Below are 57,671 nucleotides of genomic sequence, written 5' to 3'. Positions count from 1 at the left end.
TTGAACCGGTCACACTCAATGAGGTAGCCCACTCGATTTTTTATGCGCCACAGTACGCCGCGATCGAGCTGGGCTATTTTAAGGATGAAGGCATCGCTCTGACACTCGTAAACGGTGCCGGTGCCGACAAGGTTATGACCTCGCTCATCTCCGGGGATGCCGATATCGGATTCATGGGCTCAGAGGCAAGTATCTATGTCTACCAGGAAGGTTCCGCCGATTATGCTGTCAATTTTGCCCAGCTGACCCAGCGTGCCGGAAACTTTCTCGTTGGACGAAGTGCCGAACCAGACTTTTCCTGGCAGGATCTGAAAGGCAAAAAGGTGCTTGGCGGGCGCGCGGGTGGAATGCCGGAAATGGTCTTTGAGTATATTTTAAAGAAAAATGGCATCGATCCAAAAAATGACCTGACCATCGATCAGAGTATCAATTTCGGGCTGACAGCGGCGGCGTTTACGAGTAATGATGCGGATTACACGGTCGAGTTCGAGCCCTTCGCCACCACCCTTGAAACCGAAGGAAATGGCACCGTTGTCGCCTCGCTCGGCGTCGATTCCGGTTATGTCCCCTACACCGCCTACTGTGCAAAGCAGAGCTATCTAAATAGGCATCCGGAAATTATCCAGTCGTTCACGAATGCCATCCAGAAGGGCTTAGCTTACGTCAACTCCCACAGTGCGGACGAAATCGCCGAGACAATCCAACCTCAGTTTCCGGAAACAGACCGCGCGGCAATCGCCCGCATCGTTGAACGCTACAAAGCGCAGGACACCTGGAAAAATGATACCATTTTCCACAAGGACAGCTTTGAGCTTCTGGAAAATATTCTGGAAGAAGCAGGTGAACTCAAGGAACGGATTCCTTATGAAAAACTGGTAACGACCACGTATTCTGAAAAAGCGGCTGGATTGCAGAATGAATAACCAGCAAAAAAGAATGTGCCTTGGCACATTCTCGCGCCGAGCGCGGTCGCTTGCGACAACCTACATCTTCGCGCGAGTGCGCATCATTGGCACGTTAGTGCCTTTTTGTGTAATAGGGAATTCCAAGGAATTTCCTATTACACAAAAAAGCTGTCATGTATCACTATTCAAACATGACAGCTCTTTATTTCTATGCCGCAAACACTCCCATTACCTTCTTAAAATAGTCCCATAGTCCCGCTTTCTCCACCGTTTCTGCCGCTTCTATCTCCACACTTCCCAATTCCCGTCCATCCAGCCGGTAAACCAGATGTCCGATCACATCGCCCTCCTGAATCGGCGCTTTGCGGGATTCTTCCATCATCCACTCTTTTTCGATTCCATCCAGATTCTCTCCTCCCATCGAAAGATAAGAAAAGGTTCCTCGCAGACGTCCTGCAACCTGTTCCTGGATGCCGCCCGCCACCATCGTTTCCGGCACAGCTCCCGGATTGTCATCTTTGTAAAGATGACAATTTGCAAACCCATAATTTAACAATGTGACCGCATCCGCAAACCGCGCCTTATAATCCGGTGCTGCCAGAATGACGGCAATCAGATCAACTCCATCTTTCCGCCCGGTTGCGGACAGGCAATATTTTGCCAGCGATGTAGAACCTGTTTTCAGTCCCGTCACTTCAAAATTTGTCACCATTTTCAGCAGCTTATTCGTATTGGAAAGTCCAAATTCTTTCTCTCCCTGCTTGGTCCGGTGCGTTATATTTTCCATCCAGATCGTTGAATACTGAAAAATTTCCGGATACTTCGTGATCAATTCCCGCGACATGAGGGCAATGTCGCGCGCCGACATCGCGTGCGTCGTAGACGCCGTCAGACCACAGCAATCCTCAAACTTTGCTGTCTCCATTCCAAGCCCTTTCGCCCGCTCGTTCATCATCGCAACAAATGCCTCCTCACTGCCGCCGATATACTCTGCCATTGCCACACTGGCATCATTTCCCGATGCAATGACGATGCACTTGATCAGCGTTTCGACCGTCTGTACCTCCCCTTCTTCCAAAAACACCTGAGATCCCCCCATGGATTTCGCATGGGCGCTGGTCGTGACCTCATCCTGCAAATGAATTTTTCCCGAATGTAACGCATCAAAAATCAAAAGCAGAGTCATAATCTTCGTCACGCTGGCTGGATTTCGCGCCTCGTCCGCATTTTTTTCATACAAAACAGTTCCGGTGGACGCCTCCATGAGGATCGCCTCCAGTGCCCGGATGGGAAGCTCAGCGGCATTTTCTGCTGCCTGCGCTGTCTCTGCGGTTACTGAAACGGGAATCCACAGTTCCTCCGCGTAAGATGTGAGCATACCACTTCCCCCCAATTTACCAATTCCAAGCTGTATGCCTGACACACATTCTCCCATCGTAAGCACAACCGCTACACCAATCGCTGCCAGCCCTCTCCAAGCATTTTTATTTAAATACTCTCTTCTCCTGTCTCTGCCCCCTTTGTCCCAACACATACATTCTTTTTCCCGAAACAGCTTCTTTTTCACAAACCAACACCATTTTTCCACACGCTTCCATTTCAAATACCACGCCTCTCCCTGCATGATACATTTTTCATTCATATCTTCCTCCGCCTGCACATACTCTCTTCTCAAGATATGGCATATCCGCCCGTCCCTATGCCAAAGAGAATTGTAAGAAACTGTCATAGACCACCTTTCCTTTTTATGGTATACTATAAGAACACAGACAGGCTTATAAAAACGTTTTCCGCTCTCTTTCTTGCTGTGTCGAGTCGGTGGCAAACTTTCTCGGCCTGTTATTACTATCTGACGCAAAAAACGACAGATAAATATGAATAAACAAAAGGTGAAAACTATGATGAGAAGAAATTCCTCCCTTGGAAGCGTTGGATTTTCTGCACGTGGCGGACGTTCCAGGCGACGGCACGGCGGTTCCTCTAAACTTCCGTATTTAATTTTAATCGGCATTCTGATTGTACTGCTTGGAATTGCCGCGTTCCTCTGGGTGCGCCGCTCTCCGGCAGCACATGTATCTTCGGTTCCAGCGACAACCGAAACGGATTCTGAAAATGGAGTAATTTCCCTTGATAATGCATCTGCACCTGCTGATGACAGCCTCGAGGGTGTCATCGCTCAGGCAAAGCTTCTGGCAGACGGTTATGACTATGACGGGGCAATCAATCTCCTGTCCAGCAGTACATACGCATCTGACGAGTCCGTGACGGCAGCGATCGACGAATACAACGCCACCAAAGAAACACTGGTGCGCGCTGATCCGCGTAAGGTAACGCATGTATTCTTCCATACACTGATTATGGATACCTCGAAAGCATTTGACGGCGACAGCCGCGAAAAGGGTTATAATCAGGTCATGACGACCAAGGATGAATTTATGAAGATTCTCCAGTCGATGTATGAGCGCGGTTTCGTTCTGGTACGTCTGCACGATGTAGCATATGAGGTGACCGCAGAGGACGGTTCCAGGCATTTCCAGGAGGGCGATATCATGCTTCCGGAAGGTAAGAAACCGTTCGTCATGTCACAGGATGATGTCTGCTACTACGAATACATGGATGGCGATGGCTTTGCCTCCCGTATGATTATCGGCGAGGATGGCAAGCCAACGAACGAGATGAAGATGGACGACGGTTCTGTTTCCGTCGGTTCCTATGATCTGGTGCCGTTACTGGATGATTTCATCAAAGAGCACCCGGATTTCTCCTACCGCGGCGCAAAAGCGTGCATTGCTTTTACCGGTTACAATGGCATCCTGGGTTACCGCACCGATTCCGCCTACAATACTGACGAGTACAAAGCGGAACACCCGGATTTCAACTTTGAGGAAGAACGCGCCAACGCAGCAAAAGTCGTCCAGTGCCTGCGCGACGACGGTTTTGAAATTGCCTCCCACAGCTGGGGCCACCGCAACATGGGTACGATCCCAATGGATAAATTCCGTGAAGATACCGATAAATGGGCAAATGAAGTCGAAACGCTGACCGGTCCGTGTGATATCATCCTCTTCCCGTTTGGAAGCGATATTGGGGACTGGCATCCGTATGATACAAGCAGCGAGCGCTTCCAGTACCTGTACAACAAGGGATTCCGTTACTTCTGTAACGTAGATTCCTCCCAGTATTTCGTCCAGATCGGCGACGATTATATGCGACAGGGGCGCCGGAACCTCGACGGCTACCGGATGTATTATGACCTTCCGGAAAGTGGAGTCGGCGGCGACCATTTGAGTGACCTGTTTGATGTCAACGAGGTATTTGACCGGTCAAGACCTACTCCGGTGCCGAAGATGACGGAGTAAGATAAAGCTGTAATCCAATTTTAAATAAAAGAAAGAGAAATCGAGCATTTGTTCGATTTCTCTTTCTTTTTTAAAAACCCCGGAGTCTTCCACACTCCGGGGCACACCTTTTCTTTCAAACACAGCTTTCCGTTGCAAATCTTAGAACTGCACAATCTCCTCAATCGGCTCTGCCTTTTCCACGTAATCTGCATAAAGCATCGGACCTTCACCCTCATACTCCGGCATATACTCATATTCTACGCGGGCACGTACTTTGACCCAGTCTTTCGTCTCAAGCAGACGGGCATTTTTTGCCTTGCACATGAAACCTAAGAACGTCATATCTGCCTCGCAACAGGTCATCGCCATACGTCCAGGAACAAAGTTGTTCTTCGGGAAATCCGGGGTTTTCAGTACCATGCCGGTAAATTCAACGGTCTTTCCACGGTAACGGTCCGGTTTATCCATCGCATCAATATACCAGATACCATATGCCTCCGGCGGAATCTCGATCACTTCGGCATTGACATCAAATGGAAGATCCGCTTCGGTCACTTCCTCAATTTCGCCCTCTGCGTCCTCAAACACGATCTGAACCTGCGGGTTCATGCCCTTTAAAGTACGGCGGTATACATCCAAATCCTCGATCTCGTCGCAACGGTTCATGATAATCATTTCCGTGTTGCGGACCATGGCACCAATCAATGGTTTCATGTTCTGCAGGTATAAATCAAATGTGGAACCATCGATGATCGTAATCTGCTGATACAGATCCCAATCGTTCGGAAGTTTCAGGGCATCCAGATTCCACATACCGTTCCACTCCATCAGAACTCGCTCCGGATTGTAAAGAAACTCCAGATCCTGTAGGTATTCCGGCGTCAGCTTTTCCGCTTCCTCTATATAAACAACCGCTGTATGAGTCTGCTTTAAAAGCTCCTCATCATACTCTTCCTCGCCCTCTTCGCAGACAATCAGAAGTGTTTTTCCTTCGGTCTGGAAATAATCCTGCTGCATTGTAAATTTAATAAACTGGGTTTTTCCAGCTTCCAGAAAACCATTGATGAGAAACAACGGCATCTTATCTTCATTCATAGTTCATTCTCCTTGTATTTACGCGTTGAACGCTGCCTTCAGACCCTCTTCGTCCAGCTCGGCACCGATCACGCACACCTTTCCGGTAAAATCCGGTGCTCCCTCACGGATCTCAGCCTGCTCCGGAACCATATCAAAATGCAGCCATACGCCCTTTTCTTCACTCGGAACCATGCCTTTCGCACGCAGAACCTCGCCGTATTTATCACCATAAGCCAGATCATCCAGAATCTTCTGCAGATCTTCTTTCTTCATCACGCCGACATTCTCCAAGCCCCAGCTTGTAAATACATCATCTGCATGATGGTGTCCTTCGTGATCGTGGTGGTGGTCATGGCAGCCACAGCCACACTCGTCATCATGGTCATGATGATGGTGCTCATGATCGTGATCATGACAGCCACAATCGCAGTCATCGTCATGGTGATGATGCTCGTGATCATGATCATGGCAGCCACAGTCGCAGTCATCGTCATGGTGGTGATGCTCATGATCGTGGTCATGGCAGCCGCAATCGCAGTCATCGTCATGATCATGATGGTGATGATGCTCATGCATATGCTCTCTTGCCTCTTTCATCAGCTCCTCTGCCATATCGTCTTCCTGCTCGATCATCTCAAGAAGCTGTGCGCCGGTCAGCTCGCTGCATGGAGTGGTCACGATGGTTGCCTTTGCATTGTGCTGGCGAAGCATCTCAACCGCGCCCTGTACCTTCTTCGGATCCGCTACATCGGTACGGCTTAACACGATCGTGCCTGCATTTTCGATCTGGTTGTTGAAAAACTCACCGAAGTTCTTCATATACATACGGCATTTGTTGACATCTACCACGGTAACCGCACTGTTTAACATAACCTCAATCTCAGAAGCTACATTTTTTACTGCATTCATAACATCAGACAGCTTGCCGACGCCTGACGGCTCGATGATAACACGATCCGGCTGATATTTGGTCAGAACTTCCTCGAGGGAACGTCCAAAATCGCCGACCAGAGAGCAGCAGATACAGCCGGAGTTCATCTCACGGATCTCGATGCCAGCGTCTTTTAAAAAACCGCCGTCAATGCCGATCTGTCCAAATTCATTTTCAATCAGAACGACTTTCTCGCCTGAAATTGCTTCTTTTAAAAGCTGTTTAATAAACGTAGTCTTTCCTGCACCCAGGAAACCGGAAATAATATCAATCTTTGTCATTTTACTTACCTTCTTTTCTGTACAAATGTGTACTGACTGTAAATCATTGTCCGCCCGGTACCTGGCATCCCGGCAATGCATAGCTTTACATCGCCCGAATCTGCCGAAGTTCCGATCAGCCACTTATTATTTTACACAAATACCTAGTAAAGTCAAGCATCGGCAAAATCCCGTTACTGGGCGCGTGTGAACAGTAACTTTTTTAGCCTCACGTATATGCAGCCTTTTTGAGACCAAAAACGCCCTATAAAGACACAGTAATCGTCCGCTTCCAGCTCGCCCCAGCATACACTGCCGTGATAAGCTCTGCCAGCCAGAACGCGTGCCAGACACCGATAGGACCGATGATCCGGCTGAGCACAAATGCGATCGGAATGATAATCACAGCATAGCGCATCAGGGAAATTTTCAGAGATTTAAGTCCCATTCCAAGTCCCTCAAACGCGCCAGAAGCAATGACGGAAACCGTTGACATGACAAAGCCCGGGCTGATGAGCCGGAGCGCCGTTCTGCCGATCTCCACCGTCGAAGGCGTCTGCGTAAACAGCCCCATCAGGAAATCCGGCACCAGCTCGCCAAGCAGGGTTCCCGCTGTCATGATAATGCCAACAATCATGAAGGCCGCGCGGAAGATCTTTTTCACCCTCTCCTGCTCGCCTGCACCGTAATTGTAACCGATCAGCGGGCGCATTCCCTGCACCACGCCGCTGGCTCCCTGATAAAGCAGTGCCTGCAGCTTGTAGTAAACACCCAGCACCAGAATATATACCTGCGAAAATGGTGCCAGAATCGCATTGAGCGCCGTCAGAAGCAGGGATGTCAGCGCCATATTGAGTGTTGCCGCGATTCCGACTGAATACATACCGCCGCAGATCTCCTTCGACGGACGCATTTCCCGCAGCGAAATCTCCACATTTAACGGTTTCACATGGTTTAAAATCAAATAAAACAGCAGCGACGCCGTCTGCCCGATTCCTGTCGCCCACGCCGCACCGCGGATTCCCAGTTCCGGCATGGGGCCTAATCCAAAGATAAAGATCGGGTCCAGCACGATATTGACGACGCATCCAATCAAGACGGCTGCCATCGATATTTTCATCTTTCCAACCGACTGGTAGACCTTTTCATATGCCATTCCCATCGTGTCGATCGTTGAAAACAGAAACACATTGCAAAAATACGTCAGTCCGTAGGAAATCGTTACCTCATCGCTCGTAAACATCCGCAGGAAATACGGAATCACCGCCATTCCTAAAATCGTTAAAATCATTCCATGTAAGGCACTTAAAAATACTCCCTGCGATGCTGTCTGGTTCGCCATCCGTGTTTTTCCTTCGCCAAGGCGTCTCGCCACCATCGCATTGATACCAACGCCAAACCCAACCCCGGCTGCGTGCGCGAGGTTCTGGATCGGATAGACAAGCGAAACCGCCGTCATCGCGTCCTCACTGATCATTGCCACGAAAATGCTGTCCACGATATTGTAGAGTGCCCCGGCGATCATCGATATGATGACCGGGATTCCCATCGAAAGCAGCAGCGGGACAACTGGTTTTTCTTTCATGTAGGTCTGATCCATTTTTCCATCTCCATTCCTTTTTTATTTTTCACTTTTCATGAGCGTTTCTGACACATTCTTCGCAGAAAAAAAACACCTGGGGTTCTTCTGCAAAGCATTTCTTATCAAATAAAAAAGAGACTACGGACTTTACTGTTTATCTCAGAAACAGTACAAACCCTATAGTCTCTTTAACGCTTAGACAAGCTATTCGATTTTCGTTTTCTATCGCCGACCAGCAACTCCGCAAGCTTTTGCTGGCGATCTGCCCATTCCGGCAACCGGATATTATTATAACCGCAAGCCATTTTATTTGTCAACCACTCCCCGGCAAATTCCTGCTGCCACCACGTTTTCTTACGGCACTTTCGGTTCCAAAAGTGCCTACCCGTGAACAGAAACATGAGCATACAGAATGTGTATGTTCTACAAAAAACATCCTATTTGCGGGCAGTAGCAGCTATCCCTCTCTGTATCAGCGAAAAGAGCAGAAACGCCGCCAGATCCACCACAACAACGCTCGCGCCCGCCGGTGTTGAGTACGTGTAGGACAGCACCATTCCTCCAAAGAAACAGATCAGCGACAGAATCCCCGATGCGATGACCACCCCCCGGAAGCTCTTAAACACCCGCATGGAGGTCAGAGCCGGGAAAATAATCAGACTGGAGATCAGCATCGCGCCCATCATCCGCATTCCAATCACGATCGTGATCGCGGTCAGAACCGCTATCAGCACGTTATAGAGCGATACATTGACGCCGGTCGCCTTGGCAAAGCTCTCATCAAAGGTAACCGCAAATACTTTGTTATAGCAAAAAAGATATAATCCAAGCACCACCATGGAAAGCACCGCCGCAAACTGGACATCTTCCCGGCTCATCGCGAGAATGCTTCCAAACATATAGCTGCTGACATCGGTCGTCATACCGGTTGTCAGGGAAGTTACGATAATACCGATTGCAAGCGCACTGGCCGAGATCATCGCAATCGCAGCGTCACTCTTTACTTTTCCATGTTCCGTGATCCGCAGCAGGAAAAATGCCGCCAGCACGACCACCGGAATCGAAACCTTTAAAGGTGACCAGCCTGCCGCCAGTGCAATCGAAAGGGATCCGAACGAAACATGGGATAAACCGTCTCCAATCATTGAGTAGCGTTTGAGCACCAGGCTGACACCCAGCAGAGAGGCGCAGAGAGAGACTAAAAGACCGCCGATCAGCGCCCGCACCATAAACGGGTATGATAACATTTCAGATATAATTCCCATCTTCTACACCTCCTTCTCCGCATTTCTGTCTTTCAAATGCTGTTTCGTTTCAGAATCAGTTTCCGAACCCATTTCCGGCTTCTGCATCTTTCTGATTCCATCCTTCTGCATCGGCACTCCGCATCTGTGCCCCAGAGTTGCCAACTCTTCCCGTCCCAGGAAAGAATGAGCAATCTCACTCTTCACATATTCTTTCATCGTACCCCAGAACAGCGGCTTCTGCCGCATCTGCAAAATTTTTCCTCCCTGATGCACAATATTTGCCATATCATGGGAAACCATCAGGATTGCAACCTTTTCTTCCTGATTCAGTTTCCGGATCAGCTGGTAAAAGTCCAGAATCGCCGACGGATCGAGTCCCGTGATCGGCTCATCAAGAATCAGCAGCTTATCCGTCGCACAGAGCGCCCGCGCGATCAGAACACGCTGTTTCTGACCGCCGGAAAGCTCTCTGAAACAGCTTTTTTCCAGATCACGGATTCCCAGACGATCCAGATTTGCCCGCGCCTCTTTCTTTTCTTTCATCGAATAAAACGGGCGGCTGCCGCGTTTTCCCAGGCACCCGGAGATAACCACCTCAAACACAGTCGCTGGAAAGTCCTTCTGCGCGTCGGTCTGCTGCGGCAGGTAACCAATACCGGCTTTTTTTAATTCTTCCGAATATTCAATCCTGCCCGAAGTCGGTTTTAAAAGTCCCAGAATGCCCTTCATCAGGGTACTTTTTCCCGAACCATTTTCCCCGACAATGCAGATGTAATCGCCCTCATTTACCTCCAGGTTCACATCCAGCACCGCATCCTGGTTTTCATAACCAAAACCTACATGCTCACATTTTAAGAGTAATCCCATCTATAATTCCTTTCACTACTGCTCTACTCTTCTATTGTCATAAACATTCACCATGGCTAAAGACTTTTCCCATAATCATCTATTCTTTTTATGACAATCCCTTTTTCAAGTTCTTTACGTTCTGCTCCATCAATTCCAGATAGGTAACGCCCGAATCAAACTGGTGTCTCGTCACATTGTGGCAGGAGTGGAACAACAGTGGTTCCGCGCCCGTCTCTTCCCCTATGATCTCCGCCACGCGCGGGCTGGAAAGCTCCAGGTAATAGACGGCTGGTATCTGTTCCTCCCGCACCTTATCGATCAGGTAGGCGATCGTCTTGGCACTCGGCTCCGTATCCGTACTGCATCCTGAAAATGCCGCCCTGTATTCCAGCCCATACTCATCGAAAAAGTACCGGAGTGGAAATTTATCACCGAAAACGATGAGACGGCGCTTGGCATGGGAGACAACTTCTCTGAATTCTGCATCCAATTCCGTCAATTTATCCTGATAGGACGCGCAGTTTTCCGCATAGGAAGCCGCGTGCGCCGGATCTTCCTGTGCCAGCACCTCCGCCAGCACGCCGGCCAGCTTTTTCGCATTGACCGGGGATGTCCAGATGTGCTCGTCATATTCAATCTCGACGCCGTGACCATCGTCCTCATCCAGATACTCCTGAGCGTGATCTTCATCATGAACCGCCACATCTTCCACATCATGCTCATCCTCGCTGTGAATATGCTCTTCTGTGTCGTGTTCTTCTTCACTGTAAACATGGTCCTCTGGCTCATGTTCTTCTTCACTGTGAGCATGATCTTCCGACTCATGATCGTGATCACCCGCATGAACTGTTCCATCCGCATGAACATGCGTATGTCCATGATCGTGCGCCTCTCCATCTTCCATGCCCTCGACGATCTCCTCCTGCACTACATCCACGCAGTCCATCATCGTCACGACGCGCTTCGGTCCGATGCCTTCCCCGAAGGAATCAAGCACCTGCGAAAGCCACTGTTCCATCGTACCGCCGTTGCAGACTAACAGATCTGCATTCTGGATCGTGATCATGTCCGCCGGCGTCGGCTCGAACGAATGACTGTCCATGCCCGCCGGAACGACCATCGTCAGCCGAATCGAATCCCCGGCAATCTGCCGGAGAAAATCGTAATACGGAAATAGCGTCGTCACAACGTTTAAGCGCGTATCACCAGACGCATCTGCCCCTTTTAACGGATTCGACGATGAATCAGACGATGCAGTTCCCCGCCGTGGCGTACACGCTGTAAGAACACAGGAAAAGGCAATCAAAAAAGCAAGCATCCATGATATCCATTTACATTTAAATCCATTCTTGTGTTTTACCATATTTCTTTTTTACCCTTAACTTCTTCTATTTCAGTAAATGTTTTTCAATAAACATTTCGAATTACTATTTCAAATATCATTTTCTTTCACAACTGTTTCTCTTTTCACAGCTATGAACAAACACAGACACTACTCCATTCTTCCATGTGACTCATTCTTTTTCTTCACAATCTCCGCTACTTCCGACGGATGTGCCACAATATACTGCGGGTGGCAGCCTTCCAGCTCTTCCCGGTCACGGAAGCCCCAGAGCACGCCGACCGTGTCCATTCCGGCATTCAGCCCAGTTTCCATATCTGTATTCGTATCGCCCAGATACAGACACTCTTCCTGTTTTATACCCAGTTCCCGGCAAATGGCGAACGCCCCGTCTGGAGCCGGTTTTTTCGGCGTTCCCGCCTGCTCGCCGCGCACCACATCAAAATATCCTTTCCCAAAGAATGTCTCAATATTCACAATTGCCTGCTCATGCGGCTTGTTCGAAAGGACAGCCACATGTACACCCATCTCTTTTAACGACGCCAGCAGTTCCCGGATACCGTCATATGGCTCTACGTCTTTCAGGCAGTATTTAGAGAAATTCTCCATATAAATCGGAAGCGACGCTTCATAATGAACCAGCTTCTCGTCCCCCGCCAGCACCAGCGCGCGCTTCATCTGCATCCGGTATCCATTTCCCACGATCCGTTTCGTTTCCTCCGGTGTAACATGGCGCAGTCCGAATGCATCCAATGTTAAATTTGTCACATAAGTCAGCGCATAAACCGTATTTAAAAGAGTTCCATCCAAATCAAATATACATAAGCGGTACATTGCGTTTCTTCCTTTCTGTTTCCATCTTTTCTTGTAACTTTCTATCCCCTCACAGCCGATTCATACTTTCACAGCTACAGGCAATCATCCATACAAACTCCTCTTCGACCAAACATATCGCCCCGCAAATCACGATGTTTCCTGCCTCTCCTTCTGCATCTGCTCTTCACGCTCCCGCTTCGAGAACACGCATCCGCAGTAATTCTGACGGTATAGATGATACTGCGCCGACAGCTCGATCGAGCGCTTATATCCCTCTTTTTTCTTGAAATCCGACGGCAGAAATGCCACATGATACTCTTCTCCCATCGCCTGCCCGATCGTATTGAGGCGCCCGGCATTTTTGAGCGGACTGATCGTGAGGGTCGTCGTGAACCAGTCATAGCCGCCCTCGGCTGCCAGCTTCGCCGCTTCCCGTAGGCGCATCTCAAAACAAATACCGCAGCGCTCGCCGCCCTCCGGATCCTTCTCATGCCCCCGGACTGCCTCATAGTAGCATTCCGGGTCGTATTTTCCTTCTACAAACCGGATCGGATGCACCGCTGGAAGCTCCCGGATCAGCCGCTGTACCTCCTCCGTGCGCGCCTCATATTCCTCTTTCGGTGAAATATTCGGATTGTAGTAGAACACCGTAATTGAAAAATACTGCGACAGATATTCCAGCACGTAGCTGCTGCACGGCGCACAACAGCTGTGGAGAAATAAAGTCGGAACTCTGCCGTCCCGGACTGCTGCATCCAGCACTTTTTCCATTTCTTTCTGATAATTCCGTTTCGCCGTCTGTGTCTTTCTGGCTGGCGGATTTTTCATTGGTTCCGACATTTTTCTCTCCTCTTTCTATAAGTTCCCATCTGTCCGTGCATTTTCCTTCCAGCACGCGATATTTCTATCCGAAACGCTTCTTTCCTGACAAACATCATTTCCATCCTTAGACGTCATATGAAGATATGCACAATAATTCATATTCTCCAAAACTTGAAAAAGCAGCCTGTACCCACGGACGGGTACAAACTGCTTTATCTTTTTATTAAACCTTTCAGGAAATTCCAAACAAATTTCCCTTTTTACCAAAATGATACAACTCTTACAGGAAATCGCGAATCCGCTTGCTCCGGACCGGATTTCTTAATTTACGAAGTGCTTTTGCCTCGATCTGGCGGATACGCTCTCTCGTTACGTTGAATGCTTTTCCGACCTCTTCCAGGGTTCTCGGATGTCCATCCTCCAGACCAAACCGGAGAATAATAACCTGACGCTCTCTCTCCTTCAGGTCTCCAAGCAATGCATCGATGTGCTCACGCAGCATAACAGATTCTACATTACCTTCCGGCGTTACCACGTTGCCGTCCGCTACGAAATCACCCAGATTGGAATCGTCTTCCTCACCGATCGGGGTTTCCAGGGAAGCTGGCTCACGTGCGATCTGCATGATCTCCATGACCTTATCCTCGGACATGCCAAGCGCCTCGGACAGCTCTGCCACCGACGGCTCATAGCCCAGTTCCAGCGTCAGCTTACGCTGCATCTTGGACATCTTGTTGATCGTCTCTACCATATGCACCGGGACACGGATAGTTCTCGCCTGATCCGCCAGAGCCCTTGTAACAGACTGACGAATCCACCAGGTCGCATATGTACTTAACTTATAACCCTTTGTATAATCAAACTTCTCAACGCCCTTAATAAGACCCAGATTGCCTTCCTGAACCAGATCCAGAAAGCTCATGCCGCGTCCTGTATAGCGCTTTGCAATGCTGACAACCAGGCGCAGGTTTGCCTCAATCAGGCGCTCTTTTGCATTCACATCACCCTCTGCTTTGCGCTTTGCAAGGCGGATCTCCTCCTCCGCGCTCAGAAGCGGAACGGTACCGATCTCTTTCAGGTACATGCGGACCGGATCTTCCGTGCCGATTCCCTCTAACAGATCGATCGCATCCAGATCGATATCCTCTTCCTCGTTCTTGAGGAATTCATCATCCACATCATCATCGAGCATCGAATCATTTTCCTTGAGAATCGAATCATCGATCACCTCCGGAATGACATCAATATTATTCTGCTCCAGATAATTGTAAATCTGCTCCATCTGCTCTGTCTGCAGATTATCGCCCATAAAAAAGTTATTGATCTCTGTCACGTCCAGCGCGTTCTGCTTGGACTTTGCTAACTCTACCAGTTTCCTTAACTTACCTAAAAAATTTTCTTTCTCCACGAATTAACGTCCTTTCGATTTATTTCGCTTAGAAGTTTCTTTATATCTAACGTGATATTGTCCCTCGATTGTTTGTGTGCTCTTATTTCCCTGCACCTTTCCCTGCAATATCCCGAAAGTACATTATATACGATTAAATTCTATTTTTCAACAATTTTCGAAATTTTTCGATCTATTTCTATTTAGGCAGTTACTGTTCACGCATACGTGCCCAGCAACGCAATTTGCCGTGGCTTCGCATTTAAATACGGCAAATTCCTGCTGCCACCACGTTTTCTTACGGCACTTTCGGTTACAAAAGTGCCTACCCGCGAACCGTAACTTCAGGCACCCTGATCGCAATCTCTCTTGGTTTATTTTCAATCACGACCTCTGTCTGACTTCCACCAAACTCACCGTCCAGCGACCAGTCCACCAGCTCCTCCGACTGTACCGTCAGTTTCGAGGTGCGGAACTTGAATACGCATTCATTTTCGCCCTCTCTCTGAATCAGATAAGCAGCAATACTTGCAATGTCAAGCGGCGTGCGCGGTTTCCGGACCAGAAGCACCTCAAACTCCCCGTCATCCAGCGCCACGTCCATACCAACCAGTCCTTTAAAACCTCCGATCGAGGTCGTATTGGTCACCATTCCCAGAATAAATTCCTCTTCCAATTCTCTCTGCTCCCCCAGATGTTCCCACGTAAGGCGCATCCGGTAGGATTTAAGCCCTGTCAGGCGTTTGATGGCTTCCAGCATATATGCCTGATGCCCCAAAATATTTTTCGTCTCCTGCGGGGTCGAATAGGATACCTCCGTAAATGCTCCGAACGCCGCCACATAGACGAAATACCGGTTTTTGCCGAATATACCGACATCGACCAGAAATGGTTTTCCCAGCGCAGCTGTCTGCGCCGCTTTCCGCATATTTTTCGGAAGTCCCAGACTGGATGCGAAATCATTCGTGGAACCCGACGGGATATATCCTAACTCCGGGCGCTTTTCCGGGGTGATCGTCATCAGCCCCGATACCACCTCGTTGAGCGTACCGTCCCCGCCGCTGCACACGACCAGTTCCTTCGTTTTCGCACGTGCCGCCTGATACTCCGCGTCCTTCGGTCCCTGCGTAATATAAACAGACGGTCCATAGCCCGCCTTTACAAAACTATCTAAAATTTCAAGAAGACGACTTCGAATCTGTTCTTTGCCAGATCTCGGATTGATGATAAAAAGCATTTTTTTCATAATCGCCATTTCTCCTGTTTCCCCACACTAACAGTATTTCATATTAATATATTTGTATACACGCGAAATGCATTGGGGATCGGATAGCGATCCTGCAGCTCCGCCCGGCGCACCATCAAAACTGTTTTATCCTGATAGCCGGATGCCCGTTTCAAGCGGATTCTGCGTCCACACATATGCCATTCAACATGGGAAAAAATGTGGACTGCATCCGGCAGATCCTCGGTTTCCCTGATATCCGCCTCCGCGATCCCCAGTTCTTTCGCTGCCTCCGCCGCACTCTTTTTTCCGTCCAGATTGACATATTCGTAGAGGGACGCCAACAATCCCTTGCTGCTGCGCTTGCGGATCGCCACCGTATCCTCCCACTCAATCAGGCAGACCGTTTTTTCCTCGATCCGGCGCGGCTTTTTCGGCGGCTTGACCGGATATTGCTCCTCCTCTCCCCGCCGGTGCGCCAGACAAAGGGATTCCAGCGGGCACTTCTCACAGAGCGGACGTCCGCCCGGGATGCAGACAAGCGCGCCCAGTTCAATCCATGCCTGATTATATTCACCTGGATGAAATAGCTCTTCTGACCGTAATGCCGTGGAAACCTCACCGGCATCATCACCGGCTGACAAATAGGAATCTCTTTCCTCCGTCCGGCGCACAAGTTCCGCCTCCAGGCGCCGCTCATATTTCTTTCGAAGCGCCGGCTTCGTGCTGTCCTGTGGGTCAGCAAACAGGCGTGTCAGAACACGCACCACATTTCCATCCAGCGCCGGAGCCGGCAGAGCATACGCGATCGACGCAACTGCCCCGGCTGTATAACTTCCGATGCCCGGAAGTTTCAATATCTCATCCCGCGACGCAGGCATCTGACCGCCGTAGTCTTCCATCAGGCAGACCGCTGCCTTTTTTAGGTTCCGGGCTCTGGAATAATACCCAAGTCCCTCCCACAGCTTCAAAAGCCGCTCTTCGTCCACCTGCGCGAGCGAGGTGATGTCCGGGAGTGCTTCCATAAAACGGGCAAAGTACGGTTTGACCGCCTCTACCCGCGTCTGCTGCAGCATGATCTCCGAAATCCAGACCGAATACGGTTCCGGATTCTCCCGCCACGGAAGGAGCCGCCGGTTTTTCCGGTACCAGAAGAGCAATGGCGCGCCGGATGCCGCCAGCCTCTCTTCTTCCGCATAAGGTATTTCCCCCTCTAAAGGCTTCAACGACGCATAAAAATCTTTATACATATCCGTAAATGCCCCTGACAGATACCTCTCCTGAGATCACTTTGCACACCTTTCCGTCTTCTGTGCGGACCAGCAGTTCGCCCATCTCGTCAATTCCGAGCGCCATGCCCGTATACTCATTGCCCGGAGACAGGACGCGCACCTGTGTACCGCAGTTTGCCAGACGGCTGTTATAAACGTCCATCAGGGATTTTAGGTTCTGGTTTTCCATGAATTTATCATAATATCCCTCATACGCACGCATGATCGCGGCGATAAGCTGGCTGCGGCGCACTTCTTTTCCTGTCTCCAGATACAGAGACGTTGCCACATCCCGAATTTCCTCCGGGAACTCGTGATTTGCCACGTTGATACCAATACCAGTCACGATATAATTAATACACTCTAATTCCGTGCTCATCTCGGTCAGGATACCGCAGACCTTCTTTCCATTGACGACGATATCGTTCGGCCACTTGATCTTTGCCTCCAGATCACAAACCTCCCGAATCCCGTCGGCAACTGCCAGAGCCGCCACCAGCGTCAGCATCGACGCGCAGGTCGGAGGAAGCTCCGGGCGCAGAAGCAGGCTCATCCAGATGCCGACGCCATGCGGCGCCGCCCAGCTTCTTCCGCGGCGTCCCTTTCCCATCGACTGATAATCCGCGACTGCCAACGTACCGTGCGGGGCATCTTTCTCCGCCGCTTTCTTGATCTCGGTATTGGTTGAATCTGTCTCGTCAAAATATAAAATATTTTTTCCAGCCCACTCGCTGTCGATGCTGCTCTCCAGCTCTGCCTGGCTGAGAACATCGCCCAGGAAACGCAGCCGGTAACCGCGGTTCCGAACCGCCTCTATCTCATATCCTTCTGCCTCCAACTGTTTGATAACTTTCCAGACTGCCGTCCGTGATACATTTAAACGCTCACAGATCTCCTGTCCGGACAGGTAATCATCCGTTTCTTTTAACATTCGCAAAACTTCTGTTTTCACTTTTATTACCCCCACCATATTGTAAGTGTACTGACAATACATAAAAGGAACAATCCTGCTCCCACAGCCATCAGGATCATTCCGCCGGTCCGCAGATGCTTTCTTCCCCTTCCCCGGCGATAGCGGTCATAGCCATTGGCAAAATTCAGTACCGCCGCCAGAAGAAAGATTACCGGAAACAAAATCCGGTTTTCATCCGGGTTCAGAAACGCAAGAACCGCAAATATCACGATCAATATACCCACTACGATATGAAGCATATCCAGGGCAAACGCGATATTCGCGCTTTTCTTTCTTTTTTCCTGCAAGTTCAACGCATCCACTCCTTACTTATATTCGCAAACAACAGCCTCATTCTTCATATAGTACATAGCTTCTTGCATATACCCTTTCATCAACATATATGGGTATACATATCACTATGGGATATTATACCGAATGTCCGCAGGCTTGTCAAAAAAGAAATCGAAAAAGGCTGCGGTTCCTGCTTTACATAACCATCAGCCTTTTCTTATACCTTCTTTTTATAACTTAGAGCCGCTCACTCCCGGCTACTCTGCCTTTTGAACATCCGTGCCAACTTCCGTCAGACCCTTTACCAGACCGGCAATGCCCTGGATCTCGGACGGGATGATGATCTTCGTCGCCTTGCCGTCCGCTGCTTTGGCAAATGCCTCCAGGCTCTTGAGCTGCAGCACTGCATTGTCCGCGCCTGCTTCCTTGATGAAGCGAAGTCCGTCTGCTTCCGCTTTCTGAACTTTGAGGATCGCTTCCGCCTCGCCTTCTGCCTCGCGGATCATCTTCTCCTTCTGTGCTTCTGCACGCAGGATCGCCGCTTCTTTCTCTGCTTCTGCTTCCAGAATCGCGGACTCTTTCTTACCTTCAGCTACCAGGATCGTCGATTTCTTCTCGCCTTCGGCACGGAGAATGGACTCACGGCGCTCACGCTCTGCCTTCATCTGTTTCTCCATCGCATCCTGAATAGCTGCCGGAGGAATGATATTTTTCAACTCAACACGGTTTACCTTGATTCCCCACGGGTCTGTCGCCACATCGAGTGCAGCGCGCATCTTCGTGTTGATCGTCTCACGGGAGGTTAAGGTCTGGTCAAGTTCGAGATCACCGATGATATTTCGAAGGGTGGTCGCCGTCAGGTTCTCGATCGCCATGATCGGGTTCTCAACACCATACGCAAACAGCTTCGGATCCGTGATCTGGAAAAATACAACCGTATCAATCTTCATCGTAACGTTATCTTTCGTGATAACCGGCTGCGGTGCAAAATCTACAACCTGCTCTTTTAAAATGACTCTTTTTGCCACGCGGTCAATGAACGGCACCTTGAAATGCACGCCAACCGACCATGTCTCCAGATAAGCACCCAGACGCTCTACGACTAATGCCTGTGCCTGCGGCACAATCCGGATACAGGATGACAAAATCAGAAGTACCACAATTGCAATGACAAGAAAACTGATAACTGCTCCCATATTTCCTACTCCTCCTTACATTTGCTGACAATCAGCTTGACGCCGCTGACCGCCTGAATCTGTACCATCGTATCCTTCGGAATCCGGCTTCCATCCGCCGAGCGTGCCGTCCATTCCTGACCGGACACCATCGCCGTCCCTCTCGCCTCGTCGTTATCAATCTCTGCGGTTACCCGCGCTTTTTTACCCACCAGCGCGTCCACATTGGTCCGCACCGTCTTCTGATTGATATACCGGAGTGCCAATGGTCTTGTTGAATACAAAAGAAGGAATGAAACAACGACAAACACTGCCATCTGGATGTAAAGATTCACTCCCGCGATCGACAGGACACACGCAATCAGAGCGCCTCCAGCAAACCAGATCGAAGTCAGCGCCATCGACGCTGCTTCCAGCCCGATACACACTACAAACACCGCCAGCCAGACACACCATACTGACATGTCATCCCCTCCTTCCATATAGGTCTTTTGACCCTGATATCTTAAAACTAGTATACGATATTTTCTGACATTTATCAACCAATCAGCTCTGTTTTTGAACTTACGGTTTTATTACAAACTTCTTAATGGAACATATCGATCTGCAGTTCAATTTATTTCTTCACAGCTCTCTATTTGCACAAACTATCCGGCTTAAAACATTGTTTCAAAAAATGCAATTTACTGCCGTCTCTGCCGTGCCGTCTCAAACAGCAGCACCGAAGCCGCCACCGCTGCATTGAGGGATTCAACCTTTCCAGCCATCGGAATCCTCACCCACGCGTCAGCAAGCGCCGCCGTCTCCTCGGTCAGACCATTTGCCTCATTTCCGATCAGGAAGCCGGACGGACCTGTATAATTTTCTTCTTCGTAGTTATGTTTCCCCTTTAAATGCGCCGCATAGAGGCGGATTCCCTGCTTTTTCACTTCCGCGATCGTCTGATGCAGGTCGTCCGTGTAGATAAACGGCACCCGGTAGATCGAGCCCATCGTGGAACGGATGACCTTCGGGCTGTAAATATCAGCTGAACCACGGTCAAGAATGATGCCTGTCACACCCGCCCCCTCTCCGGCACGCAGGATTGTTCCCAGATTACCCGGATCCTGCAGCGTCTCCAGAATCACAAGCTCCGGTGCCTTTCCGTCCAGGCTATTTTTCAGCACATCTGAGAGCTGATAGGAAAACTGTTCCGCTACCGCCAGGATTCCCTGCGGTGTCTGGGTGTCCGACATATGGCGCATGACTTCATCCGTCACCGTCTCATATCGGCAGCCTGCCAGCAGTTTTTCCGCTCTTTCGCCCTGCTGGCGCAGAAAGCTTTCCGACACATAGACTTCGCGGCGTTTCTCCACCGGCAGTTCCCCGAACATCTTCGGACCTTCCACCAAAAAGACGCCCTGTTCCCGTCTTGCTTTTGCTTTCTTTGCAAGCGCCGTCACCGCTCTGACACGGGCATTGCCCGTGCTCGCGATCACAGGCTGCCTCCTGCCGCTTTCGTCTCCGGCACTCCGTAAACGCAATCCTCATCCAGTGTTTCCAGCTCCTCCAGCCACAGGCGGCTGCACGCATCGCTCGGCATACGCAGGTCGCCGCGCGGCGATACTGCAGCAGAACCTACCTTCGGACCATCCGGCAGGCAGGAACGCTTAAACTGCTGGTTGAAGAAACGGCGGTAGAACACCTTCAGCCATTTAAGGATCGTTTCCTTATCATAAGCACCGTCAAATGCCTGACGCGCCAGGCGGTAAATCTTGCCCGGACGGTAGCCGAATCTTAATATATAGTAGAGATAGAAATCATGCAACTCATAAGGACCAACCAAATCCTCCGTTTTCTGTGCGATCTTTCCATCCTCCTCCGGCGGCAGAAGCTCCGGGCTGACCGGCGTATCCAGTACATCCAGCAGAATATCAGAAAGCTCTTTCTCGCCACAGGTATCTGCATAATAGCGCACCAGATGGCGCACCAGCATCTTCGGAACCGAGCAGTTGACACCGTACATCGACATATGATCGCCGTTGTAGGTCGCCCAGCCAAGCGCCAGCTCCGACATATCGCCGGTACCGATGACAAGACCGCCGATCTTATTGGCAAGGTTCATCAGAACCAGCGTCCTCTGGCGTGCCTGTGAATTTTCATACGTTACATCATGAACCGACGGATCCTGCTCAATGTCGCGGAAATGGATAGTAACTGCCTCTCGGATATCGACTTCTTTCAAGGTTGCACCCAGCTTTTTCGTGAGCTGGCAGGCATTCTGGTACGTCCGGTCAGTCGTACCAAAGCACGGCATCGTCACAGACAGAATATTTTCACGCGGAATCCCCAGCAAATCAAAGGCGCGCACGGTTACTAAAAGTGCCAGCGTTGAATCCAGACCGCCTGAAATACCAACGACAGCATGGCGGCATCCGGTATGTTTGAGACGTTTTTTCAATCCCATCGCCTGGATCGAAAGGATCTCCTCGCAGCGGCGGTTCCGGCTGCCCGCATCGTGTGGGACAAACGGGGTCGGATCGATCGCGCGCTCCAGCGCAAGCGGTTTCCGATCCAGCGTAAAGCTTACAAACCGGTAATCCTCACGGCCTTCTGTCTGATAGGTCGTCATCCGGCGGCGCTCACATTCCAGACGTTCCAAATCGATATCTGCGTAGATCGTCTGATTCTCAAATCGCGCTGACTCCGACAGGATATTGCCATTCTCAGCGATAATATTCTGGCCGCCAAAAACGAGGTCCTGGGAAGACTCTCCCTCGCCCGCATTGGCGTAAATATACGCACAGAGAAGCCGCGCCGACTGACCGCTGATCAGACTTCTGCGGTACTCGCTCTTGCCTGTCACCTCATCGCTGGCAGAACAGTTGACGATCACCGTTGCCCCCGCCGACGCGTGTGCAATACTCGGTGGATTTAAAACCCAGACGTCCTCGCAGATCTCCGCCCCCACGACGAGATTTTCCACATTGTCACAGGAAAATAAAAGCTTCATTCCCATTGGCACCTGATAACCGTCCCAGGAAACGTCGATTGTCTTTTCCCAGCCCGGGTTGAAATAACGTCCCTCATAAAATTCAGAATAGTTTGGAATCCATCTCTTCGGAACCAGACCGAGCAGCTTTCCATCCTGGATCGCCGCTGCCACATTGTACAATTTATTGTTGTATTCCCACGGAAGTCCTACAAATACAAGCATTGAATCGCCAGCTGTAAAGGCGATCAGCTTCCTAAGCTCTTCCTTTGCCTTCGCCAGCAGCGATTTCTGGATAAACAGCTCACCGCACGTATATCCCGTCAGCACCAGCTCTGGAAATACCATAATCGAAGCGCCCTTTTTGCGCCCCTCCTCTATCTGTTCACAAACCTGTTCCCGGTTGTACTCTACATCTGCCACCTTCACTTCCGGTGTTGACGCGGCAACCCGGATAAAGCCATCTCTTATCATATGGTTTGTCTCCCTTATAAATGATTTTTAGAAACACATATTTATTGTAGCGGTCACTATACAAAAAGTCAAACACATAGGACGAAGTTTCCTATGACATAAAAAGAGAGCCGCTTTTCCCCCACAGAAAGCAGCTCTCCGGTCACGTTCACAACCGTTACATTAAATAGTTTGATTGCTATATGTAAATATACCACTCTTTTCCAATTTTGTCAACGTCACCTTTGTCATTTTGCACAATAAATCTTTTTCTTTTTTCGACAAGAAAAAGCAATTTTCACAGTTCTTTTTTACGAATCTTTCCGCTTTCAGTCTTTGGAAACTCCTTTAGCAAGGCAAATTCGCGCGGGATCTCATAATCTGCCAGTCTTTCCGCCAAAAATTCCCGAATTGCCATATTGGTACAACCACATTTCCTGCTGTCACTTCCGACATTTTCTAGTATATCGGAATTTCAAAAGATTGCCAAACTTGTACCACTGAGGGTTTACAAATTGTTTTTCTTTTTACTCAACTGCCAGAACGGATATTTCACGATACCGGGTGTGTTATTGTTTTGTCATTGCGACATACTCCCTCCACTTAGCCAACGCTGGAAGTGTGGGCTTCTCGTTCGCCCTATTGGGCAAAGCATAGGCGAGCTATCCCCGTGTGTCCCACGGTTCTGTTATTATGAACGGGACTGTTTCGTATCTACGCAGTCCCGAACAAAATCTACGTTTTGGGGAAAATCAGGAAATTTTTCTTTCTGTATCAAGTTCAACTCCCGATATCCTCAACCCTTCCCTGCAAATATTGATATCTGCATTCTCATCACGGTTCATCTGATTTCCGCAGGTGCAGCTATACATACGGTCTTCCAGTTTTAGATCTTTTTTGAGTTTTCCGCAGCAGCTGCAGATTTTTGAACTGGGGTACCACTTATCGATACGAACCAGTTTCTTACCGGCACGTTCTAATTTGTAGGAAAGAAAATCAGTAAACATTCCCCATCCATTATCATGAACACTCTTTCCAAACCTTGAATCCTGGCTCATTTCTTTCATGTTCAAAGATTCTATGCACACAAGATCATAAAAATTGGTTATCTTTCTGGATTCCTTGTGCAGATAATCTTTCCGCTGACGTGCAATATGAGCATGGAGTCTGGCTATTTTCTTTTTCTGTTTCATGTAACGGCTGCTCCCCTTTTCGCAATGACTCAGCCTGCGCTGCTCCCTTGCAAGTTTTTCCTGGGACTTTCGGAAAAAGTGAGGATAGTCTGCATGAGCTCCATTGGAATCTACATACAATTCACTCATGGAAAAATCAAGTCCGATTGCGATTTTTACTGACCTAATTTCATATTCCGGTTCTTCTGCCGCATATAGTAATGACACATAATACTTGTCATCTGCTTCCTGGCTGACGGTGGCACCCTTCAATATATAACTATCATCGATACTCCGATGCTGTTTTATGCGGATCCAACCTGCTTTAGGAAGTTTCAGTTTACCACTCTGCAAAGTAATATTTCCATTTACGCAGTTTGTCGTATAACTTCTTACCGGATTCTTTTTTGACTTGAACTTCGGAAAACCAACCGAAGAATCCCGAAAGAAGTTCTTATAGGCTGTCTGCAGATGCAGCTGTGCATTACACAATGCCAGGCTGTCTACCTCCTTCAGCCACGGAAACTCCGCCTTATACTTTGCAGGCGTAACCTTTAATACTTTTCCGGTTTTCTCATAATATTCTTTCTTCTCTACCAGCATCCGGTTATACACGAAACGCACACAGCCAAATGTCCTTGCAAATAATTCTTTTTGAGATTTATTCGGGTAAATCCGAAAACGGTACACGATGTTCACTCTTATTTTCTCCCTGCGTTTCTATGTACTGGCGGATGACCTCAATGGGTGCACCACCAGCACTTAACAGGCAAAAACTCTGGCTCCAGAACATTTCTTTCCAAAGCTTCTGCCGAATCTCCGGATACTCTTTTTTAATCAATCGGCTGCTTGCGCTTTTATACGCATTGATAAATTTGCTGAGTTCCGATTTCGGATGGGCCCGGAACATAATATGAACATGATCCCGATCATGATTCCATTCCTCTAATGTAACATGATACTTCGGAGCGATATATTCAAAAATCTCCCGGGTCCGATCAGAAACAGGATCCGTCAGTACCTTTTTTCGGTATTTTATAACCAGAATCAAATGATAATAGAGTAAAAATACTGAGTGTGCATTACTATCTAATTTTCTCATAAAATCAGCCTTTCCTTTTGCTTTCGACTGATTATATTATAACACGAGAACACTTGTTTGTCTATGTCTTTTAGAACATTTGTTCTCACATGTTTATTTTCATTTATGTGCACAGATATGTGCAGTTTTAATATGCCAGATATTGCATGATTTTCCCAAAAGGCAATTCATCTCACCACCTAGAGAGTATGGGATAATTCTTGCAAAGTGTTGTTAAACGGTTGCTTTTCACTTCCGATGAATTTATAATAACGCCATAGGTTACAGTCTGAAACCAATCCCCGACGCAATGCGGATCTGGAGCGGACATTATAAACCGACACAGGAGGATACTGCCAAATGATCACCATTCAAAATCCGCTGACCTTTACTTCCTCTTATCCGCCCAAACGGTTAGGAGCTATCTCCGATCTGCTTTTTTTCGATATCGAGACGACCGGCTTTTCCGGCGACTACGCCTCGGTCTATCTGATCGGCTGCGTCTGGCACGACGGAAACACCTGGATTCTGACCCAGTATTTTGCCGAGACGAGGGATGCGGAGGAAGAGGTTCTCGACGCTTTTTTTGCACTTCTCCGGACAAAGCGCATCCTCGTCCATTTCAACGGCGACGGGTTTGACATTCCATTTCTGACGAAACGCTGTGTTTTTTATAAAAAGGACTGGAATTTTGAAGCGGTTGAAAGTTTTGATATTTATAAGAAAATACGCCCATTAAAAAAATTGCTGGGACTTGAAAATCTGAAACAGAAAAGCATCGAGCGGTTCCTCGGCATTGCCCGCGAAGATAAGTACAACGGCGGTCAGCTCATCGAGGTTTACGGTGAATATTTACAGACGCACTCTGAGCTGCTGAAACACCTTCTGATTCTCCATAACGAGGATGACTTAAAGGGAATGCCGCAGATTCTGCCGATTCTCGCCTACCCGGATTTTCTGACTGGCGATTTTTCTTTCAAAGGTTCAGAAAGCCGTGATATCCCATATGCGGACGGAAACTCAGAAAAGCACCTGCTGCTTCACTATGAAAGTCCCGTCTCTCTGACAAGCGGATTCCAGTTTTCCATCGGTGATCTGGAGCTGTCGGCGGAAGGAAACCGCCTGACGCTCGACCTTCCATTATATTCCGGGGAACTGAAACGATTTTACAGCGATTATGAGAATTATTACTATATGATCTACGAGGACTGCGCCATCCACAAAAGCGTCGGTCAGTATGTGGATCGCTCCGCCCGCAAGAAGGCAACCGCCAAAACGTGCTACACCCGCGCAGCCGGGCTGTTTGTGCCGCAGCCGCTTCTTGCAGATGGCACTCCGATGTGGCATGAATGCCTGAAAGCAGACTATAAGAGTAAGCAGCTGTTTGTGCCGTATTCAGAACAGCTTTTCACAGATCCAGAGACGGCAGTGCTGTACTTACATAATTATCTGAGAGAATTGTCCTTATAAATTACAGCACCCGTCCACGCTCTCTTATCTCCCGGATCACGTGTCCCATCCGTTTTCTCCGGACTGCCTGTTCTTTCGCCCTCTCCCGTGCAAGCAGCGCCCGGATGAACGCAAAGGTTCTCTCCTCGCCCTGGTCTTTCAGCATCGTGAGGAGATATTCCAGCTGGTACTTCGTCCTCGGGTGCATCACGACAAAATCTCTGCCTCTTTCAAAGTATTCCCACGCACACGCATCCGTGTAATCTTTTCCCTTATAAACCTTCGACGCGGCAATCCGGTCCATTACCATCTCGATCAGGTAGCGAAGGGGCATTTTATTGCCGACAAGCCCCCAGGACTTGTCCGGTGCAAAATCGATCCAGTATTCGAAATGATGTTTGTTGCGTCCCTTGTGGTGCAGCCATGCCGCCGAATAGCCCTTTTCTTCTTTTTCCGCTGCATTTGGGCTGCGGTTTCCCTGATAATATTTAACGCCGGTCGCAAATTCCTCCCAGGAATACTTGGAGAGGTCGTGCAGAAGTCCCTGGCGGTACAGCCCTACCGCAAAGCAGTTTTTCATGACCTCGCATTTATGTTTCGTGATCGTCAAAAAATGATGATACGCATTGTAAATATAATTCATTTTCCTACCTCTTTCCCCTTTTCTTTCCTCCTATTTTACCCCCCGTATTCTGGTTTGACAACCCCACTTTCTTTCGCGGCTTTCTGGAAAATACCCGTTACTGGGACACATGTGTGTACAGTAACAAATGCCCTTATTTTCCACAAAAATTTAACTATTTTTAAATGTCTGAATTTCCAGAAATTTTATGCGAAAACGTTTGACATCAATATGAAACTATGCTATTCTTGGAACAGGTCGTAAATCCATGCGGCCATCACTATTTTTTATATTTTTTTGGAGGTATCATATGAACAGAGGTACTGTAAAGTGGTTCAACAACCAGAAAGGTTACGGATTTATCTGCGACGAGCAGGGCAACGATGTATTCGTTCACTACTCCGGACTGAACATGGAAGGCTTCAAGTCTCTTGAGGAAGGCGCTCAGGTAGAGTTCGAAGTTGTTAACGGTGCTAAGGGACCGCAGGCTACTAACGTAACCAAGCTTTAATCATCAACTTTCCAGTGTACCTGTTTTCCAAATATGTTTGATATATATTTTGCGAATACGTTATATTGATCTAAGTAAAGTGATTATAAAAAGGGATACTGCTTCGGCAGTATCCCTTTTTTCGTCACTGCTCACACATGTGTGAACAGTGACCTTTTTTCTGTCCTGCCATGCGGAACATATCCAAATATCCTTTTTCCGCACAGCAGCCCTATCTATTATCTCATTTCTTTTTACTTCTTAGCTTTCTCGTACAATTTTTTCAGCTCATCCACACTAAATTCATAGTGCTTGTTGCAGAACTGGCAGTTGACTTCGATGCTCTTGCCCTCGTCGATCATCTCCTGCAGCTCCTTGCCGCCGATGCTGATCAGCGCCTTTTCTACACGGCTCTTGGTGCAGTTGCAGGTAAACTGAATCGGCATCTTATCCAGAATCTCCAGACCAAATTGTCCTAAAATCAGCTCCAGAATGTCCTCCGGGGTCATTCCCTTATTTAACATCGTCGTCACCGGCTCCAGCTCACCGATCGTCTTTTCAAGTGCCGCGATCGTCGCCTCCTCTGCTCCCGGAAGAAGCTGGATGATAAATCCGCCTGCCTGGCGCACCGTATTTTCTTTATTCATCAGAACGCCCAGTGCCACGGAGGACGGAGTCTGCTCGGAAGTCGCATAGTAATAAGTCAGATCTTCCGCAATCTCACCCGTTACCAGGATCGTCTGCCCCACATACGGCTCTTTCAAACCGATATCCTGGATTACGCTCAAGACGCCGACTCCCAGCGCACCGCCCACATCCAGCTTGCCCTTCGCATTCGGCGGCAGCATTACCTCCGGGTGGAACGCGTAGCCCTTGACATTGCCGTTCTTATCAGCTGTCACCGTCAGACCGCCGATCGGACCATCGCCCTCGACCCGGATGGTTAAAAGATCACTGTCTGCTTTCATCATCGATCCCATCATGACCCCTGCCGTCATCAGGCGTCCCAGCGCTGCGGTCGCCACCGGGCTGGTATTGTGCGCCTGTCTGGCTTTCTCCACCAGATCGCGGGAAGTCGCCGCAAATGCGCGGATCTGACCATTCGCCGCCGTCGCACGGAGCATATAATCTCCGGTCTGTCCCGTTATTTCACCTGCTTTTATCTTTTCCATCATTTATACCTCTTTTCCATGTTCTCTCGCAACCACATAGATTCGGTCGCTCTCTTTTCGCGGCACGTTCTTCGTAAATGCGTCATACGCCGCCACAAATTCCATGCCCGCCTCTGTGAGCGCCTTTTTTATCTCGTCCAACGACCACGCGCGCTCAAAATGCGTCTCCTGATAGCGGCGGTATAAGTCATCCTCCTCGCGGATAAAGAGCGTCAGATCGTAGGAGTTAATTTTCCCCTCTTCATCATACTCATTTTCCCAGATGAAGCTCCCCTCGTCGCGCACCTCCGCGATCGTCTCACTTCCCATTGCCTGAAACTTTGCCTCCGTGTTCAGGTCGAAAATGAACATTCCCTTCGGATCCAGATAATTGTTGACCAGCGAAAATACGTGCGCCAGATCGTCATAATCCAGAATATAATTCAGCGAATCGCAGATACTCACGACCGCCCGGACCGTCCCGTACAATTCAAATTCACGCATATCCTGCAATAAATACAGAATTGGCAGCCCGGATTCTGCCCTTTTTTCGATTGCTTCCTGCAGCATATCCTCCGAGACATCCACGCCGATCATATCATAGCCTTCCTTTGCCAGAAGCTCCGTCAGCGTGCCGGTTCCGCATCCCAGATCCAGCACCAGACCATCATTGATCCCATATTCCTTTAAAAGAGAAGTCAGGTACCCGCACCAGTCCTCATAGGGAATATTATCCATAAACATATCATATACTTCCGCAAAACTCGTGTAAGCGTCCATTTAGCCTCTCCTTCTATATTGCCGATGCAAAAATGACTGCCATGCACCGAAAGCTTTCCCCTACTGCACAATCTCCTTCCGATGCCAGCACTCCCATCATAGCAATTTTTCGCCCTGTTTGCAAGAATAATTGAAAAAGCACGCGCAGATGACCAGGAATGGAGTAATTGTTCACAGGTAGGCACTTTTGGAACCGAAAGTGCCGTAAGAAAACGTGGTGGCAGCAGGATTTTGTCGTATACACTAACTCTTGACGTTCCACGCAGAACTGACTATACTAGAGCGTATGAAAAATTTGACTGAAAAACAAAAACATTCCCCCATCAAAAGCCGCCGTTTTTACCGCCGGCAGATGTGGCTTCCGGCGCTGGTGCTGATCGCGTCCATCCTGCTCCTGTGGCAGAATGCCGGGGAAAATTCACACTCCCCGCGGCCGATAAACAGCCAGTGCAAGTTTGAAGATTTTTATAACCCGGCTCAGCCCTATGTCTCGGTGAACGCTCCTTCCTTATATTATACAGGGTGCGCTGCCTACGATGGAAAGAAAGAGACCGGATATTATTATTACTCTCTGGAAAATGGAACCTGCCATTTCTATCTGCTCGATCCGTCTTCCGGCTATCCAGAGCCGCCCGAACGCAAAGCACTTTCATTAAACGGGCGTTTGATCCGCCTGAACGAGGATACCTATGAATCGCTTCTCCAGACGATGGCGGACAGTCTCTCCTGGACGGTGAGCTCCCTGCGGAACATGACTTCTCCTTATATCATATCCGCTCTGCCGTATCCCGCTCTGACGCATGAGGTATTTCATCTATTAGCCGGATGTGCGTTTCTGATCGCCCTGGTGGATCTGATCTGGCTTTTTTACCATTCACTCCGGCACCGCCGGGAGCCGCTGCAGCTTTCCGGTGAGGCACAGCAGGGGCAGCAGGATTCTTCCAGTGAGCAGCCGCGCACTTTGATTTCCCACCGCAGGAAAAAACATTGACAGACGATTCAAGCCATGCCGCTTTCCCTGGCATAGGCTGAACCGTCTGTCTTTTTTCGGCTGCTATTTCGTTTTTCTCTATTTCAGCTTATCAGATTATGCTTCTATCTGAATACACCGCGCCCAGTGTGTCCTTGAAAGTTGTACTGCCTCCGGTGACAACGGCACATGGGCACACGCCTCTCTTCTCTTCGGACATCGCTCATAAAAGATACACTTCTCCCCACTGCCCTCTATCTTCTTTGGTGCATTCTGGACGGACCGCTCTTTTTCCTGATTTTCCAAAAGGTTCTCTTTCGTCTGTCCCCGCTCTGGTTTTTCCATCCGGCTGTCTCTCTCCGGCTCCGCACTCTGCTTTCCTGCCTCCGCATCCAGTTCCATTGTATCCCCGCCGATCGCCGCTTCCAGCAGAAGTTTCGTGTACGGGTGCGCCGGATGCTCATAGATCTCTTCTGCCAGACCTTCTTCCACAATCACACCCCTGTAAATGACCATGACACGGCTGCAGAGCCCGCGCACGACGTTCAGATCGTGGGAAATAAAGAGGATGGTCATCTGCTTTTCGGCGTGCAGCTTCAAAAGCAGGTTCAAAATCTGGGACTGGACCGTCACATCAAGCGCCGAAACAGGCTCATCCGCGATCACCAGGCGCGGATCCATGAGAAGTGCCACGCCGATGCTGATGCGCTGTTTCTGACCGCCAGAAAGCTCTCTCGGATGGCGCGCCGCAAAGGACTCATCCAGTCCGACATTTTCAAGCATTTCCTTCACTAGCTGCCTGCGCTCTGCGCGGTCCCTAATGCCGCGCAGGCGCAGCGGTTCTTCCAGAATCCATCCGATCGTCCGCGCCGGGTTGAGCGATCCCGCCGGATCCTGAAATACCATCTGCGGACGGACACCGTCACGCACCTTCACCTCACCCGTATAATTGTCGTGAAGTCCCAGGATCGTCTTGCTGAGCGTCGATTTGCCGCAGCCGCTCTCGCCCACGATCCCCACAATCTCTCCCTCTCTTGCCGACAGGTTCAGATCGTGAATTACGTGTTTTTTTCCTTTTTTACGGAACAGACCGCCACGCACATCGTAAAATACGTTCAAATCCGTCAGGCGCAGGATCACCCCGCCGGAGCTTTCCCCTTTTTCTCCCTCCGGAATCGACGCCACCAGATGGCGCGTATATTCATGCTTCGGATGCAGAAGGACGTCTTCCGTCTGCCCTTCTTCCACGATCTCGCCCTTATAAACCACGATCACACGGCTGCAGAGCGCACGCACAACATTCAGATCATGGGAAATAAAGAGAATCGACGTTCCCTTGGTCCGGTGGATATTCCGCAGAAGCTCCAGGATCTGTGCCTGAACGACACAGTCTAACGCTGTCGTCGGTTCATCCGCAATCAGAAGACTCGGAGAATTGATCATCGCCTGCGCGATCATCACACGCTGGCGCATGCCGCCGGAAAGCTCATGCGGGTATTTACCGCACAGCCCCTCCGGGTCCGGCAGACCGACTTCTGAGAGTGCCTGCACCACCCGCTCATGAATCTCAGAATTTCCGAGTTTCGTATGGATCCGCAGGCTTTCCCCGACCTGCCGTTCGATTTTCAATACCGGATTTAAGGAGGTCATCGGCTCCTGAAAGACCATCGCCATTTTGCTGCCGCATAGCTGTCTCCGCTTTTCCGGTTTCATGGTCACCAGATCTTCTCCCTGAAAACAGAGCGATCCGGAGGCAATCTCGGCGTCCTTCGGAAGCAGCCCCATCAACGCCAGCGCACTCATGGATTTTCCTGACCCTGACTCGCCGACTACTCCGACGATCTCGCCTTTTCCGATCGAAAAGCTGATGCCCTTGACTGCCTCAAAGGTCGAATTTCCTTCTGGAAAACGGATCGACAGATTTTTTATCTCAACCAATGGTTCCATCTTTTCGCCTCCTTACTGCTGCATCGAGCGCAGCCCCTCGCTCACCATGCTGAATCCCAGAATAATCAGGATGATCGTCACGCCCGGTCCGATCGCGTACCACGGCGCATTGAACAGGTACGACTGCGCTTCGTAAAGCATTCTCCCGAGACTCGGCTCCGGCGGCTGGATTCCCAATCCCAGATAACTCATACTCGCCTCCGCCAGCACCGCATTGTTAAATCCGATCGCCGCCGCCGTCAAAAGGCTGACCGCCGCATTCGGCAGAATATGGGCGAAAATAATCCGGATATGCCCTGCGCCAAGGATCCGCGCACTCTTGACAAAATCCAGTTCCCGGCACCGGATCACCTCACTGCGGACGATCCGGGCAAAACTCGGGATAAAAAGGATTCCCAGCGCCAGAATAATGTTGTAGCTTCCCGGCTTCGTAAGGCTGATGAAGATAAGCGCCAGAAGAATGCTCGGAAACGATAAAAGGATATCATTGAACCGCATGATCAGGTTATCGAAAAAGCCGCCGAAATAGCCGGTCAGCGCACCGACGATCGTGCCAAACACACACCCGATCAGAACCGTGCAGACTGCCACAAAAAAGGTGCTGCCGCTTCCCGCCATCACACGGCTCAAAATATCGCGCCCGAAGTTATCCGTTCCCAGCGGGTGTGCTGCACACGGCGCCAGATTGACTGCCATGGAGTCCATCGTCGTCGTCCCATACGGCGTCCAGAACTGTCCGATCAGGGCAACTGCCAGAAAGAACAGCGTGATCGCGCCCCCTATCATCAGATTATAATTCTTTCGTTTCATTCGTCTTCCCTCTATTCTTCCGCCGTCCGGACTCTCGGATCCAAAACCTGATAAATCATATCAACCGCAAAATTGATAAGTACGACCACCGATGTGATATACAGCACGATCGCCTGCACAACCGGATAATCGCGGTTGGAGATCGAGCTGATCAGAAGTCTTCCGATTCCCGGCACGCTGAACACCTGCTCCGCCACGATGCTGCCGGCAAGGATCTCCGCGATTACCATCGCAAAGAACGTCACAACCGGAATCATCGCATTTTTCAGCACATGCCCGTACAATACCGCCGTTTCCGTATTGCCGCGGCTGTAGGCAGTCCGCACGTATTCCCGGTTCATCTCGGTCAGAATCGAGCTTCGCAGGAATTTCACCACCATCGCAATCTTCGGCAGCGCCACCGCGAGCGCCGGAAATAAAAGGTACTGTGCAGACTTTCCGAAATTTTCCGACGGTTCGATAAATTTACCCGGCTGGAACATATGAAGAATCAGTCCAAACACGTAGGTCAGGATCATGCCGAGAAAGAATGACGGCACCGCCATCAGAATCTGCGTCAGGCAGTTCGTCAGCGTATCGACCCATTTCCCGGCAAACCGGGCACTCAGGATTCCGAGCGGAACTGAAATCACCGTGATGATGAGCAGGGAAATGACTGCCAGAAGCACCGTGACCGGAAGCCGCTGTGCCAGAAGGGAGCGGACTGAGGTTCCCTCATACCGGTAGGACTCCCCGAAATCCCCCTGCATCGCATTGGTCACCCATCTTCCATACCGCTCCAGAAGTGGATCATTTAATCCCATCTCATCCCGCGCCCGCTCTAACTGCTCTTCCGTCGCGTCCTTTCCCAGCCTGGAAAGTGCCGCATCGCCCGGAATCACAGAAAAAGCGGTAAACGTCAGGAAGGATATGACCAACAATGTGATAATGAGAGTTATCAGTTTTTTTATAAAGAATTTCATAATTCCCTCCTGCGTTTACCGCTTCTTATTCTGTTGTTATTTCCTGGTTACTGTTCACGGGCAGGCACTTCTGGAACCGAAAGTGCCGTAAGAAAACGTGGTAGCAACAGGAATTTGCTGGATTGTAACTGTACATTTTACTGCTCTACCTGATATAACAGGGACATATCCTCTGCTGCCGTCGGGTAGAAGGTGTAGCCGCCAAACTTCTTGCTGACTGCTACGAGGTTCGCCGGATCTTCGATGTAAACGGCTGCCGCATCCTCTGCCAGGATCATCTGCGCCTTCTTGTAGTTTTCTACTTTTACATCGTCATCAACGGTTGTGTATGCTGTATTAAATACATCGTCGTACTCAGTGTTGGAGTAATGCATGAAGTTCTTCGCATCGTCTGTCACATATTTCTTGAGCCAGTCGCTCGGTGCCAGCGTTCCGTCAAAACCGATGACGGTCGCCTGGAAGTTGCCTCCCTTGTATACATCCTGCAGCCAGGTGCTCCACTCAACCTGATTTAAGGTCACGTTGATGCCGACCTGAGACAGCTCATCCGCGATGATCTGCGCGCTGTCTACGTGCTGGCTGTATGAGCTCGGAACGGTGATTTCCAGATCAAAGCCATCTGCGTATCCGGCATCTGCCAGAAGCTCTTTTGCCTTCTCCGGATCGTAGCTGTATACGGTCTCTGCTTCCGGCTCATAGTATTTCGACATTGCCGGGATCATATGGGAGCCGATGATGTGGCTCTTTCCGCCGAAAATAAAGTTGTTGATCGCATCGCGGTCTACCGCATAGCAGAGTGCCTGACGCACCTCTGTCTTGGAAAGCGGCTCGTAAGCGCTGTTTAAGTACATCGCATGGACGAGGTTCATGCTTCCCTGTACGATGTTGTAATCTTCATCGCCCAGTGTCTCCGCCTGTGCGGCGGTTAAATATTTCAGAATGTCGATGGTGCCTGCCTGCAACTCTACAAATGCGGTGTCCACATCGGCAATAAATTTAAATTCCACGCTGTCCAGGCTCGGAACGCCCTCCTGCCAGTAGCCGTCATATTTTTCCAGCTCCAGGTTCTGTCCCGGTGTGTAGGAAACATATTTGAATGGACCGGTACCGATCGGATTGCCTGCCGGGTCCTCGTTGGACTGCGGAATGATGGCAATTGTCATCATCGGAAGAAACTCTGAATAACTTTCTTTCAGGTTTACAACCAGTGTCTTGTCATCCTGCACCTCTACACTATCTACAAGCGAAGAAAAAGCGGAGGATTCGCCCTGAATCTCCGCATAACGATCGATGGAATATTTGACATCTTCGATGGTAACCGGTGTGCCGTCATGGAATGTGATGCCATCTCTCAATGTGAAAGTATAAGTCTTTGCATCATCGGAAATGGTGTAATCGCTGGCAACAGCCGGAATAAATCCGCCATCGGAAGTAGGCTTTACAAGCCCTTCGTACAAATTGAAAACCACGTCTCTAGTTCCTGCGTCCGTATCTACATGGGGGTCAAGACTAGCCAGGTCCTGCGTCATGCCATACACAACGCTGCCGCCTGGTACTGGTGTTCCTTCTGAAAGAGTATTACTGGTCTCTGCTTCGCTGGACTCGCCAGCTGCTTCTGAGGTACCTTCTGCTGTCTTGCTGCCTCCGCATGCACAGAGTGAAGCAGATAACAAAAGTGCCATTACGCCTGAAAGAAGCTGTTTCTTTTTCATATCTTTGTCCTCTCGAATTCGTAATAATCTCTCATTATTAAATTGTCCTAGCCATTATAGCAGATTTTCATAGAAAATCAACTTTTCCAGCATAATTTAGGACTTTCTCACTATCTTTTAGGATGTTTTTTGTTGAAATTTACGAATTGATCCGGCTCGAAACTGTCAAAAATAAAAACATCAAACTGTTTCCGGTGCCGGTTTAATTCGCCCTGGTTTTTAATCGTCCATGCCACCATCTTACATTTGTAGAAATAACGCAGCATTTCCACCGGAAGCGTGTTGCTGAACTGGCAGTTGTACGCAATGAAATCCGGTCTGCAAAATCCGTTCAGCATACAGTATGTAAGCATCTCCCGCACAATGACCGGCGTTTTCAATCCCTCGCCGCGGTGATTGGTCGCAAGCTGTCCGCGCAAAACATTTGGACGATGGCGCTTAAACCAGCCGAGTGCCAGCGGACTGAACGATTCGATGCAGTACTCACCCGGATAACGGTCTAAAAGCGCCGCACATTTCTCGCACAGCTCCCGATGGACAATCTCCGCTTTCAGCTCGATGATAAGCGGTGTGCGTCCATCCGCCAGTTCAAGCACTGTCTCAAAGGCTGGTATCGTCTGGGATGAACCAAACAAACGATAGCTTTGCAGCTCTTCAAAGGTACAGTCGCGTATCTTCCGGTCAACGCCCGCCGCCCGCTTCAGATCCCAGTCGTGAAATACGACCGGAACCCCATCTTTTGTCAGCTGTACATCCAGCTCGATCCCATATCCCATCTGGATCGCGCGCTCAAACGCCGGGAGCGAATTTTCCGGACATTCACTCCGGTTGTCATGAAATCCCCGGTGGGCGATGTATTGCCGCTCAAATGCCTGCATTCTCGCCTTCCGCCCCGTCTCCGGCAGCATACTGCAGTAAAACAGAGATAAGAGCGATATCGTCACCATCCCTGGAATTACGATTGTCATATGTAAATAGCCTCTTTTCTTTCGTCACACAACGGCTCTGCGCCGTCCTACTAATCTTCTATCTCCCAATGCACCTGGCTTCCACCATTTCCTTTTTTTACCACCAGCTTGTGTCCCATCTCCTCTTTCAGCTCCGTCACGTGGGAAATGATGCCGATCAAGCGTCTTCCTCCGGACAGCTCCTGCAGCACCTGAACCGCCCGCGTCCGTGATTCCTCATCCAGGGAACCGAATCCCTCATCAATGAACATCGCATCCACCTTCACGCTGCCTGCCGCATTCTGGATGACATCCGCCATGCCGAGCGCCATCGCAAGCGCCGCCAGAAAGGATTCTCCACCGGACAGCGTTTTGACGTCCCGGACCCGGTCAGTCACAAAGCTATAGACATCCAGGTCAAGTCCCACTTCTCCCTGTTTTCCCAGATCAGCCAGACCGCGGCATTGAAGTTCAAAGGTTCCTTTCGTCATCCGGCGCAGGCGGCGGTTAGCTGCCTGTATCATCTGGCGGAAATACTGGCGCTGTACATACGTCTGGAAATCGATCCGCGCCGCGCCGCTCAGTTTTCCGTCCGCCGTCTGGTAAAGCTCGCTGATCTGCTGTTTTTCCCGGTCAAGCTGCTCCCGTTCCTGCAGATACACCCGAAGTGCCGCATATGCATCCTCGTTGCGCGTCCGCACCGACATATGTTCCCGGTGAAGCCGCGACCAGCGCGTTTTTTCCTCTTCCCAGTGCCGGATCGCCTGCTGGATTTTTTCTTCCGGATCTGTTTCCGAATCTGCTTCCATATGTTCCCGGAGCGAAGATAAGCTTCCCTCCAGCTCCCGGCATTTTTCCCGGCACTCCTGTGCTTTCTTATCAGCCGCTGTCACCGCCTCTGCAAGTGTTTCCAGCTCCCGGCTGCGCTTCTCAAGCTCCACCCGGAGTGTCCGGCTGTCTTTCCACTCCAGCCGCTTCGAGAGTTCCTCCAGCTCATTACGTCTCGTCTGGCTCTCGATCGCCGCCTGCTGCACCTCACTTCTTTTAAGCTCCAGCGCAGCTTCCAGCTTCTTCTGTCCGGCTCCGTTCGCCTCCCGTTTCTGCCGGATCGTTTCTTCCATGGCAATCCGGTCAGTATAAGTGGTTTCCGCCTGCCTGCATCGCCGGATTTCCTGTGCCATCTGCCGGAGCTCCTTCTCCAGAGCATCCACATCCGGCTGGGCTGCCGGGCTGTCCTGATTTTGGCCGTACAGTTTTCCCTGGATCTCTATCCGCCGTCTGCTCTCATGTTCCAGCGAGATCTGCGCCTCCTGGCACGCCTCAGCGGCTGTCCTCTGCTTCTGATCGGCATCATCCCGCCCGGCACGCAGCGCTTCCACCTGTTCCTCCCGGATCGGCTCTGTCTCCAGACGGCAGGGAGCCGGGTGTTCCAGCGAGCCACAGACCGGGCACGGTTTTCCTTCCTGCAGCTCTGCCGCCAGAAGTCCCGCCTGCATCGCCAGAAAGCGGCAGGACGCGTCCTGATACAACTGATCTGACTGCTGGTACGCCCGCGCGGCTGCCTGAAATTTTTCCTGGCGTTTTTCCAGTGACTTTCTCCATGTCCGCTCCGCTTCACAGCATTTCCCTAACTCCTGCAAAACCGCCTGGCGCCGTTCCATCTGCTCCCGCCGTCCCCGGCATTCTGCCAGGGCAGCGCGCGCCTCTACCGCCTCCCGCTCCTGGTTTCGAAGTATTTCTTCCTGTGTACGGCACGTTTCCAGCTGATTCTGCATTTTTTTCAGGTTTTGGGTCAGAGCCGTCCGCTGATGTTCCAAAGTTTCATATGCCTGCCGTTTTTTCTCCTGCTCCGCATAGAGCGGAAGCGCATCCTGCATCCGCCGGATCTGATCCTCCAGCTCCGGTTTCCGGCTCTCATAGGCTGCGGCAGCTTCCCGGCGCCTAGCCTCCATCTCCCGTCCAAATGCTTCCAAACGGCTCTTTTCTTCCAGTACCCGTTTTTCCTTTTTCACAAGCTCCAGATGGTTCTGTCCGGCAGCAAGCTTCTGGATTGCATTCTCTTCCAGTCTCCCCGTCTCTTCCTCGAGCCTCCGGCTTTCCTCCGACAAATGATGCAGAAATGCAAGCAGTTCCGCTCCATTTGTCCGGTACCGCTCTTTCAAAGACTGCCATCTTTCTTCCCACTCCGAAGCTACCGCCTCCTCCGTCCTGGGAACCGTCACCTGCCGGATGACTTCCTCGCACCGGGTCTTGTTATCCTCCAGCCTTCCATACAGCGTCCGATCTGCCTCCCGCAGCTTCTGCTGGATTCTACCGTAGATCCCGGTATGGAAAATGCGCGAAAATATCTCTTTTCTTTCTTTGGAGGATGCATGGAGCAGACGGATGTATTCGCCCTGCGCGATCATCGCGATCTGCGAAAACTGATCGCGGTCCACGCCCACGATCGCCCGGATCTTCTCATCGATCTCACGGATCCGGCCGGACATCTCACTTCCATCCGGCAAAAGCAGAGACGCTTTCGGCGCCACACTCGTCGCCGTGTATGCGCCGTCCTTATTTTTCCGCTTGCTGAGGCGCGTGTATGCCGGACTGCGGCGGATCGTATAATCCTGCCCCTTATCCTCAAACGTCAGTTCCACCCAGGTCTCCGCGTCCTCCGGTGCATACTGGCTGCGAAGCATCGCGCCCTCTCTCCCGACGCCGCTCGCCGCCCCGTAGAGCGCAAACGAGATCGCGTCAAAGATCGTCGTTTTGCCTGCCCCCGTATCGCCCGTGATCAGGAACAATCCCGTCCCCGCCCGTTCGAAATCAATCTGCGTCACGCCCCCATAAGAGCCAAACGCCGACATTGTAAGCAGCTTCGGTTTCATATGCGTTCCTCCTCCTCTGCCTCTTCCACCATGCGCGCCAGAATCGTCTCCTGTTCCTCTGTCATCGGGCAGTGGCGCACCGCCTCATAAAAAGAGGCAAATGCCTGAAACGGCGTCACCGCCCCTGTTTCCTCCGGTTCTTCCTCCAGTCGTTTCCGCGTCCTCTCATTGTCCACCCGGATCTCCAAAATATGCGCAAATAACTCCTCCAGGCGCTCCCGGAAATCGTACATTTCTTTTTCGTCCGTCAGGACCACGCTCACATACGCGTCCGCGCGTCCGCTTCCATCCGGCATCTTTTCCATCGTATCTGAAAGCAGCTTGAGTTCTTCCAGTGTCCCCCGCACGCGCTTTACATCGGGATGGCAGAGAATCGGCAGACGGCGGATCTGAGGCTCACTTCCTTTTTCTCCCAGTTCCACCACCGTGATCCCCTTCTGATGGTGTTCTTCACTGATCGAATATTTGTACGGCGTCCCACAATAGCAAAACCGCTCCTGCCCTACCTTCTGTGCCCCATGGATATGCCCTAACGCCGCATATTCAAACGGTTCCAGCACCGACGCATCGATCGCATCCAATCCGCCGGAGGTCAGCACCGCCGTCTCCGAATCGCAGGTTTCCGGATTCTGACCGTTCCAGACAAAAAACTGGTGCGCCAGAACCACATTGCGCTCCTGCTTCCGGATCGTCTCCCGCGCTAGGAGTTTCTGGAATGCATCGGTATAACCATTGGTGTCAAACAAATGGCGCACATGACCCGGACGGATAAACGGTACCAGATAAAAATGAACCGGTCCCCACTCATCTGTAAGTGTGACCTGCTTTAAATACTCCGTCCGATCTGCCGGCGACAGCGCCGCGATATGGATCCGGTGGCGTGCCAGAAACGATGCGCCATACGCCAGCCGCTCCGGTGAATCGTGATTTCCCGCAATGATCAGGATCTCCGTCCCCGGACAGCGCCCGGATAGCTCGGTCAGAAACCAGTCAAAAAGCGTATACGCTTCCCCCGCCGGGACCGATTTATCATAAATATCTCCGCATATCAGAATCGCATCCGGCTTCTCTTCCTCCGCATATTTAAGTATCTGCAAAAACGCATTCTTCTGGCTCTCGCGCAGGCTATAGCCATTTAACATTTTCCCGATATGCAGATCAGAAAGATGAAATAGTTTCACGCAGGCACACCTCCTTTTTCTTTCTTTGATCCACTGTTTTTTTTGATTTCCAATTTTTTCCGCTTAAACATATAGACATTTTCCGGACATATATGGCAAAAAGCGCCGACACATCGAACCACTTCCCGTGCCAGCGCCTTTTTTGGTTACTGTGAACCGTTACCTTTTTCTGTTTTGTTCTTCACTCTTAATCCAGCTGGATCAATGCCATAAAGACCAGATCTTCATCTCCGGTATTGGCAATGCCATGACCACAGCCATCCGGCGTGAAGGTCTTATCGCCGACGGTAACCGGACGTTTCGTTCCATTATCATCGTACTCGCCCTGTCCCTTGATGATATAATACGTCTCGCTCTCGCCGTGGTGCTCATGATAGCCCAGAGAACATCCCGGTGCGATCGTTACCTCGGCAAACATCTTACATTTTGCATTTAACTCATTGTCATCCAGAATGTATTTTACAACTACCTGTCCTTTACCGCCGTTCGCATTTTCCTTAACAACTGTCTTCATGCTGCTTCCTCCTCATCCTGTGCCATTCTTTCAGATTCGTTCGACACTATTTTTCTATGGAGTATTATAAGCGATTTTTTCCTCAACTTCAAGCTCTCTACTTAAGGGCAATCCGCATTTGTTGCAGTTCACACTTTGTGCAAACTGCAACTGGATTTTGCCGATGCTTCGCATTCCAAATCGGCAAAATCTGCTGCCTTCAATACTTCGTACGGAATTTTCAGTTCAGAAAATTCCTACTTGCTAAGTTCAATCCGCATTTCTAACTCGCTGTACGGAATTGTTACCTCCGGGAATCCTTCCGCATACGATGCAATCTCATACGGCGCATAATAGAAAACCACGCCCGTCTCGCTCAGATAAAACGGCGATTCGTAGCTGATGCCGTCTGCCACCGTATGTTCCAGATCCTCCGGTGATTCAAAGGCAAAATTTGTCTTTTCCGCCAGCTCCCGGAATGCCGCACCAACCTTCGCCTGCAGCTCCTCCACCGGATTCTCAACCACATCGCTCAAAGACAGGCGTGCCCCCGTTTCCCGGTCAAAGACAAAATACTGGCGGAACGGCGTTCCGTGTGCGCCGCCCGTATATTCGTATCCATCCGCACGGACGCAGACATAATGATCATCCAGATACGTAATCGCGTCATCTCCGTCGATCGTAAGAGCCATCGAATAGATCGGCTGCGCTGCATCCGCCTCCTGCGGAAGTACCTCTTCCTCCGATCCGTCCGTTTCCGCTGTATCAATGCTCATCTCCGTATCAAGATTCATGGAATCCGTCCGCGCCGCCGACAGAACCGACGCCTGCAGCTCCTGCATCGTCTGGTTCATCGCCTCGACCGCATCGCCCTCTCCGTCAAATACCAGCCGTTCTGCGTACACACTTCCCAGCTCCCGGCTTCCATCCGCACTCTTTAACGTCTCCGACTGCGCCTCGACATGCCCCAGCTCCCGGATCGGAGACTGGAACAGAACCGGCTCTAACAACGTCACTTCCCCGCCTGCCGCATCATCCAGCGTTTTTTCGCCCAGATAAACGCCGTAATCCTTAAACTGCTGGCAGTATGCCTGATTTCCCGTCACATAAAAATTACCATACATAGAAAAATCATTCGTCATGCCCGGCTCTTCCTCGACCGTAAAAAGCGCATTCTGCGCCTCGGCGGCATTTGCCGCTGCATCTGCCTTAGCATCCGCCGCAATCCGCTTAAACGAATACTTTCCCGTGCTGATCTGGGACGCCTGATTTTCCATCAGGTACAAATATCCGTCCTGATACTGCACCAGGCTGATATTTTCCGCCGTCTCATATAAAAGCGTCCGTTTCTCCGGGTCAGAGACCTCATAGCGGTAACACTGCGTATTTCCATTGCCATCCCGAAGCAGGGCAAAAAATGCGTCCTTCGCAAACAGCACCGACGATGTATTCGTAATATCCGAAATCTCCCTCGGATGGCTGCCGTCCACATCCGCAATCACCAGGCAGGTTTCATTCTGCACCGGCATATACCCAAACTGTTCCGTATAATATGGAAGAATCCCATTAAACAGCTCGCTGCAGCCTGCCGGAATCTCCCCGTAGATCGTGTCTGACGGTGACAACTCTCCCGCTGTTTTGCCATTCTCATCGAGCGTATAAATGACATTCATGTTGTAACCCTTGACATACAGGCGGTTCTTTGACGCATAGAGCACCGACGGCTGATCCGTCAGATCCGCTAAATGCTCTTCCACACCGCTCTCCAAATCCAGCCGGTACAGCCCATAAAGCTCCGTGCCCTGTGTGCTGCCACTCTCCGCCTGTATCCGATCAAAATACAGCCCGCCTCCGTAGACCCAGAAGGTGCTGTTTTCATCTCCCGTGTCAAACTGGCAGAGCGTCTTCATCTCGCCTGTCTCCTTCGAAAGGGAACGGATCTCCGTGCGGTATTTGAGGTACAGCATGCCATTCTCCTCCAGCACCCGATCCGCCGCTCCGAGCGCCGTGCTGACCGCGCCCTCCGTTTCCTCTGCCGCCTGTGTCTGCGCTGTTGTCTCAGCCGCCGGTGATTTTTGGCACGCTGACAGGGCTGCCGAAGCAGCAATCAAAAACATCGAGGCCGCCAGCACTGCCCTATACCCTGTCTTTTTCTGAACCTTTTTTCTCTGGTTCTGCTCTGTTCTTCCCTGATTCTGTTTCATTTCTTCCCGTTTCCACTCTTTCTGAGCCATCCGTCCAAACTCCCCACACTTTTTCTATTTTTCATCGGACCTGCGTCCGCTTTTTCTTCTGAATACAGGCGGAAATGGTGAATCCATCCCCGCCTGTCATACAGTGTACCCTGTTTTTTTTGCAATGTCAAAAGGTGTTCCAATATATTAAGTTATATTAATGAAACTGTAAGATTACAGTGCGCGGGTCTTTGACACCTGCATACCAGCTTTATGAGGCAATCGGCATTCCTACTGCAAATTATCCGGTCCGAATCCCATTGGCAGAAGCTCCGCCAGTGTATAGACCTTATATTCCTTCACGGAACGTGCCAGAATGATCTGAAATCTATCATCCTGGCAGAATTCCTTCATCACCTGACGACACACGCCACAGGGCGCACACCAGTCAAATTCCGAAGCTCCTTCCGGGCCTCCCACAACTGCAATCGCTGTGAAGCTGCGTTCACCCTCACTGACTGCCTTAAAAAAGGCAGTGCGTTCCGCGCAGTTTGTCGGTGTATAGGCCGCATTTTCAATATTGCAGCCACAGTAAATCCCGCCTTTTTCAGTCAGCAGAGCCGCCCCCACCTGAAAATGAGAATAGGGTGTATAGGCCATTTTCCGTGCTGCGAATGCTTCCTCGATGAGTGTTTCTATCCTCTCATTATTCATTCTTCGCATCCTCCTGAATCAAGATACGGATGGCTTCCACCGCTGTCCGGATTGCTGCCTCTGTATCATGGGCCTGTTCATTGGACAGGCCTTTTTTCGCACGCTCCTGATTAGCCAGAACCAGGAAGCAGGCACCTACACGCACCCGAAGGAAGCTGCCTGCGATAAACAATGCTGCTGACTCCATCTCCGATGCCAGGCATCCCATCCGAAGCCACGCCTGCCACTTATTTTCAAGCTCGTAGCTGACCGGCATCACCTCCGGCTCATGCTGTCCAAAGAAGGAATCCTTCGACTGTACAACGCCCGCATGACAGCGGAACTTCAGATTCTTCGCTGCACGGATCATGGCATTCATAACATCCACATGGGGAACAGCCGGGTACTCAATGGGAGCGTACTCTCTGCTGGTTCCTTCCATGCGGATAGCTCCGCTTGCAACTACGATATCTCCGCCAAGTACATCCTCCTGCATACCGCCACAGGTGCCCACACGCAGAAAAGTATGGGCTCCGCACTTGGATAACTCCTCGATAGCGATAGCCGCTGACGGACCACCGATGCCGGTTGACGTCACACTGACTTTTACCCCATCGATGGTTCCCGTATATGTGGTATATTCACGATTATCCGCAACTAACACCGGATTTTCAAAATGTTCTGCTATCTTCTTGCATCGCTTGGGGTCCCCCGGCATGATGACATATCCACCGATATCCTCCGGACCGATTCCTGTGTGGTACTGTTTTCCCGTTCCTTCTGTATAATCAACCATATAATCGCCGCCTTTCTGTTTTTAACTTCAAGTCCAATGTCATTTATTTTATCTGATCCAGAATAGAAGTTCCGATGGTTCCCTCCGGCATCTTGACACCGAAATTGTCCGCAATAGTCGCACCGATGACAGCAAAGGTGTCACTGGTATCAAGCTTCCCACTTTCCGTATCCGATGGTGAATACGCAATAAACGGGACCTGCTCTCTCGTATGATCCGTTCCCTTGTAGGTTGGATCATTTCCATGATCCGCCGTCAGAATCAGCAGATCGTCCTCACGGAGCAGCGGCAGAAGCTCTCCCAGCTTTTTATCAAATTTTTCGATCTCTTCCCCGTATCCCACTGGATTTCTGCGATGTCCCCATAACGCATCAAAATCTACCAGATTGGTAAAGCAAAGTCCCTTGAAATCCCGCTTTGCGATATCGATGGTCTGCTGCATGCCATGCACGCTGCTGTCGGAATGATTGCTTTCTGTTATCCCTTCTCCCACAAAGATATCGTTAATCTTTCCAACGGAAATCACATCATATCCGGCATCCTTCAGGGCATTCAGCGCCGTCGGTCCGGTGGGTTTCAAAGCATAATCATGGCGATTACTTGTCCGTTTGAATTCGCCGCGCTTTTTGCCCACATAGGGTCTTGCGATAACACGGCCAACTCTCCACTCATCCCGCATAGTCAGTTCTCTGGCAATCTCACAGTAATGATACAAGGTCTCAAGTCCCATGGTTTCCTCATTGCCACAGATCTGAAGCACAGAATCCGCTGATGTATAGACAATCAGCTTTCCTTCATTCACTTCCTGTTCACCCAGCTCCTCCAGAATCTCCGTTCCGCTGGCTGCCTTATTGCCGATTATCTTTCTGCCGCAGCGCTTTTCCAGTTCGTCAATCAGTTCCTTGGGAAATCCATGTTCTGTAAATGTGATAAATGGCTTATCCGTCCGGATGCCCATCATCTCCCAATGACCGGTCATGGTATCCTTGCCGTTGCTTGCCTCATTCATCGCCATAAAATATCCTTCCGGATGTTCTGCCGGCTTTACCTGCTTAAGGGCCTTGAGATTGGCAAGCCCCAATCTCTGCAGATTCGGAATATCCAGATGTTCCACTGTTTCTGAGATGTGCCCCAGCGTATCCGCACCGGCATCATCAAATCTGGCTGAATCCGCCATGGGCCCGATGCCAAGGGAATCCAGTACGATTACAAATACACGATTAAAACGCATATCACTCACCCTTTCTACTAATTTTTGCTATATTTGATAGTTTACTTTTTTACACTCTCACACAGTCGCGGGTGATTTCAGCAAGGGAAGATACTCCGCACATAGCCATGGTATCTGCAAGCTCACTTCCGATCTTCTGAATATAAGCTTCGACCCCTTCTCGGCCTCCGCCATAGACAGCTGTGACGAAAGGTCTGGCTATGATAACCGCATCTGCCCCCAATGCCAATGCTTTAAATACATCGGTACCGGAACGGATTCCGCCATCCACGAAGATTTTCATGGAACCGTCCACTGCCGTTGCTATTTCTTCCAGAACCTCTGCCGTTGCCGGGCACTGATCCAGGACTCTTCCTCCATGGTTAGATACCACGATGGCTGCCGCACCGGCCTCTTTAGCCTTCAAAGCGCCTTTTACCGTCATAATACCCTTTACAATAAAAGGGACTCCTGCTGCCTTCACGATCTCACGAAGCTCCTCCACTGATTTACTCCCGGCCGGCGGATTGAAATTTTTCAAAAATGGAAGGCCAGCCGCATCGATATCCATGGCAGCCGCGAAAGCACCTGCATCCTTGACAAGCGCCATCTTTTCACGAACCATCTCCACATTCCATGGCTTCACTGTAGGAATTCCCAGTCCCCCTGCCTTTTTGATGGCTTCCGTGGCAGCCACCATCACATTGCTGTCCATTCCGTCTCCTGTAAAAGCAGCAATTCCAAACTCTGCACAGGAAGAAACTAATATATCATTGTAAGAAACATCATTCAGTGAATCGCCGTAATGCATATTCACGGCTCCCACCGGACCTGCAAAAAAAGGATACTGAAAATTCTTTCCAAACAACGAAAGAGAGGTATCGATGGGACGTTTCTCCACCAGTGTATCCATCTGGACACGGATGTCCTTCCATTTGTCATAATTCCGAATCGCCGTATCTCCGATTCCTTTGGCTCCCGGACCCGGCATCTGATTCTTGCAGGCTCTTCCGTTGCATTCCGGACAGGCCTTGCAGTAATTGCCCATTTTTCCTCTTGCCAGTTCTATACATTCTGCATAATTCATTAATCTGGTTACCTCCCTGTCACTTTCATGTGGTCTCGAAATCCTTTTGTACTTGATTCTGCGAGAAATTTTTTGACAGCTGCATCATTTCCGGTAAGCAGCTGTCCACCGCTCAAAACAACCATTTCACATATGATATAATAAAAACCTATCCCTTCTTCGACCTCTTCTCAAATCCATGCACCCAATTTCCCCTTAAAAACAAAAACAGGAAAATCACGGAACTGATGCTCCAGGTCAGTGGGTATGCCCAGAATATGACCCGGATATCCGGAATCAGACGCACTGCCAGTGTGATGTAGCTGACCCGGAACAGACACCATACACAGAGCAGAACAATCATGGGCACGGCAGCATTGCCGGAACCCCGGAGTACAGCTGCGATACAGTGAGTAAATGCCAATAAACAATAAAACAACGCAATGGTTCTGGACTGCATCACCCCATAATGTATCACATCCGGATCACGGTTGAATGCTGCAATCAGCACCGGTGCCGCCGTATATATGGTGATACCAATCAATTCTGCAATGAAGATGGAGCAGAGGATACCGAACTTCGCACCTTTCTTTGCTCTGTCATACTGCTTTGCCCCAAGATTTTGTCCCACAAAGGTAGTTATCGCCATAGTAAAGCAGGTCACCGGCAGGAAGGCAAAGCCTTCTACCTTAGAATAAGCTCCGCAGCCTGCCATGGCCATTTTACCGAATGCATTGATGTTGGACTGTACAAACACGTTGGCTATGGCAATGACTGAGTTCTGGAAACCGGAAGGTACACCATTCTGAATAATCTGCCTCAGCATATGTCTGTCAAAACAAATCTTCCTAAGCTCCAGCCGGTAATCTTCCTTCACCCGCATCAGATGCACCATACAGAGAATCGCGCTGACAAACTGGGATATAGCCGTTGCCAGGGCTGCCGATCCCACTCCCATGCCAAGTCCTGCGATAAAGAAGATATCCAGCACCACATTCACACAGGAGGAAATAATCAGATAGATCAGCGGATGGCGGCCGTCCCCCACCGACTGCAGGATTCCCACGAAAATATTGTACATGACTACACCCAGAGAACCTGCAAAATAGGTTTGAAAATATACAATCGATTCCGGAAGTACATCTGCCGGTGTTCCCATCAGTACCAGAATCTTCGGTGCCAGATACATTCCCGCAGCCGTCAGTGTGATTCCGGCCACCAGACCGAAGGCTGTGGTTGTATGAATCGCTCTCTGGAGATAATCCTTGTTTTTCGCCCCATAATACCTGGCAATTACCACACCGGCTCCCATGGCAATACCGTTAATAAAACCTACCATCAGAAAAATCAGATTTCCCGACGAACTGACTGCCGCCAGCGCATTGCTGCCAAGATAATTACCTACAATCAGGGAATCCGCTGTATTATACAGCTGCTGAAACAGATTCCCCAGAAACAATGGTATGGCAAATAAAATAATCTTCTTAGAGATACTTCCCTCTGTCATCCTCGTTTTGCTTTCAGCCCCCATAAAACCCCCAAAATTAATCATATTTATGCACACAGTCGATGACTATTCATCGCCCCTCTGCACGCATATGTTCTCGATCTCATTATAGCCGACTGCCAGCAAATTCTCAATACTTCTTGCGCTGAGGGTGTAGCCCATTGGCTGTGATTAACAGTGCTAATCGGAACACATCGTTTTTATGTTTCTTTATATTTTTGCTGTCAACCTGATCTCCATTTAACTTGCGTTCTTTTAAATCCAGCCACGCTTTCGCCTTAAATGGTATCAGGCAAGTCGGACTTAATACCGGAATGCCATCAACCATCTTTTGTCCGGTTTTTAGCAACTCATAATACGCTTCATTTAAAAGGATTGCCGACAAACTAGATATTTCATCATCTATCAGAAGCGGGGTGAGAACTGCATCATCTTCCAATATAATGAAATCCGGATTTTTGGAAAATATTTCTATCATATTAAGCAAAATTTCCACTCGATGAGTGGAAATTCTACAATACGTGAACTACTTCTTGAATTTATATTTTCCTTTTCCATGACCGGATACTGGTTCAATAATGTCTGCCTTTACCAAATTGGAAAGAAGTTTTGAAGCACCTGAACCTTTCAGCTCAAGAAGCTCCATAACTGCACTTCTTCCAAACACCTCATCAAAGCCAAACTTCTCAAAAAGTCTATGGATATGAATCGTCGTTTTTGCCGAGAAATCACTACTTTTTTCGAAAAATAAACTTTCAATATCCACTTTTTTGTCCCCAATGTCCACTTTTTCTTCGTTCAAAAGTTCACTTATATGAAGATTTCGATTATGAAGCTCATTTTTCTCGTTCAAAAGCAAATTTCTGAGAAATGCTTCCAAATACTCTGTTGTTTCGTGAATGCCTTTTTGCAGGTTCGTATAGTTTGCACGCACAAGTGCATTTCTGAAATACCAGGCATTTTCTGCAAAAATATCATTGGTTACAGAGAACCCAAGCGTCCTTAAATATTTGATGAAGAACACTGCTGTTGTTCTCGTATTGCCTTCCCCGAAGATATGGATTTGCCATAACCTTGAAACAAATACCGCAAGATGATGGATAATCTCGTCCATTGAAAGCCCTTTATAGCTAAAATCCTTCTCCTGCGAAAAATCATATTCAAGTGTGGCTCTCAGTTCTGAAGCACTGCCATACATAACAGTTGCCCCATCAAGCACCCATTCTTTCTTTGTAATGTTGTAATCTCTAATCTTTCCGGCGTGTTTATAAATACCCTGAAAGAGTTTACGGTGGATAGATACATACTCGTTTGGCGAAAATGAAAACGCTGTTTCAGAAAGAATTTCTGCGATACGGGACGAAACCTTATCTGCTTCTTCGGTACGCTCATCATCCGACAAATGCACTGGTCTTTCTTCATAGTAGCTATCAATAAGACTTTGTGCTTCTTTCATCGTGATTTTGCCTTCAATATTCTGAATGGCGGTATCAATCAGATATTTAGATGGTTTGAGTCCGTCCACCGCCTGAAGTCCGATTGCTGTACTCCAAGCATATCCCTTATGAGCTTTATCCGGTTCAGACTCCCTCAAATATTCCTTAAACGGGTCTTTTTCCATATCCACTACCTCGCTTCATAGTCTTATAATTCTATCTTCTGTAAGATTGAACGTGCTATCTAAAAGAGTAAGTTGTTGATTATCATTTTTAACAAAAGACATATGGATCACCTCACAAAATCTTACCTATATTTTACCAGAAAATCCAATGTTTTTATATATCGTGTTAAATTTTTAAGGTACAAATTTATATCAAAGGGACTTATTTCACAGCCCCTAATTTTTTCTAATTCAAATTTCTTATATGATATATCAAAATAATACCCGAACCGAATTTTTTGACATTCACCGCACTGAATTACCTGATTCTCTACAAGAACCCCGAGGCAGCCGCCCGATATTTTTTATCCGGTGGCTACCTCGTTCCAATCATTCTTATCCGAAACACTACCAAAACAATTCTTTCTGTACTTTATATTCCAAAAACATTGTTTTTCTAATCTTTATGATTATCGCTCTAAAATCGTATACTTCTTCTCCAGGCGAACCGGATGCATACTCTCTTTCGTCCGCCTGAGATTTTCAAGTCCCATATCGTCTTCCCGGTTTACAAATTCCACCTCCGGATAAACGTGCGTTAAAAATTCTTTTTCCAGGTAATTATAAAGCCCGCGTAACTCCAGATTCGCCTTTTCCACATGGGTAACAGTCATATTTCTCTCCTGATTCATCGTTCCCATCGAAAATGCTTCCAGAGTTCCTCCTATCCGGACTCCCGCCATCGTGATCCCCGCCTCGCGTCCAAAACGGATTGTCTCAAAGATCCCCTGCTCTTCGCTGTCCAGCCGGTTCAGATCATCGTCGCTCTCCTTATTCTTAGACCAGCGTTCCAGAAACGTCCGTATCTCGCCCTCATCCTCCGGATTCAGGATCACAAACTCTGCCGTTTCCCCGTAATCCCGACGGAATCGCGAAATCCGGTTTTTCATTTTTGAATATTTTCTTCCGGGAAGAACACGCATTTCTTCCCCGGAATAAATATAGTCAAAGCTGTCCCGATCCTCCAGCACCTCATAGTGCTCCGGATCCGGACGAATCACTCCAAGCGCCGCCTCATCCACCAGATACATATGCATTTTCACACCGATTGCTGTGAAATATGCCTGCAGACGGTCAAAGTTTTCCCGCATATGCCCCAGGCCGCAGACCGGGACCATCGTCGCCTGCTCATCATAATCGATCTTCTGAAGCCACACAAGCCCCTTTTCGTCCGCATAGTATTTTGTCTCATAATAAGGTCTCCAGAGCAGATGATAAGCAAAATGGGATTCTGCACAGTCCGTCGGGCGCAGCGAAAAATACGGCTGCAGACCAATCAGCTTCTCCGGTGTCAATGGTTCAAATTTTATCATGCGTTGCTCTCCTCCCCTGCATCTACTTTCTCACCAAAGAGGAAGAAAAGTACAGCTGCGGCAAAAATCACGCCGCCCGCGATCGTCAGTCCCACTGTCACTCCATTGACATAGATAATGCCGAAAATAAAAGAACCAAATACCTGTGACATGTTTTCAAACAGGCTGTAAACCCCCATCGCTTTGTCGTACCCATACGCCTGTACTTCCTTCATATCTGTATAGTAAGTAGACTGCGCCGGAAGTCCATAGCTGTCGGAAGCTCCTAAAAGGACCAGAAGTACCATCAAAGTCGAGATTCCCGGCCAGACTGCGTAAATCAAAAATGCCCCCGCATAGAGTACCGCTGCCAGCGCCAATGAACCCTTCTGCCCCAGCCTGCGCGTCAGCTGTTTCGTCAGGAAGCCGCCCAGACAGATGATGCATACACCGTTCAGCAGATATGAATATCCGATATTGGTCTCTGAAATTCCTAAGTTTTCACCCAGCAGCGGGTACAGGTAGGCAAGAAAATAGCCGCCTGCAACCACCGGAATCCGAATCTTATATTTAATTTATAATCACACCTCCAGCTTCCGCTTCTTTGCCAGCTTCTTCATCTCCTCCGCATTCTGCCGCACAGTCTCGGTGATCTCTGCGCCGCCCAGCAGTCTCGCAAGCTCGTCCACCATCGCCTCGCGGTCTAAGGCGCGGATGGAGGTTGCCGTCCGTCCATCGGACGCAGATTTGCGGATCTCGAAGTGCTGGTCCGCCATCGCCGCGATCTGCGGCAGGTGCGTGATGCAGATGACCTGACGGCATTTGGAGAGGATCCGCAGCTTCTCCGATACCATCTGTGCAGTCCGCCCGCTGATACCGGTGTCAATCTCATCAAAAATCAACGTTGGAACCTGATCGGTCTCCGCCAGCACCGTCTTGATTGCCAGCATGATACGCGACAGCTCACCGCCGGACGCCACCATACCGAGCGGCCGAACCGGTTCGCCCGGATTCGTGGAAATCAGAAATTCCGGCTCGTCGATACCGCCCGCCGTGAAATGATCCAGCCGCCTAAACTCCATCTCAAACTGCACATCAAGGAAATTCAGTTCCCGAAGCCCGTCTGCGATCTTCTCCACCAGCTCCCCGGCAAACTGCTTACGCGCTGCTGACAATGCCTCGGAATGTTCTTTCAGTACTGCTTCCGCCTGTTCCAGTTCTTTTTCCGCTCGTTCCCGAAGTTCATCGTAATTCTCCAGTTCCTGCAGTCGCGCTTTCTTTTCTTCCAACGCCTGAAGTACCTCCGGGATCGTCTTCCCATACTTGGTTTCCAGGCTCCGGATCAGGTCAAGCCGCTCCTGTGTCTCCTGAAATGCCGCTTCGTCAAAGGTCATATCGTCCATATATCCGGCGATCTCCCTGGAAAGATCCGAAAGAAGGGAATCTACATCGCACAGCTCGTCACGGATCCCCTTCAATCCCTCGTCAAATGCCATCGCACCATCGATCTCACGGAACGCCCGCGACACCGCATCGCCGGACACCGCGTCATATGCCTGTGAAAGACTCTCAGCGATCCGTCTGGCATTGGAAAACCGCTTAAAATCGGCTGCCACCTTTTCCTCTTCGCCATCCTTTAACGCGGCATTTTCAATCTCCTCGATCTCAAACCGGCAGAAATCCATCTCCCGCAGTCTCGTCTCCTGATCGGATGCAAATGCGGCACATTTCTGTTTTAACTGCATATACAAGCGATAGGCAGCTTCCGTATTCTGTTTGAATGGGAGAAGTTTCTCCCCGCCATACGCATCGAGGATTTCCAGATGTTTTGACGCATTCACCAGCGACTGGTGTTCATGCTGTCCGTGCAGATCGATCAGAAGACCCGTGATCTCCCGCAGCCTTGCAGCCGTTACCGTCTCGTCGTTGATGCGACTGATGCTCCGGGTCGGTGTGATTTTCTTAGAAATGATTAAAATTCCCTCTTCATCAGGGTAAACATCGTGTTCCTTCAGCTGCTCGCGCTTTCTCTCATCATCGATGGAAAAAACCAGTTCAATGTAGGCGCTGTCGCAGCCCCGGCGGATCATCTCTTTCGGTGCTTTTCCGCCCAGCGCGATCTGGACCGAACCGATGATGATCGATTTTCCGGCTCCCGTCTCACCGGTCAGAATGTTGAGTCCGTCCCCGAACTCCACCTCCGCCGAATCGATCAGAGCCAGATTTTTCACTCGTAAATGATAAAGCATCCGCTTTCCGTTCCTCCTTATCAGCGGTTCCCGCAAAAAATGCGTGAACCCACCTTCCCTCATCCCGCAATCAGCTTGCGGATCTTGTCCATCAGCACGATCGTATCGTCCACCGTACGGACTGCACACATGACCGTATCGTCCCCGGCGATGCAGCCGACAATCTCTGAAAAATGGATGGCGTCAAGCGCTGCCGCGACTGCCATCGCCATGCCTGACACCGTCTTGATGACAAGGATGTTCTGCGCCATATCCATGGAAACGAAGCTATCGTGCAGAATACGGGTATATTTATCATTGAACGCCGTCTGAGGATGGAAAACCGCATATTTCTGTCCGCCGTTTTCTGTCTGGATCTTAGACAGCTTTAACTCCCGGATATCCCTGGAAACCGTTGCCTGCGTGACATTGTATCCCTCTTTATTCAGATATTCCGCCAGCTCTTCCTGCGTTTCAATCTCATATTTTCCAATCAATTCCACAATCTTGCTGTGACGTTCCATTTTCATGGCTCTGACTCCTTTTATATCTGTTTCATTTTGTTCCGTATATTTTCCAAAAATGGCACCTGTTTGAGCTGTATCAATGTCGTCTCGATCTCTGATTTTGCTATCTCGATTGTATCACCCGGCTCAATATCAACCACCGTATCGCCGTCAAAGCTCAGCGAAACCTTCGTCCGCCCGGTCGTCTGAATCCGCAGACTCAAATGGCTATCCGGCGGCAGAACGATGCTGCGCGAATTGAGCGAATGCGGGCAGAGAGGCGTCAATACCAGCAGTTCCGCCTCCGGCGCCACGATCGGACCGCCCGCTGACAGGTTGTATGCCGTCGAACCGGTCGGGGTCGCAACCACCATGCCGTCCGCCGAATATTCGTTAAACAGCTGTCCATTGACAGCCAGCTCAAACCGGAACGCATCAATTCCCATACGGTTCAGGACAATATCATTCAGGGCGATATCCTCCATAACAACCTTCCCGCCAGAAATCACGCACCCCTTGATCATCATCCGACTTTCCAGACGGTAGTGATCTTCCATCAGATCCCGCATGGCAGGCAGAATGTCCTCCTCATGCCCAATCTGCGTCAGATACCCCAGATGCCCCATATTGATGCCAAACAGTGGAATCTTCCGTCCCGCCAGATCACGCGCCGCCTGAATCAACGTTCCATCACCGCCCAGACAGATCACACAGTCTGTGTCCTCCGGCACGGTCCGACGATCCGTATAGCGATACGCCGGTATCACCCCAACATCCCGTCGAAGCCCGTCGTGACGGTCCAGGCGAATGCAGCGGCAGCCCTGCTCTGCAAAAAAGCTGCAAATCAGATCGGCGGCCTCCTCTACGCGCGGCTTTTCGCGGTTTACAATCAGATAGAAATTTCTCATGTTTTGTCTAACTCCATGTGAGCTTCCTCAACAACCTGTTCCGGTGAAACCGGACACTCTTTTTCCGCTTTTGCAAGTGCTTCCTCACCAGTCACAGTTTCCTCCGATGCCTGCTCCGGTTTATGCAGATACAGGAGGTACTCGATATTTCCCTCCGGTCCCTTGATCGGGGAAAATTCCAGATTCCGGATCTCAAAACCGATCTCCGCCGCATACGCCATCACCATCTGGATGACCTCCAGATGCGTGCTCTTCTCGCGGACAACGCCCTTCTTTCCGACTTTCTCACGTCCCGCCTCGAACTGCGGCTTGATCAGTGCAACCACCTCACCGCCCGGACTTAAAATCTCCTTTACCGGACCTAAAACCTTCGTCAGGGAAATAAAGGAAACGTCGATCGAAGAGAAATCTACCGGCTCGCCAATATCCTCCGGTGTCACATAACGGATGTTTGTCTTCTCCATGCAGACCACACGCGGATCATTGCGAAGTTTCCACGCCAGCTGTCCATGTCCTACATCGACCGAAAACACCTTGACCGCGCCATTCTGCAGCATACAGTCGGTAAATCCACCTGTGGACGCGCCGACATCCATACAGACCTTTCGATCCAGCGTCACTCCGAAATGCGTCATCGCCTTCTCCAGTTTCAGACCTCCGCGGCTCACATATTTTAAGGTAGATCCACGTACCTCGATCTTCGCATTTTCATCGAAGGTCGTACCCGCCTTGTCTTCTTTCTGATCTTCTACATATACAATCCCGGACATGATGATCGCTTTCGCCTTCTCACGGGATTCTGCCAGACCTCTCTTGACGAGAAGTACATCTAACCGTTCTTTCATTCTATGTTCTTCCTTCCGCTGCTGCCACTCTTTTGTTTCCCATCATGCTTCCGCGTCAGTCTGCAGCACACCTTCACGTTTCAGCTGCGCCAGAATCGAATCACTGTCAATTCCCAGCTCATTCCGGAGCACCGACACATTTCCGTGTTCGACGTAGGCATCCGGCAACGCTATATTAACTACCTTGATCTGCGGATAATGCTTCTGTACATAATCCGTCACCCGCTCGCCGTAACCGCCGCGCAGGACATTTTCCTCCAGTGTCACGATCGTATGATGCGTTCCAGCCAGATGGTCGATCACGTCGGTATCCATCGGTTTCACAAACCGCCCGTTGACCAGCGTACACGGCTGCCCGGCACTCTTTAATTTCTCCCGGATATGCTCTGCCGTGCTGACCATGCTTCCGACTGCCAGAAGCGCCGTCCCTCTCTCCTCATACAACATCTCGCTGACGCCATACTCGACCGGTGCCAGAAATTCTTTCAAGCCCCGGTACGCCTCGCCCCTCGGATAACGGATCGCAATCGGTCCATCGTAGGAGATAGCAAACTGCAGCATCTTTTCCAGTTCCCAGCGGTTCTTCGGCGCCATCACGCTCATATTCGGCACAGAGGAGAGGAATGTCAGATCAAAAATACCCTGATGTGTCTCCCCATCGCTTCCGACCAGTCCCGCGCGATCCACGCAGAACACAACCGGAAGATTCTGGATACAGACATCGTGAATGACCTGATCATATGCCCTCTGTAAAAAGGACGAATACACCGCCACCACCGGTTTCAGACCGGCTGCCGCCATACCTGCCGCCGAGGTAACCGCGTGTTCCTCCGCGATTCCCACATCGAAAAAGCGGTCCGGATATTCTTTCGAGAACCGTTTGAGCCCCGTTCCATCCGGCATCGCCGCTGTCACCGCCACGATCTTCGGATTTTCCGTTGCCAGACGGCAGATTTCTCTGGAAAATACATCTGTATAGCCCGGATGTTCCTTTTTCCGGAGCGGTTTTCCCGTTTCAATATCAAATGGTTCAACTCCGTGAAATGCCGACGGATTCTTCTCCGCCGGACGGTATCCCTTGCCCTTTTTCGTAATCACATGGATCAGCACCGCGCGGTTGATCTTTTTCGCCTCGCTGAAAATACGGATCAACCCCTTAATATCATGTCCATCCACCGGTCCCAGATACGTGATTCCCATATTTTCAAACCACATGCCCGGAATCAGAAGCTGCTTGATGCTGTTC

Annotated in this window: 51 protein-coding genes and 1 pseudogene (2 of these 52 cut by a window edge); 5 read left to right on the top strand and 47 right to left on the bottom strand. The window is 49.9% G+C overall.

Annotated features, from left to right (window positions below; genetic code table 11):
* Nucleotides 1-923 carry the 3' portion of an ABC transporter substrate-binding protein gene (locus DWV73_RS08565; RefSeq protein WP_117796425.1) on the top strand. The gene continues 94 nt to the left of window position 1, outside the view, so only the last 923 of its 1,017 coding nucleotides appear in the window; the start codon falls outside the window, past its left edge; its stop codon occupies nt 921-923.
* A 190-nt stretch (nt 924-1,113) separates the two neighbouring features.
* Here DWV73_RS08565 and DWV73_RS08560 read toward each other — a convergent pair whose 3' ends face one another.
* Nucleotides 1,114-2,580 (bottom strand): D-alanyl-D-alanine carboxypeptidase family protein, encoded by a 1,467-nt coding sequence (locus tag DWV73_RS08560; protein ID WP_242995776.1) that lies wholly within the window; start codon nt 2,578-2,580, stop codon nt 1,114-1,116.
* A gap of 223 nt (nt 2,581-2,803) precedes the next feature.
* On the opposite strand from DWV73_RS08560, the gene DWV73_RS08555 reads away from it, so the two are divergent.
* Complete coding sequence (locus tag DWV73_RS08555; RefSeq protein ID WP_117796424.1) at nt 2,804-4,264, top strand: polysaccharide deacetylase family protein; 1,461 nt, start codon at nt 2,804-2,806, stop codon at nt 4,262-4,264.
* 141 nt (nt 4,265-4,405) lie between these two features.
* Here the strand turns inward: DWV73_RS08555 and DWV73_RS08550 are convergent, their stop codons facing one another.
* The 20 genes and pseudogenes from DWV73_RS08550 to tnpA all read right to left on the bottom strand — a co-directional run bounded on the left by DWV73_RS08550 (nt 4,406) and on the right by tnpA (nt 25,174).
* A complete protein-coding gene (locus DWV73_RS08550) occupies nt 4,406-5,341 on the bottom strand; it encodes a GTP-binding protein (protein WP_117796423.1) in 936 nt (311 codons plus the stop codon).
* 18 nt (nt 5,342-5,359) lie between these two features.
* Entirely contained in the window at nt 5,360-6,535 is a 1,176-nt protein-coding gene (locus DWV73_RS08545; RefSeq protein ID WP_107000154.1) for a CobW family GTP-binding protein, read from the bottom strand.
* Between the two features lie 244 nt (nt 6,536-6,779).
* The gene (locus DWV73_RS08540; RefSeq protein ID WP_117796422.1) at nt 6,780-8,114 is read right to left on the bottom strand and encodes an MATE family efflux transporter; all 1,335 of its coding nucleotides are present in this window, start codon (nt 8,112-8,114) and stop codon (nt 6,780-6,782) included.
* A gap of 419 nt (nt 8,115-8,533) precedes the next feature.
* Nucleotides 8,534-9,361: a metal ABC transporter permease gene (locus DWV73_RS08530; protein ID WP_117796421.1), complete on the bottom strand. Its 828-nt coding sequence runs from the start codon at nt 9,359-9,361 to the stop codon at nt 8,534-8,536.
* Between the two features lie 147 nt (nt 9,362-9,508).
* A pseudogene (locus DWV73_RS08525) lies at nt 9,509-10,210 on the bottom strand (ABC transporter ATP-binding protein); the annotation flags it as partial.
* A gap of 88 nt (nt 10,211-10,298) precedes the next feature.
* Entirely contained in the window at nt 10,299-11,555 is a 1,257-nt protein-coding gene (locus DWV73_RS08520) for a metal ABC transporter substrate-binding protein (protein WP_117796420.1), read from the bottom strand.
* 129 nt (nt 11,556-11,684) lie between these two features.
* Nucleotides 11,685-12,368: an HAD family hydrolase gene (locus DWV73_RS08515; protein ID WP_107000160.1), complete on the bottom strand. Its 684-nt coding sequence runs from the start codon at nt 12,366-12,368 to the stop codon at nt 11,685-11,687.
* Between the two features lie 129 nt (nt 12,369-12,497).
* A complete protein-coding gene (locus DWV73_RS08510; RefSeq protein ID WP_181357178.1) occupies nt 12,498-13,178 on the bottom strand; it encodes an epoxyqueuosine reductase QueH in 681 nt (226 codons plus the stop codon).
* Nucleotides 13,179-13,452: 274 nt separating this feature from the next.
* Entirely contained in the window at nt 13,453-14,580 is a 1,128-nt protein-coding gene (rpoD, locus tag DWV73_RS08505) for an RNA polymerase sigma factor RpoD (RefSeq protein ID WP_022359808.1), read from the bottom strand.
* Between the two features lie 304 nt (nt 14,581-14,884).
* Entirely contained in the window at nt 14,885-15,805 is a 921-nt protein-coding gene (locus tag DWV73_RS08500) for a YegS/Rv2252/BmrU family lipid kinase (RefSeq protein WP_117796419.1), read from the bottom strand.
* Between the two features lie 38 nt (nt 15,806-15,843).
* Entirely contained in the window at nt 15,844-17,034 is a 1,191-nt protein-coding gene (locus DWV73_RS08495) for an A/G-specific adenine glycosylase (RefSeq protein WP_117796418.1), read from the bottom strand.
* Nucleotides 17,027-18,007 (bottom strand): biotin--[acetyl-CoA-carboxylase] ligase, encoded by a 981-nt coding sequence (locus DWV73_RS08490; RefSeq protein ID WP_107000163.1) that lies wholly within the window; start codon nt 18,005-18,007, stop codon nt 17,027-17,029. Before DWV73_RS08490 ends, DWV73_RS08495 begins: the two co-directional genes overlap by 8 nt.
* Nucleotides 18,008-18,012: 5 nt before the next feature.
* Nucleotides 18,013-18,267: a DUF6637 family protein gene (locus DWV73_RS08485; protein ID WP_181357179.1), complete on the bottom strand. Its 255-nt coding sequence runs from the start codon at nt 18,265-18,267 to the stop codon at nt 18,013-18,015.
* Nucleotides 18,268-18,558: 291 nt separating this feature from the next.
* Complete coding sequence (locus DWV73_RS08480; RefSeq protein WP_022359803.1) at nt 18,559-19,497, bottom strand: SPFH domain-containing protein; 939 nt, start codon at nt 19,495-19,497, stop codon at nt 18,559-18,561.
* Between the two features lie 5 nt (nt 19,498-19,502).
* Nucleotides 19,503-19,940: an NfeD family protein gene (locus DWV73_RS08475; RefSeq protein ID WP_107000164.1), complete on the bottom strand. Its 438-nt coding sequence runs from the start codon at nt 19,938-19,940 to the stop codon at nt 19,503-19,505.
* A 219-nt stretch (nt 19,941-20,159) separates the two neighbouring features.
* Complete coding sequence (locus DWV73_RS08470; protein ID WP_117796417.1) at nt 20,160-20,954, bottom strand: RNA methyltransferase; 795 nt, start codon at nt 20,952-20,954, stop codon at nt 20,160-20,162.
* Nucleotides 20,951-22,918, bottom strand: a complete 1,968-nt coding sequence (locus DWV73_RS08465) for an NAD(+) synthase (protein ID WP_181986239.1) — start codon at nt 22,916-22,918, stop codon at nt 20,951-20,953. Before DWV73_RS08465 ends, DWV73_RS08470 begins: the two co-directional genes overlap by 4 nt.
* 280 nt (nt 22,919-23,198) lie before the next feature.
* Nucleotides 23,199-23,318, bottom strand: coding sequence for a hypothetical protein (locus DWV73_RS08460; protein WP_117796415.1), 120 nt, complete (start codon nt 23,316-23,318; stop codon nt 23,199-23,201).
* Between the two features lie 334 nt (nt 23,319-23,652).
* Nucleotides 23,653-24,762, bottom strand: a complete 1,110-nt coding sequence (locus DWV73_RS08455; RefSeq protein ID WP_347472258.1) for an RNA-guided endonuclease TnpB family protein — start codon at nt 24,760-24,762, stop codon at nt 23,653-23,655.
* A complete protein-coding gene (tnpA, locus tag DWV73_RS08450; protein ID WP_117796413.1) occupies nt 24,734-25,174 on the bottom strand; it encodes an IS200/IS605 family transposase in 441 nt (146 codons plus the stop codon). The genes DWV73_RS08455 and tnpA overlap by 29 nt, the downstream gene beginning before the upstream one ends.
* 339 nt (nt 25,175-25,513) lie before the next feature.
* Here tnpA and DWV73_RS08445 point away from each other — a divergent pair, with 339 nt between their 5' ends.
* Nucleotides 25,514-26,623: a ribonuclease H-like domain-containing protein gene (locus DWV73_RS08445; protein ID WP_107000167.1), complete on the top strand. Its 1,110-nt coding sequence runs from the start codon at nt 25,514-25,516 to the stop codon at nt 26,621-26,623.
* A 1-nt stretch (nt 26,624) separates the two neighbouring features.
* Here the strand turns inward: DWV73_RS08445 and DWV73_RS08440 are convergent, their stop codons facing one another.
* Entirely contained in the window at nt 26,625-27,245 is a 621-nt protein-coding gene (locus DWV73_RS08440; protein WP_242995775.1) for a DUF5662 family protein, read from the bottom strand.
* A 289-nt stretch (nt 27,246-27,534) separates the two neighbouring features.
* Between DWV73_RS08440 and DWV73_RS08435 the strand changes: the two genes are divergently transcribed.
* The gene (locus DWV73_RS08435) at nt 27,535-27,735 is read left to right on the top strand and encodes a cold shock domain-containing protein (protein WP_022359797.1); all 201 of its coding nucleotides are present in this window, start codon (nt 27,535-27,537) and stop codon (nt 27,733-27,735) included.
* A gap of 233 nt (nt 27,736-27,968) precedes the next feature.
* Here the strand turns inward: DWV73_RS08435 and hslO are convergent, their stop codons facing one another.
* Both hslO and DWV73_RS08425 read right to left on the bottom strand, forming a co-directional pair.
* A complete protein-coding gene (gene hslO, locus DWV73_RS08430; protein WP_333489824.1) occupies nt 27,969-28,889 on the bottom strand; it encodes an Hsp33 family molecular chaperone HslO in 921 nt (306 codons plus the stop codon).
* Nucleotides 28,890-29,645: a class I SAM-dependent methyltransferase gene (locus tag DWV73_RS08425; RefSeq protein ID WP_117796412.1), complete on the bottom strand. Its 756-nt coding sequence runs from the start codon at nt 29,643-29,645 to the stop codon at nt 28,890-28,892.
* A gap of 286 nt (nt 29,646-29,931) precedes the next feature.
* On the opposite strand from DWV73_RS08425, the gene DWV73_RS08420 reads away from it, so the two are divergent.
* The gene (locus DWV73_RS08420) at nt 29,932-30,636 is read left to right on the top strand and encodes a hypothetical protein (protein WP_107000168.1); all 705 of its coding nucleotides are present in this window, start codon (nt 29,932-29,934) and stop codon (nt 30,634-30,636) included.
* A gap of 96 nt (nt 30,637-30,732) precedes the next feature.
* Here the strand turns inward: DWV73_RS08420 and DWV73_RS08415 are convergent, their stop codons facing one another.
* The 23 genes from DWV73_RS08415 to dxs form a co-directional block, all read right to left on the bottom strand.
* Entirely contained in the window at nt 30,733-32,562 is a 1,830-nt protein-coding gene (locus DWV73_RS08415; RefSeq protein ID WP_117796411.1) for an ABC transporter ATP-binding protein, read from the bottom strand.
* Nucleotides 32,563-32,574: 12 nt separating this feature from the next.
* Entirely contained in the window at nt 32,575-33,372 is a 798-nt protein-coding gene (locus tag DWV73_RS08410; RefSeq protein WP_107000170.1) for an ABC transporter permease, read from the bottom strand.
* 11 nt (nt 33,373-33,383) lie between these two features.
* The gene (locus DWV73_RS08405) at nt 33,384-34,334 is read right to left on the bottom strand and encodes an ABC transporter permease (RefSeq protein ID WP_117796410.1); all 951 of its coding nucleotides are present in this window, start codon (nt 34,332-34,334) and stop codon (nt 33,384-33,386) included.
* A gap of 137 nt (nt 34,335-34,471) precedes the next feature.
* Entirely contained in the window at nt 34,472-36,046 is a 1,575-nt protein-coding gene (locus tag DWV73_RS08400) for an ABC transporter substrate-binding protein (RefSeq protein WP_117796409.1), read from the bottom strand.
* 110 nt (nt 36,047-36,156) lie between these two features.
* On the bottom strand, nt 36,157-37,014 hold the full coding sequence (locus tag DWV73_RS08395; RefSeq protein WP_117796408.1) for a glycerophosphodiester phosphodiesterase family protein: 858 nt from the start codon (nt 37,012-37,014) through the stop codon (nt 36,157-36,159).
* Nucleotides 37,015-37,064: 50 nt separating this feature from the next.
* Nucleotides 37,065-39,866: an SMC family ATPase gene (locus DWV73_RS08390; protein WP_117796407.1), complete on the bottom strand. Its 2,802-nt coding sequence runs from the start codon at nt 39,864-39,866 to the stop codon at nt 37,065-37,067.
* Nucleotides 39,863-41,047 (bottom strand): exonuclease SbcCD subunit D, encoded by a 1,185-nt coding sequence (locus DWV73_RS08385; protein WP_117796406.1) that lies wholly within the window; start codon nt 41,045-41,047, stop codon nt 39,863-39,865. Before DWV73_RS08385 ends, DWV73_RS08390 begins: the two co-directional genes overlap by 4 nt.
* Before the next feature lie 187 nt (nt 41,048-41,234).
* The gene (locus DWV73_RS08380; RefSeq protein ID WP_107000176.1) at nt 41,235-41,561 is read right to left on the bottom strand and encodes a cupin domain-containing protein; all 327 of its coding nucleotides are present in this window, start codon (nt 41,559-41,561) and stop codon (nt 41,235-41,237) included.
* Between the two features lie 236 nt (nt 41,562-41,797).
* Complete coding sequence (locus DWV73_RS08375; RefSeq protein WP_117796405.1) at nt 41,798-43,774, bottom strand: RsiV family protein; 1,977 nt, start codon at nt 43,772-43,774, stop codon at nt 41,798-41,800.
* A gap of 231 nt (nt 43,775-44,005) precedes the next feature.
* Nucleotides 44,006-44,428, bottom strand: coding sequence for a cytidine deaminase (gene cdd / locus DWV73_RS08370; RefSeq protein ID WP_117796404.1), 423 nt, complete (start codon nt 44,426-44,428; stop codon nt 44,006-44,008).
* A complete protein-coding gene (gene udp, locus DWV73_RS08365) occupies nt 44,421-45,203 on the bottom strand; it encodes a uridine phosphorylase (RefSeq protein ID WP_022359925.1) in 783 nt (260 codons plus the stop codon). The genes cdd and udp overlap by 8 nt, the downstream gene beginning before the upstream one ends.
* Before the next feature lie 43 nt (nt 45,204-45,246).
* Nucleotides 45,247-46,434, bottom strand: a complete 1,188-nt coding sequence (locus DWV73_RS08360; RefSeq protein WP_117796403.1) for a phosphopentomutase — start codon at nt 46,432-46,434, stop codon at nt 45,247-45,249.
* Between the two features lie 49 nt (nt 46,435-46,483).
* Nucleotides 46,484-47,500 carry an alpha-hydroxy-acid oxidizing protein gene (locus DWV73_RS08355; protein ID WP_117796402.1) on the bottom strand — a complete coding sequence of 339 codons (1,017 nt, stop codon included), beginning with the start codon at nt 47,498-47,500 and terminating at the stop codon, nt 46,484-46,486.
* A gap of 148 nt (nt 47,501-47,648) precedes the next feature.
* On the bottom strand, nt 47,649-48,986 hold the full coding sequence (locus DWV73_RS08350; RefSeq protein ID WP_347472257.1) for an MATE family efflux transporter: 1,338 nt from the start codon (nt 48,984-48,986) through the stop codon (nt 47,649-47,651).
* A 130-nt stretch (nt 48,987-49,116) separates the two neighbouring features.
* A complete protein-coding gene (locus DWV73_RS08345; RefSeq protein ID WP_117796400.1) occupies nt 49,117-49,464 on the bottom strand; it encodes a hypothetical protein in 348 nt (115 codons plus the stop codon).
* Nucleotides 49,465-49,512: 48 nt separating this feature from the next.
* Nucleotides 49,513-50,607, bottom strand: a complete 1,095-nt coding sequence (locus DWV73_RS08340) for a Fic family protein (protein WP_117796399.1) — start codon at nt 50,605-50,607, stop codon at nt 49,513-49,515.
* A gap of 449 nt (nt 50,608-51,056) precedes the next feature.
* Nucleotides 51,057-51,959 (bottom strand): phosphatidylglycerol lysyltransferase domain-containing protein, encoded by a 903-nt coding sequence (locus DWV73_RS08330; RefSeq protein ID WP_117796398.1) that lies wholly within the window; start codon nt 51,957-51,959, stop codon nt 51,057-51,059.
* Nucleotides 51,956-52,489, bottom strand: coding sequence for an MFS transporter (locus tag DWV73_RS08325; RefSeq protein WP_181986235.1), 534 nt, complete (start codon nt 52,487-52,489; stop codon nt 51,956-51,958). Before DWV73_RS08325 ends, DWV73_RS08330 begins: the two co-directional genes overlap by 4 nt.
* 30 nt (nt 52,490-52,519) lie before the next feature.
* Nucleotides 52,520-54,187, bottom strand: coding sequence for a DNA repair protein RecN (gene recN / locus DWV73_RS08320; protein WP_117796396.1), 1,668 nt, complete (start codon nt 54,185-54,187; stop codon nt 52,520-52,522).
* Between the two features lie 59 nt (nt 54,188-54,246).
* Entirely contained in the window at nt 54,247-54,696 is a 450-nt protein-coding gene (gene argR, locus DWV73_RS08315) for an arginine repressor (RefSeq protein WP_022359930.1), read from the bottom strand.
* A 14-nt stretch (nt 54,697-54,710) separates the two neighbouring features.
* A complete protein-coding gene (locus DWV73_RS08310; RefSeq protein WP_117796395.1) occupies nt 54,711-55,580 on the bottom strand; it encodes an NAD(+)/NADH kinase in 870 nt (289 codons plus the stop codon).
* On the bottom strand, nt 55,577-56,425 hold the full coding sequence (locus DWV73_RS08305; RefSeq protein WP_117796394.1) for a TlyA family RNA methyltransferase: 849 nt from the start codon (nt 56,423-56,425) through the stop codon (nt 55,577-55,579). The genes DWV73_RS08310 and DWV73_RS08305 overlap by 4 nt, the downstream gene beginning before the upstream one ends.
* Nucleotides 56,426-56,467: 42 nt before the next feature.
* On the bottom strand, nt 56,468-57,671 hold the 3' portion of the coding sequence (dxs, locus tag DWV73_RS08300) for a 1-deoxy-D-xylulose-5-phosphate synthase (protein ID WP_117796393.1). 677 nt of this gene lie beyond the right edge of the window; only the last 1,204 of its 1,881 coding nucleotides appear in the window; the start codon falls outside the window, past its right edge; it ends in the stop codon at nt 56,468-56,470.

The sequence above is a fragment of the Clostridium sp. AF12-41 genome (assembly GCF_003461685.1).
Classification (GTDB): domain Bacteria; phylum Bacillota; class Clostridia; order Lachnospirales; family Lachnospiraceae; genus Otoolea; species Otoolea fessa.
The sequence above is the reverse complement of the archived record's forward strand: the minus strand, read 5'-3'. Positions and strand labels throughout refer to the sequence as shown.

Excerpts from the sequence above, each read along its gene's own strand:
- DWV73_RS08555 (WP_117796424.1), top strand. The coding sequence starts at position 2,804 with ATGATGAGAAGAAATTCCTCCCTTGGAAGCGTTGGATTTTCTGCACGT.
- DWV73_RS08550 (WP_117796423.1), bottom strand. The coding sequence starts at position 5,341 with ATGAATGAAGATAAGATGCCGTTGTTTCTCATCAATGGTTTTCTGGAA.
- DWV73_RS08545 (WP_107000154.1), bottom strand. The coding sequence starts at position 6,535 with ATGACAAAGATTGATATTATTTCCGGTTTCCTGGGTGCAGGAAAGACT.
- DWV73_RS08540 (WP_117796422.1), bottom strand. The coding sequence starts at position 8,114 with ATGGATCAGACCTACATGAAAGAAAAACCAGTTGTCCCGCTGCTGCTT.
- DWV73_RS08530 (WP_117796421.1), bottom strand. The coding sequence starts at position 9,361 with ATGGGAATTATATCTGAAATGTTATCATACCCGTTTATGGTGCGGGCG.
- DWV73_RS08520 (WP_117796420.1), bottom strand. The coding sequence starts at position 11,555 with ATGGTAAAACACAAGAATGGATTTAAATGTAAATGGATATCATGGATG.
- DWV73_RS08515 (WP_107000160.1), bottom strand. The coding sequence starts at position 12,368 with ATGTACCGCTTATGTATATTTGATTTGGATGGAACTCTTTTAAATACG.
- DWV73_RS08510 (WP_181357178.1), bottom strand. The coding sequence starts at position 13,178 with ATGAAAAATCCGCCAGCCAGAAAGACACAGACGGCGAAACGGAATTAT.
- DWV73_RS08500 (WP_117796419.1), bottom strand. The coding sequence starts at position 15,805 with ATGAAAAAAATGCTTTTTATCATCAATCCGAGATCTGGCAAAGAACAG.
- DWV73_RS08495 (WP_117796418.1), bottom strand. The coding sequence starts at position 17,034 with ATGTATAAAGATTTTTATGCGTCGTTGAAGCCTTTAGAGGGGGAAATA.
- DWV73_RS08485 (WP_181357179.1), bottom strand. The coding sequence starts at position 18,267 with ATGCTTCATATCGTAGTGGGTATATTGATCGTGATATTTGCGGTTCTT.
- DWV73_RS08480 (WP_022359803.1), bottom strand. The coding sequence starts at position 19,497 with ATGGGAGCAGTTATCAGTTTTCTTGTCATTGCAATTGTGGTACTTCTG.
- DWV73_RS08475 (WP_107000164.1), bottom strand. The coding sequence starts at position 19,940 with ATGTCAGTATGGTGTGTCTGGCTGGCGGTGTTTGTAGTGTGTATCGGG.
- DWV73_RS08460 (WP_117796415.1), bottom strand. The coding sequence starts at position 23,318 with ATGGCAATTCGGGAATTTTTGGCGGAAAGACTGGCAGATTATGAGATC.
- tnpA (WP_117796413.1), bottom strand. The coding sequence starts at position 25,174 with ATGAGAAAATTAGATAGTAATGCACACTCAGTATTTTTACTCTATTAT.
- DWV73_RS08445 (WP_107000167.1), top strand. The coding sequence starts at position 25,514 with ATGATCACCATTCAAAATCCGCTGACCTTTACTTCCTCTTATCCGCCC.
- DWV73_RS08440 (WP_242995775.1), bottom strand. The coding sequence starts at position 27,245 with ATGAATTATATTTACAATGCGTATCATCATTTTTTGACGATCACGAAA.
- DWV73_RS08435 (WP_022359797.1), top strand. The coding sequence starts at position 27,535 with ATGAACAGAGGTACTGTAAAGTGGTTCAACAACCAGAAAGGTTACGGA.
- hslO (WP_333489824.1), bottom strand. The coding sequence starts at position 28,889 with ATGATGGAAAAGATAAAAGCAGGTGAAATAACGGGACAGACCGGAGAT.
- DWV73_RS08425 (WP_117796412.1), bottom strand. The coding sequence starts at position 29,645 with ATGGACGCTTACACGAGTTTTGCGGAAGTATATGATATGTTTATGGAT.
- DWV73_RS08420 (WP_107000168.1), top strand. The coding sequence starts at position 29,932 with ATGAAAAATTTGACTGAAAAACAAAAACATTCCCCCATCAAAAGCCGC.
- DWV73_RS08415 (WP_117796411.1), bottom strand. The coding sequence starts at position 32,562 with ATGGAACCATTGGTTGAGATAAAAAATCTGTCGATCCGTTTTCCAGAA.
- DWV73_RS08410 (WP_107000170.1), bottom strand. The coding sequence starts at position 33,372 with ATGAAACGAAAGAATTATAATCTGATGATAGGGGGCGCGATCACGCTG.
- DWV73_RS08405 (WP_117796410.1), bottom strand. The coding sequence starts at position 34,334 with ATGAAATTCTTTATAAAAAAACTGATAACTCTCATTATCACATTGTTG.
- DWV73_RS08400 (WP_117796409.1), bottom strand. The coding sequence starts at position 36,046 with ATGAAAAAGAAACAGCTTCTTTCAGGCGTAATGGCACTTTTGTTATCT.
- DWV73_RS08395 (WP_117796408.1), bottom strand. The coding sequence starts at position 37,014 with ATGACAATCGTAATTCCAGGGATGGTGACGATATCGCTCTTATCTCTG.
- DWV73_RS08390 (WP_117796407.1), bottom strand. The coding sequence starts at position 39,866 with ATGAAACCGAAGCTGCTTACAATGTCGGCGTTTGGCTCTTATGGGGGC.
- DWV73_RS08380 (WP_107000176.1), bottom strand. The coding sequence starts at position 41,561 with ATGAAGACAGTTGTTAAGGAAAATGCGAACGGCGGTAAAGGACAGGTA.
- DWV73_RS08375 (WP_117796405.1), bottom strand. The coding sequence starts at position 43,774 with ATGGCTCAGAAAGAGTGGAAACGGGAAGAAATGAAACAGAATCAGGGA.
- cdd (WP_117796404.1), bottom strand. The coding sequence starts at position 44,428 with ATGAATAATGAGAGGATAGAAACACTCATCGAGGAAGCATTCGCAGCA.
- udp (WP_022359925.1), bottom strand. The coding sequence starts at position 45,203 with ATGGTTGATTATACAGAAGGAACGGGAAAACAGTACCACACAGGAATC.
- DWV73_RS08360 (WP_117796403.1), bottom strand. The coding sequence starts at position 46,434 with ATGCGTTTTAATCGTGTATTTGTAATCGTACTGGATTCCCTTGGCATC.
- DWV73_RS08355 (WP_117796402.1), bottom strand. The coding sequence starts at position 47,500 with ATGAATTATGCAGAATGTATAGAACTGGCAAGAGGAAAAATGGGCAAT.
- DWV73_RS08350 (WP_347472257.1), bottom strand. The coding sequence starts at position 48,986 with ATGACAGAGGGAAGTATCTCTAAGAAGATTATTTTATTTGCCATACCA.
- DWV73_RS08345 (WP_117796400.1), bottom strand. The coding sequence starts at position 49,464 with ATGATAGAAATATTTTCCAAAAATCCGGATTTCATTATATTGGAAGAT.
- DWV73_RS08340 (WP_117796399.1), bottom strand. The coding sequence starts at position 50,607 with ATGGAAAAAGACCCGTTTAAGGAATATTTGAGGGAGTCTGAACCGGAT.
- DWV73_RS08330 (WP_117796398.1), bottom strand. The coding sequence starts at position 51,959 with ATGATAAAATTTGAACCATTGACACCGGAGAAGCTGATTGGTCTGCAG.
- recN (WP_117796396.1), bottom strand. The coding sequence starts at position 54,187 with ATGCTTTATCATTTACGAGTGAAAAATCTGGCTCTGATCGATTCGGCG.
- argR (WP_022359930.1), bottom strand. The coding sequence starts at position 54,696 with ATGAAAATGGAACGTCACAGCAAGATTGTGGAATTGATTGGAAAATAT.
- DWV73_RS08310 (WP_117796395.1), bottom strand. The coding sequence starts at position 55,580 with ATGAGAAATTTCTATCTGATTGTAAACCGCGAAAAGCCGCGCGTAGAG.
- DWV73_RS08305 (WP_117796394.1), bottom strand. The coding sequence starts at position 56,425 with ATGAAAGAACGGTTAGATGTACTTCTCGTCAAGAGAGGTCTGGCAGAA.